The sequence below is a fragment of the Noviherbaspirillum autotrophicum genome, assembly GCF_000818395.1.
Lineage (GTDB): Bacteria > Pseudomonadota > Gammaproteobacteria > Burkholderiales > Burkholderiaceae_D > Noviherbaspirillum > Noviherbaspirillum autotrophicum.
On sequence record NZ_JWJG01000028.1, the window covers coordinates 2,799,593 to 2,856,465 of the forward strand.

The 56,873-nt window shown below is 57.9% G+C and carries 56 protein-coding genes and 1 other annotated feature (2 of these 57 running past the window's edge); of the genes, 23 read left to right on the plus strand and 33 right to left on the minus strand.

The annotated features are described in order from the left end of the window. Positions 1–251, plus strand: partial view of a SixA phosphatase family protein gene (locus TSA66_RS14135; protein ID WP_040038551.1) — the 3' portion only. Its footprint begins 217 nt before the window's first position; the window shows 251 of its 468 coding nt (coding positions 218–468); its start codon lies beyond the left edge, outside the window; its stop codon occupies positions 249–251. Between the two features lie 149 nt (positions 252–400). Here TSA66_RS14135 and TSA66_RS14140 read toward each other — a convergent pair whose 3' ends face one another. The 7 genes from TSA66_RS14140 to TSA66_RS14170 form a co-directional block, all read right to left on the minus strand. Then, complete coding sequence (locus tag TSA66_RS14140) at positions 401–880, minus strand: hypothetical protein (protein WP_040038550.1); 480 nt, start codon at positions 878–880, stop codon at positions 401–403. Next, complete coding sequence (locus TSA66_RS14145; protein ID WP_040038589.1) at positions 867–2,021, minus strand: MGDG synthase family glycosyltransferase; 1,155 nt, start codon at positions 2,019–2,021, stop codon at positions 867–869. The genes TSA66_RS14140 and TSA66_RS14145 overlap by 14 nt, the downstream gene beginning before the upstream one ends. Positions 2,022–2,104: 83 nt before the next feature. Continuing rightward, positions 2,105–3,142: a glycosyltransferase family 4 protein gene (locus tag TSA66_RS14150; protein ID WP_040038549.1), complete on the minus strand. Its 1,038-nt coding sequence runs from the start codon at positions 3,140–3,142 to the stop codon at positions 2,105–2,107. Beyond that, positions 3,124–3,978: a UDP-2,3-diacylglucosamine diphosphatase gene (locus TSA66_RS14155; RefSeq protein ID WP_040038548.1), complete on the minus strand. Its 855-nt coding sequence runs from the start codon at positions 3,976–3,978 to the stop codon at positions 3,124–3,126. Before TSA66_RS14155 ends, TSA66_RS14150 begins: the two co-directional genes overlap by 19 nt. A 323-nt stretch (positions 3,979–4,301) precedes the next feature. Further along, entirely contained in the window at positions 4,302–4,703 is a 402-nt protein-coding gene (locus tag TSA66_RS27755; protein WP_040038547.1) for a hypothetical protein, read from the minus strand. A 183-nt stretch (positions 4,704–4,886) separates the two neighbouring features. Beyond that, positions 4,887–5,078, minus strand: coding sequence for a hypothetical protein (locus TSA66_RS14165; RefSeq protein ID WP_040038546.1), 192 nt, complete (start codon positions 5,076–5,078; stop codon positions 4,887–4,889). 85 nt (positions 5,079–5,163) lie between these two features. Continuing rightward, positions 5,164–5,643: a HipA domain-containing protein gene (locus TSA66_RS14170; protein ID WP_332309920.1), complete on the minus strand. Its 480-nt coding sequence runs from the start codon at positions 5,641–5,643 to the stop codon at positions 5,164–5,166. Positions 5,644–5,813: 170 nt separating this feature from the next. On the opposite strand from TSA66_RS14170, the gene TSA66_RS14175 reads away from it, so the two are divergent. Then, positions 5,814–6,836 carry a DUF5996 family protein gene (locus tag TSA66_RS14175; protein ID WP_232429362.1) on the plus strand — a complete coding sequence of 341 codons (1,023 nt, stop codon included), beginning with the start codon at positions 5,814–5,816 and terminating at the stop codon, positions 6,834–6,836. Between the two features lie 284 nt (positions 6,837–7,120). Here TSA66_RS14175 and TSA66_RS14180 read toward each other — a convergent pair whose 3' ends face one another. The 4 genes from TSA66_RS14180 to TSA66_RS26975 all read right to left on the minus strand — a co-directional run bounded on the left by TSA66_RS14180 (position 7,121) and on the right by TSA66_RS26975 (position 10,739). Continuing rightward, the gene (locus tag TSA66_RS14180; RefSeq protein WP_040038544.1) at positions 7,121–8,578 is read right to left on the minus strand and encodes a Ppx/GppA phosphatase family protein; all 1,458 of its coding nucleotides are present in this window, start codon (positions 8,576–8,578) and stop codon (positions 7,121–7,123) included. Between the two features lie 407 nt (positions 8,579–8,985). Further along, a complete protein-coding gene (locus TSA66_RS14185) occupies positions 8,986–9,627 on the minus strand; it encodes a hypothetical protein (RefSeq protein ID WP_157691533.1) in 642 nt (213 codons plus the stop codon). Between the two features lie 22 nt (positions 9,628–9,649). Beyond that, positions 9,650–10,006 carry a hypothetical protein gene (locus TSA66_RS14190; RefSeq protein WP_052451962.1) on the minus strand — a complete coding sequence of 119 codons (357 nt, stop codon included), beginning with the start codon at positions 10,004–10,006 and terminating at the stop codon, positions 9,650–9,652. A 316-nt stretch (positions 10,007–10,322) separates the two neighbouring features. After that, positions 10,323–10,739, minus strand: a complete 417-nt coding sequence (locus TSA66_RS26975; RefSeq protein WP_157691697.1) for a hypothetical protein — start codon at positions 10,737–10,739, stop codon at positions 10,323–10,325. On the opposite strand from TSA66_RS26975, the gene TSA66_RS14205 reads away from it, so the two are divergent. Continuing rightward, a protein-coding gene (locus tag TSA66_RS14205; protein ID WP_094298971.1) for an IS3 family transposase occupies positions 10,702–11,930 on the plus strand; the annotation gives its coding sequence in 2 pieces (ribosomal slippage) (positions 10,702–10,987 and positions 10,987–11,930; 1,230 coding nt in all). The two genes, TSA66_RS26975 and TSA66_RS14205, sit on opposite strands and share 38 nt — an antisense overlap. After that, positions 10,983–11,099: a sequence feature (AL1L pseudoknot), on the plus strand. Its footprint overlaps the gene before it by 117 nt. A 273-nt stretch (positions 11,931–12,203) precedes the next feature. Continuing rightward, positions 12,204–13,469, plus strand: coding sequence for an IS110 family RNA-guided transposase (locus TSA66_RS14210; RefSeq protein WP_040038531.1), 1,266 nt, complete (start codon positions 12,204–12,206; stop codon positions 13,467–13,469). Between the two features lie 451 nt (positions 13,470–13,920). Here the strand turns inward: TSA66_RS14210 and TSA66_RS14215 are convergent, their stop codons facing one another. Then, a complete protein-coding gene (locus TSA66_RS14215) occupies positions 13,921–14,517 on the minus strand; it encodes a hypothetical protein (protein WP_040038530.1) in 597 nt (198 codons plus the stop codon). Positions 14,518–14,571: 54 nt separating this feature from the next. Continuing rightward, complete coding sequence (pal, locus tag TSA66_RS14220) at positions 14,572–15,087, minus strand: peptidoglycan-associated lipoprotein Pal (RefSeq protein WP_040038529.1); 516 nt, start codon at positions 15,085–15,087, stop codon at positions 14,572–14,574. A 161-nt stretch (positions 15,088–15,248) separates the two neighbouring features. Between pal and TSA66_RS14225 the strand changes: the two genes are divergently transcribed. The 4 genes from TSA66_RS14225 (at position 15,249) to TSA66_RS14240 (ending at position 17,625) form a co-directional block, all read left to right on the plus strand. Continuing rightward, a complete protein-coding gene (locus TSA66_RS14225; RefSeq protein WP_232429358.1) occupies positions 15,249–15,866 on the plus strand; it encodes a sigma-70 family RNA polymerase sigma factor in 618 nt (205 codons plus the stop codon). Further along, positions 15,863–16,714: a hypothetical protein gene (locus tag TSA66_RS14230; RefSeq protein ID WP_040038528.1), complete on the plus strand. Its 852-nt coding sequence runs from the start codon at positions 15,863–15,865 to the stop codon at positions 16,712–16,714. The genes TSA66_RS14225 and TSA66_RS14230 overlap by 4 nt, the downstream gene beginning before the upstream one ends. Positions 16,715–16,816: 102 nt before the next feature. After that, complete coding sequence (locus TSA66_RS14235; protein WP_157691531.1) at positions 16,817–17,038, plus strand: hypothetical protein; 222 nt, start codon at positions 16,817–16,819, stop codon at positions 17,036–17,038. Further along, a complete protein-coding gene (locus TSA66_RS14240) occupies positions 17,026–17,625 on the plus strand; it encodes a hypothetical protein (protein WP_040038526.1) in 600 nt (199 codons plus the stop codon). Before TSA66_RS14235 ends, TSA66_RS14240 begins: the two co-directional genes overlap by 13 nt. A gap of 83 nt (positions 17,626–17,708) precedes the next feature. On the opposite strand, the gene TSA66_RS26980 is transcribed toward TSA66_RS14240, so the two are convergent. Further along, positions 17,709–17,846 (minus strand): hypothetical protein, encoded by a 138-nt coding sequence (locus tag TSA66_RS26980; protein ID WP_157691530.1) that lies wholly within the window; start codon positions 17,844–17,846, stop codon positions 17,709–17,711. On the opposite strand from TSA66_RS26980, the gene TSA66_RS14245 reads away from it, so the two are divergent. The 4 genes from TSA66_RS14245 to TSA66_RS14260 all read left to right on the plus strand — a co-directional run bounded on the left by TSA66_RS14245 (position 17,845) and on the right by TSA66_RS14260 (position 21,551). Next, entirely contained in the window at positions 17,845–18,528 is a 684-nt protein-coding gene (locus TSA66_RS14245) for a hypothetical protein (protein ID WP_040038525.1), read from the plus strand. The genes TSA66_RS26980 and TSA66_RS14245 overlap by 2 nt on opposite strands. A 46-nt stretch (positions 18,529–18,574) precedes the next feature. Next, positions 18,575–19,330 carry a peptidylprolyl isomerase gene (locus TSA66_RS14250; protein WP_040038524.1) on the plus strand — a complete coding sequence of 252 codons (756 nt, stop codon included), beginning with the start codon at positions 18,575–18,577 and terminating at the stop codon, positions 19,328–19,330. Between the two features lie 165 nt (positions 19,331–19,495). After that, positions 19,496–20,569 (plus strand): DUF6531 domain-containing protein, encoded by a 1,074-nt coding sequence (locus TSA66_RS14255; RefSeq protein ID WP_040038523.1) that lies wholly within the window; start codon positions 19,496–19,498, stop codon positions 20,567–20,569. A gap of 196 nt (positions 20,570–20,765) precedes the next feature. Then, positions 20,766–21,551, plus strand: coding sequence for a hypothetical protein (locus tag TSA66_RS14260; RefSeq protein ID WP_040038522.1), 786 nt, complete (start codon positions 20,766–20,768; stop codon positions 21,549–21,551). 76 nt (positions 21,552–21,627) lie between these two features. Here TSA66_RS14260 and TSA66_RS14265 read toward each other — a convergent pair whose 3' ends face one another. From TSA66_RS14265 to TSA66_RS14295, 8 genes are all read right to left on the minus strand, one after another. Continuing rightward, entirely contained in the window at positions 21,628–22,338 is a 711-nt protein-coding gene (locus tag TSA66_RS14265; protein ID WP_157691529.1) for a hypothetical protein, read from the minus strand. An 86-nt stretch (positions 22,339–22,424) separates the two neighbouring features. Then, positions 22,425–23,072 carry a tetratricopeptide repeat protein gene (locus TSA66_RS14270; RefSeq protein ID WP_040038520.1) on the minus strand — a complete coding sequence of 216 codons (648 nt, stop codon included), beginning with the start codon at positions 23,070–23,072 and terminating at the stop codon, positions 22,425–22,427. Positions 23,073–23,104: 32 nt separating this feature from the next. Further along, a complete protein-coding gene (locus TSA66_RS14275) occupies positions 23,105–24,535 on the minus strand; it encodes a hypothetical protein (protein WP_040038519.1) in 1,431 nt (476 codons plus the stop codon). A gap of 74 nt (positions 24,536–24,609) precedes the next feature. Next, the gene (locus TSA66_RS14280; RefSeq protein WP_040038518.1) at positions 24,610–24,924 is read right to left on the minus strand and encodes a hypothetical protein; all 315 of its coding nucleotides are present in this window, start codon (positions 24,922–24,924) and stop codon (positions 24,610–24,612) included. Further along, the gene (locus tag TSA66_RS26985) at positions 24,921–25,214 is read right to left on the minus strand and encodes a hypothetical protein (protein WP_157691528.1); all 294 of its coding nucleotides are present in this window, start codon (positions 25,212–25,214) and stop codon (positions 24,921–24,923) included. Before TSA66_RS26985 ends, TSA66_RS14280 begins: the two co-directional genes overlap by 4 nt. Positions 25,215–25,235: 21 nt before the next feature. Then, positions 25,236–25,751, minus strand: coding sequence for a hypothetical protein (locus TSA66_RS14285; protein ID WP_040038517.1), 516 nt, complete (start codon positions 25,749–25,751; stop codon positions 25,236–25,238). Between the two features lie 19 nt (positions 25,752–25,770). Further along, a complete protein-coding gene (locus TSA66_RS14290) occupies positions 25,771–26,082 on the minus strand; it encodes a hypothetical protein (protein WP_040038516.1) in 312 nt (103 codons plus the stop codon). After that, on the minus strand, positions 26,079–28,925 hold the full coding sequence (locus TSA66_RS14295) for a VIT domain-containing protein (protein WP_040038515.1): 2,847 nt from the start codon (positions 28,923–28,925) through the stop codon (positions 26,079–26,081). The genes TSA66_RS14290 and TSA66_RS14295 overlap by 4 nt, the downstream gene beginning before the upstream one ends. 707 nt (positions 28,926–29,632) lie before the next feature. Here TSA66_RS14295 and TSA66_RS14300 point away from each other — a divergent pair. Together TSA66_RS14300 and TSA66_RS14305 are read left to right on the plus strand one after the other, a co-directional pair. Beyond that, the gene (locus tag TSA66_RS14300; protein ID WP_040040456.1) at positions 29,633–30,703 is read left to right on the plus strand and encodes an IS110 family RNA-guided transposase; all 1,071 of its coding nucleotides are present in this window, start codon (positions 29,633–29,635) and stop codon (positions 30,701–30,703) included. Positions 30,704–31,439: 736 nt separating this feature from the next. After that, complete coding sequence (locus TSA66_RS14305) at positions 31,440–32,459, plus strand: tyrosine-type recombinase/integrase (protein WP_040040457.1); 1,020 nt, start codon at positions 31,440–31,442, stop codon at positions 32,457–32,459. A gap of 17 nt (positions 32,460–32,476) precedes the next feature. On the opposite strand, the gene TSA66_RS14310 is transcribed toward TSA66_RS14305, so the two are convergent. From TSA66_RS14310 to TSA66_RS28230, 3 genes are all read right to left on the minus strand, one after another. Next, positions 32,477–33,835 (minus strand): replication initiation protein, encoded by a 1,359-nt coding sequence (locus TSA66_RS14310; protein WP_040040458.1) that lies wholly within the window; start codon positions 33,833–33,835, stop codon positions 32,477–32,479. A gap of 3,086 nt (positions 33,836–36,921) precedes the next feature. Beyond that, entirely contained in the window at positions 36,922–37,281 is a 360-nt protein-coding gene (locus tag TSA66_RS14315) for a hypothetical protein (protein WP_157691698.1), read from the minus strand. A gap of 61 nt (positions 37,282–37,342) precedes the next feature. Next, positions 37,343–37,612: a hypothetical protein gene (locus TSA66_RS28230; RefSeq protein WP_157691699.1), complete on the minus strand. Its 270-nt coding sequence runs from the start codon at positions 37,610–37,612 to the stop codon at positions 37,343–37,345. Between the two features lie 1,513 nt (positions 37,613–39,125). Between TSA66_RS28230 and TSA66_RS27350 the strand changes: the two genes are divergently transcribed. The 9 genes from TSA66_RS27350 (at position 39,126) to TSA66_RS14360 (ending at position 49,325) form a co-directional block, all read left to right on the plus strand. Continuing rightward, complete coding sequence (locus TSA66_RS27350; RefSeq protein ID WP_198358810.1) at positions 39,126–39,353, plus strand: hypothetical protein; 228 nt, start codon at positions 39,126–39,128, stop codon at positions 39,351–39,353. A gap of 1,301 nt (positions 39,354–40,654) precedes the next feature. Continuing rightward, positions 40,655–41,338: a ParA family protein gene (locus TSA66_RS14325; RefSeq protein WP_040040461.1), complete on the plus strand. Its 684-nt coding sequence runs from the start codon at positions 40,655–40,657 to the stop codon at positions 41,336–41,338. Then, positions 41,335–42,348 carry a ParB/RepB/Spo0J family partition protein gene (locus tag TSA66_RS14330; protein ID WP_052452332.1) on the plus strand — a complete coding sequence of 338 codons (1,014 nt, stop codon included), beginning with the start codon at positions 41,335–41,337 and terminating at the stop codon, positions 42,346–42,348. The genes TSA66_RS14325 and TSA66_RS14330 overlap by 4 nt, the downstream gene beginning before the upstream one ends. 489 nt (positions 42,349–42,837) lie before the next feature. Then, a complete protein-coding gene (locus TSA66_RS27355) occupies positions 42,838–43,443 on the plus strand; it encodes a hypothetical protein (RefSeq protein ID WP_198358812.1) in 606 nt (201 codons plus the stop codon). 418 nt (positions 43,444–43,861) lie between these two features. Further along, positions 43,862–45,079 (plus strand): nicotinate phosphoribosyltransferase, encoded by a 1,218-nt coding sequence (gene pncB / locus TSA66_RS14340; RefSeq protein WP_040040462.1) that lies wholly within the window; start codon positions 43,862–43,864, stop codon positions 45,077–45,079. Positions 45,080–45,481: 402 nt separating this feature from the next. Next, the gene (locus TSA66_RS14345; RefSeq protein WP_052452333.1) at positions 45,482–46,474 is read left to right on the plus strand and encodes an ABC transporter substrate-binding protein; all 993 of its coding nucleotides are present in this window, start codon (positions 45,482–45,484) and stop codon (positions 46,472–46,474) included. A 22-nt stretch (positions 46,475–46,496) separates the two neighbouring features. Further along, positions 46,497–47,306, plus strand: coding sequence for an ABC transporter permease (locus tag TSA66_RS14350; protein WP_408639484.1), 810 nt, complete (start codon positions 46,497–46,499; stop codon positions 47,304–47,306). Between the two features lie 10 nt (positions 47,307–47,316). Then, positions 47,317–48,108 (plus strand): ABC transporter ATP-binding protein, encoded by a 792-nt coding sequence (locus tag TSA66_RS14355; RefSeq protein WP_040040465.1) that lies wholly within the window; start codon positions 47,317–47,319, stop codon positions 48,106–48,108. A 35-nt stretch (positions 48,109–48,143) separates the two neighbouring features. After that, entirely contained in the window at positions 48,144–49,325 is a 1,182-nt protein-coding gene (locus tag TSA66_RS14360) for an acyl-CoA dehydrogenase (RefSeq protein WP_040040466.1), read from the plus strand. Between the two features lie 69 nt (positions 49,326–49,394). On the opposite strand, the gene TSA66_RS14365 is transcribed toward TSA66_RS14360, so the two are convergent. From TSA66_RS14365 to pyk, 8 genes are all read right to left on the minus strand, one after another. Beyond that, positions 49,395–50,066, minus strand: coding sequence for an OmpW/AlkL family protein (locus TSA66_RS14365; protein ID WP_052452334.1), 672 nt, complete (start codon positions 50,064–50,066; stop codon positions 49,395–49,397). A 15-nt stretch (positions 50,067–50,081) separates the two neighbouring features. Then, positions 50,082–51,593: an alpha/beta hydrolase family protein gene (locus TSA66_RS14370; protein WP_040040467.1), complete on the minus strand. Its 1,512-nt coding sequence runs from the start codon at positions 51,591–51,593 to the stop codon at positions 50,082–50,084. A gap of 224 nt (positions 51,594–51,817) precedes the next feature. After that, complete coding sequence (locus TSA66_RS14375; RefSeq protein ID WP_040042605.1) at positions 51,818–52,852, minus strand: L-threonylcarbamoyladenylate synthase; 1,035 nt, start codon at positions 52,850–52,852, stop codon at positions 51,818–51,820. Positions 52,853–52,870: 18 nt separating this feature from the next. Next, positions 52,871–54,064, minus strand: coding sequence for a 5-(carboxyamino)imidazole ribonucleotide synthase (locus TSA66_RS14380; RefSeq protein WP_040040468.1), 1,194 nt, complete (start codon positions 54,062–54,064; stop codon positions 52,871–52,873). Next, positions 54,061–54,564 carry a 5-(carboxyamino)imidazole ribonucleotide mutase gene (gene purE / locus TSA66_RS14385; protein ID WP_040040469.1) on the minus strand — a complete coding sequence of 168 codons (504 nt, stop codon included), beginning with the start codon at positions 54,562–54,564 and terminating at the stop codon, positions 54,061–54,063. The genes TSA66_RS14380 and purE overlap by 4 nt, the downstream gene beginning before the upstream one ends. Position 54,565: 1 nt before the next feature. After that, positions 54,566–55,462 (minus strand): phosphoribosylaminoimidazolesuccinocarboxamide synthase, encoded by an 897-nt coding sequence (locus TSA66_RS14390; RefSeq protein WP_040040470.1) that lies wholly within the window; start codon positions 55,460–55,462, stop codon positions 54,566–54,568. 81 nt (positions 55,463–55,543) lie between these two features. Further along, positions 55,544–56,608: a class II fructose-bisphosphate aldolase gene (gene fba / locus TSA66_RS14395; protein ID WP_040040471.1), complete on the minus strand. Its 1,065-nt coding sequence runs from the start codon at positions 56,606–56,608 to the stop codon at positions 55,544–55,546. 29 nt (positions 56,609–56,637) lie between these two features. After that, a protein-coding gene (gene pyk, locus TSA66_RS14400) for a pyruvate kinase (RefSeq protein ID WP_040040472.1) crosses the window boundary here: on the minus strand, positions 56,638–56,873 show its end. The gene runs 1,198 nt beyond the window's last position; only the last 236 of its 1,434 coding nucleotides appear in the window; the start codon falls outside the window, past its right edge; it ends in the stop codon at positions 56,638–56,640.

The window sequence follows — 56,873 nt, forward strand, 5'->3', positions numbered from 1 at the left end:
CTCACCTCGGGCCGGATTCCACGGCCGAAGAGGTATTAGAAGCCGCTCACTGGCCGACCAGCCGAGAGCCGGTATTAATAGTCGGACATCAGCCGTTTCTTGGCCAAATCGCCGCGTTGCTGATTACAGGTCAGCGCGATGAGTGGACCTTGCGTAAGGGGGCCATCTGCTGGATCGCGCAGCGGGTAAAAGATGAGACGGATGCCAATTTCATCAGGGCGGTCATGGGTCCCGACTTGGTCGGAAAGTGATGCCCACGATGCAGAAGAAATAGCCCCGGGACGTCATGAAGCTCTTTGCAACACCGAACACAGAAGCCATTGGCCATTGGTTGACGCCGTGATGCGGCAGGCCCATTTCCCTGCAGCGTTCGTTATGGCGAACAATGGCGAACGCCTTCCTATTTCAATTTCCTGCAGGAGAGGCACAGCATTACGAGCATGATACCGCTGTAAATCCAATAATCGATCGGTGCCCGCCAAAACCAATGCTTGTGCCACGCAATCGACTCCGGATGAAAGCGTGACAATCCATACGCAGGATTGAGCACGAACCAAAGGAAGTCTTCGACAATCCAAAACAGCATGATGCAGGCAAGGACACGGAGTTCTGCCTTTAACGACCAGCGTCCCATAAAAAACAGTGGGAAATGAAAGAACAGCGCGACGAAGGGGAATACCCAGGCGTGATAGCCGGTCATAGGACGGCCGCCCCAGAAGATATCAAGCAACCAGTGCTGCTCGATACGCCAGGTCGGCAGGTTGGCAGCCCAGCCGGCGGCACCTTCGATCTGAATTTCGATATTTGCAAAAAAATAGGCGAGAAGAATGACCCATGCCAGCGTGAGCACCAGGTGCAGGCGACGATTAGTGCGTTGCATGTGAATCGCGTGGCATTGATTTTCCGAGAACGACATCCAGTACATGATCGGCCGCCGCACTGCGGGCGATTGCCTTGGCCTTGTCGCGCATCTCCGCGAGTCTTTCGGGATGCTGCAGCAGATAACGGACGCGGTAGGCGAGCGATGCAGCGTCGTTCGCCTTGAAGGCGACGCCCTGCTCCAGCAAAAAATCGGCATTACACTCTTCCTGCCCCGGGATCGGGGCCGTCAGAATCATTGGCAGCCCCATGGCCAAGCATTCCGATGTAGTCAACCCGCCCGGCTTGGTAATCGCCAGGTCGGCGCAAGCCATCAAGCGCTCGACACGATCGGTAAATCCCTGTGCCAGTATGCGACCGGGATGCAGCACCGCCAGGCGCTGCAGAGCGGACAAGGCGACCGCGTTTTTTCCGGCCATGACAATGAGTTGAAGATCCGGATCGAGCGCTAGCAGGTCGGCCGCGGTCTCATCCAAACGCCCAAGCCCAGCGCCTCCTCCCATCAGCAAGAGCGTCGTTTTCTGTGGAACAAGTCCAAATTCTGCAGCACATTCGGTTCGGCTATGATGCTGCCCGAACGCCGGCATGACTGGAATACCAGTGACATGAATGGCGTCTGGCGCGATACCTTGTGCGCGCATATGAAAGGCCACTTCCTCGTTGCCCGCAAAATAGCCCGCCATATTCGGTTGCACCCACATTGCATGCAAGTCGAAATCAGTTACCTGTACCCATACCGGAGAGCCGAAATGTCGCTTCCCTCCGGGGTTCGCCAGCCACTCTGCGGGCATAAAATGCGTGCAAATGATCGCATCCGGCCGAAATAATGCGATTTTTTCCATCAGGCGGCGCGACGCCATCCGCTCGATTGCCCGTCGCACGGTTTGCCACGGGCTGTCCGACGGCACTTTATCGCTTATCCGGTACAGATATCCCCAGATAGCCGGATACCGCTGAACAAGAAAAATATAGAAATCCGTGTACAAGCGGCGAAAGAGCGATGGCACGACGCTCATCACATCGAGGTGCATCGCCGTTATATCAGCCCCATACATCGCGGCATGCGCACGGATTGATTCGGCTGCACGCACATGGCCTGCGCCGGCGGAAACGCTCAACAGCAAGATCCGCCTCCTGCGCAGCGAAGCAGGGGCAAGCACTCCCACGTTCGGTGCGGCATCTGACAAGCACTGCTTACGATATATCGTTTGCATGGTCTTCCATCTCAAGCCAACGACGACTGTGCCGCCTCACCCCCCTGGGCAGTACGGGCGAGATGCAGATTGGCCAGGAATTGCTGTGTGGCGGCGCTCCACGAATACTGCAGCGCATGTAGTCGCACAGCCTTGCGGCACAGTTGGCGTGCCGCAAGGCAGGCGCGTTCCAGGTCGTGGTCCAGCACGCCGGACCGCCCATGCGAGACGACGTCGAGAGGCCCGTCTACTGGATACGCAGCCACCGGTGTGCCGCATGCCATCGCTTCAGCCATGACAAGGCCGAACGTGTCTGTACGGCTAGGGAACACGAAGACGTCGGCGCAGTTGTAATACGGCACAAGCTCGTCGTTGTTACGCGCGCCAAGGAAGCGAACTCCGGGATAGCGGCGCTGCAGCTCTTCACGCATGGGCCCGTCACCAATCACCCATTTGGAACCAGGCAGGTCGAGCCGCAGGAAGTCCTCGACATTCTTTTCCACCGCGATCCTGCCGACATACAGGTAAAGCGGACGCGCAATGCCGGTTTGGTCCACCTGGGCTGGACGGAACAAGCCGGTGTCGACGCCACGCCCCCACAGGACGAGATGGCGAAAGCCCCGTTTTTCAAGGGAGCGCAGGATACCGGGAGTGGGCACCATCACTGCTTTAGATGGCCCGTGAAACCACTTGAGCCAGCGATAGGTGAGCGTCATGGGAATGAGCGAACGGGCCCGCACGTATTCCGGAAAGCGCGTATGGTAAGAGGAGGTGAAGGCCAGCCCGTGCTTCAGGCAATGGCGGCGCGCAGCCAGCCCGATTGGCCCCTCAGTCGCGATATGGATACAATCCGGTTCAAGATTCTCCAGGATTGACGCCACCTTGCGGTAGGGATTACATGCGAGGCGGATATCAGGATAGGTTGGGCAAGCGAACGTCTTCATACCCGCTGCGCTGACCACTTCGACCTCGTGTCCGGCGTTACGCAGGCACTGACGCGTAGCGACCAGCGTGCTAACGACCCCATTGATTTGCGGTGACCAGGCATCCGTTACGATGGCAATACGCATACTTCACCTAATTCCTCTTGTTTAGCGTGAATCGGCGGCATGACGATTTCGTGCCAAGTCACCAGGCGAAGTTCGCCGGAAAGATCCTCGACGAGCGCCGTTAGGCTCTCGACCCAGTCACCGTCATTGCAATAAGTAATGCCCTCGATATCCCGGATTTCCGGTTTGTGTATATGGCCGCAAATAACGCCATCGACATTTCTCTTCCGCGCTTCGCTTGCAAGCGCATGCTCGAACGAGCTGATGTAACTGACGGCGTTCTTGACTTTCAGCTTCAGGTACTGGGAGAGCGACCAGTACGGCAAGCCAGCACGTGCTCGCCATTTGTTAAATACCTGATTGATCTTCAGGATCAGGGTGTAGAGGGTATCGCCCACGTACGCAAGCCATTTTGCGCACGCGATGACGCCGTCAAAGCGGTCACCGTGTAGAACCAGCATCCGTTTCCCCTGCGCTGTCACATGCACCAGTTCGTCGCGAATCCGGATTCCGCCAAAATCAAGATCGATAAATTGGCGGATCGCTTCATCATGATTCCCGGGGATGAAGATGACTTCGGTGCCTTTTTTTGCTTTCTTCAGCACGCTTTGCACCACGTTATTGTGTATCTGGTCCCAGTACCAACGACGTTTCAATTGCCAGCCGTCGACAATATCTCCGACCAAGTAGAGCGTGTCGGATTCGGTATGTTGCAGGAACTCCAGCAAGCGCGCTGCCTGGCATCCTGTCGTCCCAAGGTGCACGTCGGATATCCAGATGGCTCTGAATCGCGTTACCGCCCGCTTCCCGCGCGATTTCAAGAAGTGCGGATCGAGGAAATCGTCTGCCGGTTTCATCGCGACCTCGCTTTACCGAATGCATGGCACGCCTTGCGCTCATCCGATGCAAGGCACCCGCCTGCAAGCCAAAGCGACTGCGGCAAGCCGGATCGATGTTCTTCGTGCTGACTTCCATGGGCGAGCGCACAGCCTCGAACAAGTCTCGAGACCAACTGCACGCTGTCAACTGCGGTGGGATGGGATCGCATCCAATGTCCTCATTGATTCGACAATGGAAGCGTAACTGTGGATTACTGCATGCGAATGACAGCTGCATGTCATCTGGATGACATGCAGCCAGGAGAAAACCGGAACGGGCGCCCCGGCAGCACCGCCGAGTGTTACTTGCTTTTCTTCGGCCGTCCTGCTTTTAACGCTGGCAGACCGGTCAGCACTTCCCTAAGCTTTTCGATTTGCAGTTGACGAATCAATGCGACGCCAACACGGAGGAGTTCGCTTTTTTTGACTTCAATGCCTGCCTTCAGGCACGCCTTTTTTACGTCGCTAAGAATGGCATATTCATCTTCCGGCATGGTGAAGCTATCCCGGACCAGCTTGATTTTCTTGACCTTCTCTTTTTGCGCCGCCTTGTCCGTGGCTACCGCCTTTGCAGCGGGCTTAACGGGTGTAGCAGCCTTCACGGCCTTGGCCGGCGTTGCCAGGTCGGCCGCAGCTTCGGTTTTTTTGCGCACTGGCTTCTTTTCGGTTGCAGCAACAGGTGTGGATGCAGATGTCTTTGCCATAATTTTCCTCTAGTTTTAAATTGTATAAATAATATATATCGTTTATCTCATTTTTTCAAATCGGGGAATTGAGCATGGCATAACAAACAACATCTGCAGCCCCCATAAAACCATACCAACCAATAGGATCGGACTGCATCTGCTGCGCCAACGCTCCATCACGACCGGCGTGAGCTCCTGGGGTCAATATTTGACGCGATGGATAATCTCTGCCGCAGCCATTTCCAGGGTCGCTTGTGACGTAGCACTTAGCGAAACAACTTCGTCACCCACCTCGTGCACGAACAATCGTCCGTTGCCGTTGGCCGAATACACCTCAGCGTTGCCGTATTCGTCAAGTTGTTCACGAAAGCGATCAAGGCCGCTGACGATCAATCAGTCGCCATCGTCCGTTTGTGTGGCGGGAATGAACCGATCACTCATGCTTGCAGATCTATTGCGGCGTGCCGCCGCACGCCGTTCAGGCGCAGCAATAGGCACTCTGTTGAGCATGCGCAGCTTCTGGCAGGCGGATGCTGGATGTTGTTGGGCGGGAGGTCCCCGGTTGGGCTCCGTCGGTCTGGGAGTGCTGAGCACCCGCTTCGGCTCGATTGCGCCCCCCCGGTATCGAGATCGCCATCCGTCCGACCTCTTCGGCAGCAGTAAAGCACGCGGCCAGCGTGTGGATGTCGCGCATGTTCATGCCAGCCTCGTCGCGAGTGAGAAAAAACCGGCCGCATTGGGACAACGCGTTCTCCCAATTGTTTGCCGGGCCATAAGCGCCCACGCCGATGGATTGCGCCGCCGCGCTGGCGTCCACGTGGGGGGCGATATCGAATGCCGGCGACAACACGAACCGGCTGGGGTAGCGCATCAGCCGCGCATGATGGCGCATGTGACCGTCGACGTTGCCGACCAGGATGTTAAACACCATGCGGCGAAACAGCTGATTGCAATCTATCGTTTTCGGCGATCACATCTTAGACAGTTGAGCGGTCATGTACGACGCAATATCGACATTGGCAGGGTCATGAAGGTGATGATGACACGTGCGTTCACCTCACGAATTGCTACGGATCGCCTTCATTTCACGCTCAGACGTGGAAACCGCGACGACGCTCAGCAGTCTTAATGATCGTCCGCATCGGACTCGCCCAGGCACCTTTGTACCCCAACGTTACCTGCTCGGAGGCCATTGTAATGCCCATACGTTCATTATCCAGTCCGACCGGCCCCGCAGGTTGGCCCGAGTTGCCATACGAAGCCTGGCGAGACACCTGCGAAACTTTGCATATGTGGACGCAGATCGTCGGCAAAATCCGTAAGGTCCAATCCCCCTGGGTCAATCACTCATGGAATGTCCCGCTGTATGTGACGGCCCATGGCTTAACCACCTCACCGATTCCCTACGGGAATCGCCTCTTCCAGATCGATTTCGACTTTGTAGACCATCAACTTGCGATTCAATGCAGCGATGCCCCTACCGAAGTGATACCCTTGGTGCCCCGTTCGGTAGCGGATTTTTACCACCAATTGTTTTCCCGATTGTCAGCACTTGGCCTGGACATCAAAATTCATGGCGCTCCCAATGAAGTTCTGAATCCGGTTCCATTCCAGGAAGACACCAAACACGCCTCCTATGATTCGGAGGCAGCCAATCGGTTCTGGCAGGTTCTGGCCCAAGCGGATCGGGTATTCAAGCAATTCCGTGGCCGCTTCATTGGCAAATGCAGTCCGGTACATTTCTTCTGGGGCAGCTTCGATCTGGCATTGACGCGCTTTTCCGGGCGGCGGGCGCCCGCGTTCTCCGGCAGCGTGCCGAACTGCCCGGACTGGGTGATGCGCGAAGCCTATTCGCATGAAGTCTGCAGTTGTGGCTTCTGGCCAGGCAGCGATGCGTTGCCTTTGCCGATCTTTTACACCTACGCTTACCCTGAGCCGGCCGGCTTCAATACCCATCGGGTCATGCCAGAAACGGCACGGTATGACCCCAATTTTCGCGAATTCATCTTGCCCTACGAAGAGGTTAGGCATGCATCCTCGCCGGATCAGATGTTGCTGGAATTTTTGGAGGATGCCTATGCCGCGGCAGCTACGCTGGGTAAGTGGGACCGTCAGGCGTTAGAAACGACTGAGCCCATCTACCATACTTGACGAAAAGCGTGCCATCACCGAGTAGTCGCTCACGTTCCCCGGCTGCCCCCGAACCCGCGTTGACACGGCACGCCCAGAGTGATCGATAGAAAGCGGGCAGTTATCAGGACTGCCTTGTATCCCCTGCGATCAGGATTTGTGGGTAATGACAAGCCCTGAACGCCGCGGCTTGCCACGCTTCTGGTCATCAGCGTCACTTCCTGTCGCCGGGTATAAATGTGCCGAACTCTTTCCACGTGCAGGGCTGCGTCGGCCTGGTGTCATGCCAGAATGGAAGTGACTGATTATCCGCCGGACTTCACCGTCATCTCCATGCCCACCTCGTTCCACCAACCTTTCTCTTTTTCAATCCAATACAAAACCGTCGGATGCTGGACAGCTAATTCTCGCTTGAACTCCAGTTCGATGCGGCTCTTCATTTTTAGACGTAGGCCGCTCACTTCAGTGTCGATCCGTGCATGCATGAAAGTGATCGCGAGCCGCAATGCCAGAACCGCTTTGGTGAAATCGGCATCACGCAGGGCCTCCGATACTTTGCGCAGGTTGCCCTTGTGCGCAAGAACCAATGTGCTGAGAAATCGCTGCTCGCGTGCCGTAAATCCAGGAAGGTCGGCATTCTCGAGCATATATGCTGCGTGTTTGTGGTACCCGGTATGTGAGACCGCAAGTCCGATTTCATGTAGCAAGCCGCCCCAGTAAAGATATTTCGCGAACGTATCGTCCTGCGGCTTGAGCTGGCTGTACAACGTGGTTGCGAGCGTCGCAACGCGCGAGGCGCGATCCTCATTGACATGAAAACGGTGCATGAACTCAAGCACCGACTGTTCGCGTCGGTCCCGTCTCGTGGCGCGCAGCTGCAAGTCCCACAGCACTCCCATGCGAAGGCCGGCATCCACGGCCGTAAGGGATTCAATACCAAGTTCCTGCATTATGCCGATCAGAATGGTCAACCCACCTATCATTGGAGTGACACGCTCCGGCTTGATGCCCAGCAGGTCGACCTGACTGACATGGCCAATTCGTAGTAGACGGACCTTCAGTGCCTCGAGATTGTCCAGCGACAGCGTGCGATCCCCGATCGCATTTTTTGACAAGGCGTCGGATATCGTCCGTATCGTTCCGGAGGAACCGTAAACGTGGCCCCATTGTTGGTGGCGGAATGGCTCTGCCCCATCTTCAAACACTGAACGTGCCGACAAAACCGCCGCATTAAGCCCAGCAGCGTCGATCTGCGCATCCCTGATGAACGCTTGCGCCTGCCCGACGGTTCCGATGCTAAATGATTCGACCTGAAGCACATCATGGCCACGACCAAGAATTAATTCCGTCGAACCTCCACCGATATCCACGACCAGTCGCGTCTCGCTCGAAGAATCAAGCGTGCTTGCAACGCCCATGTAGATCAGCCGTCCCTCCTCCTCGCCCGAGATGATCTCGATCGGATATCCAATTGCTCGTTCCGCCGCGGGCAGGAATGCGACGCCATTCTTCGCGATACGCAAGGTATTGGTCGCGACGACTCGCACCGCATCGAGCTTGTAGCCGTCAAGAATGGACTTGAAATTTGCGAGGCACTGCACTGCCTTCTGCATCGCCTCACCAGTCAGGTTTCCGTCATTGTCGAGACCTGCAGCAAGGCGAATCGGATCCCGTGCGCTCTTGACTATGCGGATTGCCTCTCCATCGTACAGCCCAACATGCAGGCGAAAACTGTTGGAACCTAAATCTACTGCAGCAAACATCCCAATTCCTCTTTCTAGCGATCAGCGATACCGCTGCGGAAATACCTGAATAACTCGAGCCCTGAATATGGCGACTCTACCATCAAATCTGATGTACCCCCGGGGGGCTATCGCGAACATTGATCGCTTGCCTGGCCGGAGGCCATGCCTCCCTTTGGATAGGGGCCGCGCTGCATGCAACGTTTGCCACAAGAACTCATTCATCAATAGCGACGGCGCACAATCATAAAACACGCGACAGGAACGACGCCGATAAAACGATGGCCATTATCCTACTAGCGCATCAGTATCCGGCGGAATTTGTTCAGCCCTGCCAAGCACGCGTGATCTTCCGTCGCCGCGGGTATGGACGCAGCCCCGCCCCTCCTGGGCATTCGGTCTGACATGCGCTGTTCTGTGCGGTGCAATCAGTGAGTGCGCCACGATGGAACTTTATGCCTCGGCGGGGGGCAATCTCCCGCCTGCGCATCCCGCGCTTGCGTTTTCGCGACCATGTAAATGAGCAGTAAACAATATCCAATTACGACAAGGACATTCATCCACAAACTCGTGCTGTTGAGGCACGAAAAGGCAACCACGGGAAAGCCGAGCCCTTGCAGTCCATACCCACCGAGATAGCAGGAAGTCATCAGGCTGCAGGCTGTGACGAGGGGCCACGTGCTTCGGTAAAGCAGCAAAAGCAAGGTAATGATAAAGAACAGAAAATATGCCAGGACGTGTCCGCCGCTAAAGTGGATCAACAGTGTCGAAAACCATGCGCTCGCCATAGCGCTATATATGCCTCCTATTGCCCGTCCTGGACGGTATCGCCAGAGCAGCGCGGCCACGAATGCAACAGGGCTCGTGAAGAGCAAGGCGTCAGTCCAATTACCGGCGATGAGCATCGGGGAAGCGCCTGTATCAGAACAGGCCGGTGGCAGCGTTTGGCCGTGTCCGTAAATATAAGCTACGCTGCTAATCAGTGGGCTTAATGCCGCAAGCAGGAAGAAAAATAACCTGTCCGCCCGGGTACGTGCTTGTCGCAATGAATGATCTTCGGTCATCACCATGATTATTCTTGCCCATGCACGGTCACCGTCGCCTCGCCGCAGTAGCAGTCACCATTTTTACCGCGAATTTTCTCCCTCCGTTCCAAGACTTGCCGCTTTTGGGCGAGCGCCACACATCTTCGAAGGTGTCTTGCGGCATGTCGGAATGACGCATGAGACTGTGTGGCGCACCTATCGATTCCAGCACAGCACACCTGCTGATTTTCAAGAAGTCACGATTAACGTAAGTACGCTTTCCTTTTAAATCTGGCTTCGTGACGATAATGTCACCGTCGTTCAATACATAGTCTGTAGTGACCACCGGCAGATGGGCGCGCATCTTGGTAAGGTTTGCGTTCAACTCAAGGAAGCATCGGTAGATGCACAATATGAAGGTCATTGTATTTTGGAAATATTTCTTCCATATGACCGCCCTATACCGAGAGGTGCCATAAAGAATTCAATCTCGCAACCGGATAAGCCTTCCGATCTTTGCGAAGCGCAGGCATCAAAGGGCTTGGGCCAGGCTTCCCGTGCTCAATCTCGACGAGGACGTTGCGCTCTTGCTCAGAGTGCTGCTTTCCATTGCATTAGGTGCATTGCTCGGATCACATTAGCGTGTCATCCGACCAGAACCGGACACGTTGTCGATGATGGCCTTGGCCGGGTCCACCTGCATAGCGGCTTTCCTGTTGATCGGAATGACGGCCGCGCAACTAATTCAGCGATTCCTGTTCCTTTCGCACGGTGGGGCAGGGATTTCCTGTGTTCTGTTCATGAGGCTTGTCACCCAACGGCGAATGCGCGATGTGGAACTCTTGCGATGCGTTGGTCTTGCTGCCAGGGTCGACATGACATCCCGCCTTGGAAGGGTGGTCTCCGCCTTGCTGATCATCGGCTTGGCCTAAGTGGCCGTTACGTTCCTGCATCGCAAGTCTTGGGAAGCGTATTGTCGCGCCGAATAGCCCAACAGTTGGGTGGGGCATGAGGCCGTAGCCCGCGCCTTGCCGCGAGATGGAACGCATTTGACGGTCGCCGCTCGCTATGAACCGCCCCGGAAATCGAGGAGGCTCCAATATTTGAGAAAATGGAGCCATGAAGAAGAAATCAACAAGATATTCGCCGGAGATCATGGAGCGCGCAGTGCGCCTGGTCTTCGAGAGCAGGGAGCAATACGAATCGCAGTGGGCGGCGATTGAATCGATTGCGGGCAAGATTGGCTGCACGGCAGAGACGTTGCGGCGCTGGGTTCGCCAGCAAGAGCGTGATACCGGCCAGCGTTCGGGGGCAACCACGACCGAGCAGGAACGGGTTAAAGCGCTGGAGCGGGAAGTCAAGGAATTGCGCCGTGCCAACGAGATTTTGCGCCTGGCCAGCGCATATTTCGCCCAGGCGGAGCTCGACCGCCGATCGAAATCATAAAGGCATTCATCGACGAGCACCGGGAGACCTTTGGGGTCGAGCCGCTCTGTGAAGTGATGCAGATCGCCCCGTCGGCCTATTGGCGCCATGCCGCCCGGTGTCGCAATCCGATGTTGAGAAGCGCACGCACCAAGCGTGACGAAGCCTTGATTCCCCACATTGAACGTGTGTGGCATGCCAACATGCGGGTTTACGGGGCGGACAAGGTCTGGAAGCAACTGCGCCGCGAAGGCAGCGACGTGGCGCGCTGTACGGTGGAGCGACTCATGCGCAAGTGCGGCCTGCGCGGCGTCATACGAGGCAAGGCAGTGCGTACTACGCAAGCCGACAAGGCAGCGCCATGTCCGCTGGACCGTGTCAACCGGCAGTTCAAGGCGACGCGTCCAAATCAGCTCTGGGTATCGGACTTCACCTATGTCTCGACCTGGCAGGGATTCGTGTACGTGGCCTTCGTGATCGATGTGTTCGCCCGGCGCATTGTCGGCTGGCGGGTCAGCAGTTCAATGCAGACGGACTTCGTACTGGACGCACTGGAACAGGCGCTGTACGCTCGGCAGCCGGAACGGGAAGGCGGCTTGATTCACCATAGCGACCGCGGCTCACAGTACGTGTCGATTCGCTACAGCGAGCGTCTTGCCGAAGCCGGCATCGAGCCGTCAGTCGGAAGCAAGGGCGACAGCTACGACAATGCGCTTGCAGAAACGATCAACGGGTTGTACAAGGCGGAACTGATTCACCGCCGTGCGCCATGGAAGACGCGGGAAGCCGTGGAGCTGGCAACGCTGGAATGGGTATCCTGGTTTAACCATCATCGGCTGCTGGAACCGATTGGCTATATCCCGCCGGCAGAAGCTGAGGCAAACTACTACCGGCAATTAACCGGTCAGGTCGAAATGGCCTGACTCACACCAACCGGCCTCCTCAAAAGCCGGGGCGGTTCAGCGCACAACTGGCAGGTAGCTGTCAGTGAAGTCAGGACATGCACTGGGGAATTACGAATAGTCGACCCAAACACATGATGTTTGCCGCTTTGGTTTCGAATTCCCCGGTGCGCCTGGGTTCGTCAACGAATACTCAGGGCGTGCCGCTTCGCCGGCTCTCTATATTGGCTTCGCAGAGCCCAGCTTGCATGTCTGTTTCCCCTACCCATCACAATCCCCTTCCAGGAGGTGATGATGAAGCATTCATCTTCCCCAAACAACCCGGCTTTCAGTGCCTATGTCGGCATTGACTGGGCTGATCGCAAACACGATTTCTGCCTGCAAGCTGCGGATTCAACGCGGCGTGAATCCGGCATCTTCGAACACTCGCCGCAGGCCATCGCTCATTGGGCCAACACCTTGCATCAGCGGTTTCGCGGCCGCATTGCGGTCTGTGTCGAGCTTGCGCGCGGCCCCCTGGTATCTGCCCTGCAGCGCCATGATTTCCTGGTGCTGTTTCCCGTGCATCCATCAACGTTGGCCACGTACCGTCAGGCGTTTGTTCCCAGTCGCGCCAAGGATGACCCGGGCGACGCCGAACTTGCGCTGGAGATTTTGCTGCGCCATCCCGAGCGATTGCATCCGATTGCACTGCAGAGTACCGACATGCGCGCGCTCGCAGCGCTAGTGGAGGCACGCCGGGGCCTGGCTGAGCAAACGCTGCGCATCACAAACCAGCTCGTCAGCACACTCAAGCAATATTATCCGCAAGTACTAGACTGGTTTGAAGACCGTAATACGCGTTTGTTCTGCGACTTCCTGACCCGCTGGCCGACTCTATTGCATGTCAAGCGGGCACGACGCGTAACACTGGAGGAATTCTTCCATCAGCATTCAGTACGCCGTGGCTATCTCATTGACAGGCGCATTGAGGGAATCAAGGTCGCCACGTCGTTGACGAACGATCCTGCTATCGTGGGCCCGGCGCGGCTGATGATGCACACCCTGGTGGCGCAGTTGCGCGTCCTGCTGGACTCCCTGCAGCAGTATGACAGCGAAATCGACGCGACCGCCCGGCGTCTGCCGGATTACGACTTGTTTGCCAATTTGCCGGGGGCAGGCCACATTCAGGCACCGAGGCTCATGGTGGCGTTCGGTGAAGATCGTGGTCGCTACAACAGTGCGGCACAACTGCAACAGTATGCGGGTATTGCCCCGGTGATCGAGCGAAGCGGCAACAAGTGCTGGGTGCATTGGCGCATTGCCTGTCCGACGTTTCTGCGGCAAAGCTTCGTGGAATGGGCCGGTTCGACCATTCCACGTTCCTATTGGGCAGGCGCGTACTACCAGCAGCAACGTCAGAAGGGAAAGCCACATGCGATGGCCGTTCGTGCGCTTGCGATCAAGTGGATCCGTATCCTGTATCGCTGCTGGAAGAACCGTACCCCGTATGACGAGACCCGATACCTGAAAGCACTCCAGCAGCACGGCTCGCGTCTGGTCAACTCTGCGCCACTTTAATCGCCGGTTTCCTTACTGAGTAGAGGTATGTTCCGCCACCGGGTCAAGGGCAGGCTGCTAATGCAGCCTGGCGCAGCGCACCCTTGATGCGGTGAAGGAACTCCACACTTCAGATTTGCCAACGGCTTGGCATGCCGAGCCGTTGGCTTGCTAACTTGCGTTCCTCTGATGGGAAAACCCGTGAAAAACCCTTGACGGACCGGCTCAGGGCACGAAGTGGAAGTGGCGCCTTCCGGAAAGTAGCCATTCAACATGCGGTTGACCGAAGCTTGCATATAGGTTTCGAATAACAAGCAGACAGCACTTGTTCCCACTATCCAAGGGCTGTTTCATCCCCTCAAGTACATCTTTATGTCGTGGCGCTTAGGTGGCGCAGCTCCCGCCGCCGGCGGAAAACACAGGGTTTCAGTGAGCAGACTGCGTTTGAAGCCACTTGCGCCAGCAAGGATGTTTACTCGTCGGTTTGGAATGTCTGATACTTCGCACAAAAACGCGAATACGTGCCTTCCTGGCACAACTGCTGCAAGTCCTGTCGACGCACCTGTGAAAACGCACAATGTTGCACTTGGTAGAGCACCCCAGCGCCATATGGCTCAGACAATCGAGCGAAATTGTCGATTTTCTTTTTTAGCTGGGCTGATGCCTCACTCAGTTCACCTTCGGCCTGAGCAAGGCGTTCCGTGCTGCCATTGCTCAGCATTGCCTGGATTGCGCGCTTGCGTGCGGCGAGCCTGGCTTCTTCCGCCCGTAGTGCCGCCTCCTCGGCATCGAGCTCCTCTTGCTGCGTCGTTAGCATGGCATCACGCTCGGCACAATCACGTAGCTGCAGGACCGTCGGCAGATGCTCACGATATGCCTGTTCGGGCGCTTGTTGCGCTTGTTTCCGGTCTCGTCTTATGGCGGTGCTTGGTCCGACTTGCTCGCCTGCGTCATCCAGCGCGATACAGGTGGCGACGAAACCTGATTTGTCTTGCTCTGCATTACCGGCAAGAGCCATGCTGGTAGCAACCAACAGCATCACCGTAACGACCTGTCCACCTTTTAACATTTCTGTCCTTAATCATGAGCCGAAGCGCACGAAATAGCGAAAGAGACTCTCGTTCTATTCACTGAAATACTTAATATCCACGCGCCGGTTTTCGGCCCAAGCAGCCTCATCGTTACCTTCCGCCTTGGGTTGCTCCGCGCCGTAGGAAATAACTTCCATTTGCTTCTCGCCGACGCCGTAAAGAGAGAACACCTTATGCACTGATTCTGCCCTCCTTTGCCCCAGTGCGACGTTATACTCCCGGCCGCCGCGTGCATCCGTGTTGCCGATAACATAGACTTTGATTTCCCTATGGTTGGCCAGATATTTCGCGTGCGCCTCGACCAGCGGCCTGAATTCATCCTTGATCACGTACTGGTCGAAATCGAAATAAACACTGCGCTTGGCGAGAATGCTGGCCGGATCATCATGCTCTTTTCGCTGAGATTCCGGATTCATGCAGCAAGTCGGGTGCGGTTCGGGGCGTGCCCTGCGGTTGTCGGCGGTGCCGTCGTCCTTGATGGTGGGTGAACTGCACGCTGACAGCAACAACATGGCTGAGATGACGGAAAAAGCTTGAATCTTGCGCATTGAAGTCTCCTTAGTATTCGCATTCGCTCCGTTCCGAAGCAATTGAAAGCGCGGACCGCACGCGGGGCGGTGCTGCCTTTACCGCGTCGCCGCCCATAAGATATGCAACGTCGCACCAAGGCAACCGGGGTTAAACATGTACGTTGCCGATAGGATACATCTTGGCTACACTAGGCGCCATGTCTGCCGACCTATCCGACGAAGCCCTGATGCTGCGCTATTGCGAAGGCGATCTGCCGGCTTTCAAGGAGCTCTATCGGCGTCACAGCCGTGGTCTGTACGGTTTCCTGGCATGGCGTTCGCCGCGCAGGGAATGGGTGGACGAAATCGCACAGGATAGCTGGGCCAGCTTGCACCATGCCCGCTCCCGTTACCAGCCGCGGGCAAGTTTTCGCACCTACCTGTACCAGATCGCCCGCAACCGCTTGATCGACCTGCTGCGCCAGCAGCAGGAGCTGTTGGCCGGCGACCTCGGCATGGATAGCGACGGCGGAAGCTCGTTCGAACACTTGGCCGATGCGGGGCAAGACCATGTATCGCCGGAATCAATGCTCGAATCGAAACAATTGGCTGCAGACCTGCACGCGGCAATCCGTGCCCTGCCGGCCGACCAGAGGGAAGCACTGATTCTGCAACAGTTCAACGGCATGAGCCTGGATGAGATCGCCGAGCTTTGCGCCGTCCCGGCGGAAACGGTCAAGAGCAGGCTGCGCTATGCGATGCGCAAATTGCGGCAGCATTTCACCCAAGGGCAGGCTGTCCAGGAGGAACGGGCATGACGGGCAAGGATCAGTTCGACGACGAGTTCGAGGCCTTCCTGCATGGTCGGGATGATCTGTCGCGTCACTTGCGAACGTTGGCGCAGCCGGAACCGCCGGCGGAGTTGGATGCCGTGATACTGGCCAGAGCGGAAGCCGACCTGGCGCATTCCGCCGCCAATGACCCTGTCATGCCCGATGAAGCTGGCCGTGCGCAGCCGGGATTCCTGAGGCGTTGGCGTGCCCCGCTTGCGATGGCGGCGAGCGTGGTGTGTGCATTCCTGTTGCTACTGCGCTGGCAAACGCATTCTGAAGCCCCTGCACCGCTGGTTGTCGCGCAAGTTTCACCGCCGCCGGCCGTCGAGGCGCCACCGACACGGCAACCGGCGGCAATGCCCCCGGCGCAATCGGCTGCGCGCGGCGCTCTTGGCGAAAAGCCGCCTGCGGCAAAGCCACAGCCGGCAGTCCAGCGCCAGGCCGGGACATCGGTGGCCGATCCGCAAGTTGCACCTAAACCCGATGCCGGCCGCGACACCGCGATGGCCCCCGTCCAGATCGCCCAAGCAGACACGCTGGAAACCATCCCACGGGCGGGCATCATGGCGGCCCCCGCACGCGCGCCAACTCCGGCCGCCGTGCCGGGACACTCGCCGGCCGCCGATACGACAGCTATCGCGGCCCCCCCCTCCCCTTCGTCCGACCCGGAAAAGGCGAAGGCATGGGTAGCGCTGATCGAGGAATTGCTGAAGGCCGATTTGCGGCAAGATGCCCTGACCGAATGGGACAAATTCCGCAAGGCTTATCCGCAGTATCCGGTCCCGGGGAAGCTTGAAGCGCACATCGAGGCACTGCAAAAACAACCACGCTGATCTTGCATTTTTAACCCCGTTGCTCCGGCCTGATCGTTCAATCAGGCACACCCTCATGCGAGGGTGCGGAAGGTTTTTGATCGATTGATGAAGAGGGGGATCATGTCACGCGCGTGGAAAGTTCTGACCGTGCTGAGTCTGGTGCTGAACGGTGTGTGCCTGCTGTATCTGTACGCTATCAGTCATCCCAATCCTTACAGCTCGCAGTATTACGAAACCGAGCAGGTCAAGCTGGAATTGCGCCAGCTGAGGAATGGGCTTTGCGAGCTGCGCGCTTCGAGGACGCCCCAGGCTGGGCAAGGAGAAAAAGCGTGTGCGTCGTGAGGCTGAACTGGATCAGCATCGCCGCCGTGCTGCTGGCCGGTTGCGGCGGCGCCCCCGATTTTGTCTACGAGCCGCCGGCTTCCTATCGTGTTCCGTTGTCTGCCGATATCCAGGGCGTCTGGGCGCGCGAAGGCAAGGACAATGGCGAGCGGGCCCGCGTCAGCGCCCTGGCGGACGGCATGCTGCGTATCGACTTTTTCAGCACCCGGCCGGATGCCAGGCATATTCCCGATACGCCGCTGATCGCGCGGGCGCTGCGTTTCGACAATACCGACTGGCTGCTGGTCGACAGAAACAGGCTGAGCGCCTTGCAACATAGCCAGTACACAGGAAGTGCGCCTTACCGCTTGATCAAGTATGCGCTGGAAGGAGATAACCGCCTGTGCGGCATCGAACCGAGCGCCAGCCTGTTCGCCGCAGCCATCGATGCCGGTAAGTTGGAAGGCAAGGTGGAGCGCTATGCCGGGCCCTTCATGCACGTTACGGTCACGTCGCCTGGCGAGGGGTGGGTGAAATGGTGGAGTGAATTGCCGGCCTCCGAAAAGATGTTTGCGCAGCCCGTGTTTTGTTTTCAGCGGGTCGATTGATATACCGAAGGCCAGTCGAAAAATACAAATATTCACACTATTCCTCATCAGAGAAAAACTTCCGTGAAACCGTCCCTGTACTCTTATCCTCGATCGACTACTTCAGCCGTGTCTTCAATGGCTGCGTTGTTGTTCGCCTCTCTGCTTTCGACGGCGGCATCACCAGCCTCGGCGTGCATAGGAAAACCGGTCTTCAACCCGAATGCCGAATCGCGCTTCATGGATTTCCCTGACAAGTCAGTCCGGTTTGCCAGCAGTCGTGCGGAATTCAATCAGGACGACATCTTGTACATCCTGGTGCCGGACAACGCCAAGGTCGATACCAACAATGGCGATGCAACGCTGAATCGCATCGTCGATATACATGTTCTGGAATCGCCGCAGTTCCGAGAACGCGCTCCGCAATCGCTCATCAGCGGAGCGATGGTGGCACTCCAGGATGGTAAACAAGGCTATGCATGGCGGGCGTTCCAGGCAAGGCACGGCAAGACCACGCTGACTGTCGATATCGACGGCAAGAAAATAGCGCTGAATGTCGAGGTCCAACCCTACATTGCGCCTGCTCCCGAACCGGTAAAGGTGCCGCTGGAAAAAGCGACGCGCGAAAGCCCCTTCGGGATGCGAGCCGGCCAGGAGTTTGAATTCACCCTGCCGGGCGAGCTTGCGGCCGGATGGTCGGTCGACGGCCTCAAGGGAAACGGCGTGACACTGAAAAGCCTGACGCAGCTACAGCCTGCCATCGGGAGTGCTGAGCCAGCGCAGCCCAGGGTCAGGCTGGTATTCGATGCTTCAGGCAGCAATTATTCCAGCGTGCCGCAACGCTTGTCGATCCGGCGCGGCGGGGCATTCGTCGGCGAGACTTTCGAACTCTACCTGGTCTTTTATCCGATTCCGACGTGCTGAATTATCACTCGAAAAATTGTAGAAACCCTTTAGAAAAGGAATGAACATGGAATCTCAATGGATCTCAGCCACGCGCAGGGCATACCTGGCATTGGCAATGACGCTGGCTGCAACCCATGCTTGGGCTGAGAACGTGGCCGAATACAATTTTCGAGCCATCATCGCTAAAGACAAGGCCGCGATCGACCAAATTCAAGACAAGCTCAATGCAGGCGCTGACTTTGGCAAGTTGGCGATGGAAAGCAGTATCGACCGCAATTCTGCCAAGGACGGCGGGCTGATGAAGTACGCACGAGTGAGCTCGCTGCAGAGCGCTGTTGCTGCTGAACTCGAAAGCCTGAAGCCTGGACAACGTAGCGCCAAGCCGCGAAACTCCCCGTTCGGCTGGTTTGTCATCAAGCTTGAATCAGTCACAATGGTCGAGGATGACACCGCCCAACGCATACAGGCCCACAAGGAAAGAGGCGAGAAAATCCGACTTGATCGTGAGCGGCAAGAGAAGGCCAGGGCGGAGTATGAAGAAGCCCAAGCCAGATTTGAAGAGGACAAAGCCAAGTTTGAGTCCTGCGCGCGCAGGGCCGCCGATCTCGAAGGCGAAAACGACGAGCTCAATCGCAGAATCAAGATGTATAACGTGGGTGCTGAATATAACGTATCCGAGCTGCGCTCGGACCAGGCACGTTTGAAACGCAAGGTATCCAGCTTTGAACACGATTGTTCTGAAGTCGCGTACAACGATGAAATTGCGAAGGTGTGCTCGCATCCCGCCTACCAAAGCCGCTGGTGCAGCGCGTTCAGATGACGTCGGCAGAAGAGAATCCGGTGAAGCGGTGGAGCGGGCGATCCGCATCCCCGATTTCATGCTGCCACTGCTCAGGCTCCAGAAGGCGACCTACAAATTGATATGGCAGAATTTTCTTTCCGAGCATCCGCTTAACTACTTTAACTACTACAGAAGAAGACTCTTATGATCCGGCGAAATTTACTTCTTGTTAGCCTCTTTTTCACTTCAATCAACGCTTCCTGGGCTGAGCCGCCCAAAGTGGTTGAAATTCCAGACGGCAGCTTTTACGTTGTCAAAGGCGTCAACGTACGTAACGGTAATTTCTCAATCACCTTTAAGACCTCGGCCGACAATAACGACCCTTCCGGCATCCCCTTCGACCGAATCTACAACTCCAAATCCGAACATCAAGGATCGTATGGATTGGGCTGGGGTACAGCGATGGACAATACCGTTTCTTTTCTCACCGACGGTGATTTGGTGATCCAGGAAAATGGTACGGGCGCTTTCACGCATTACCGTCTCAAAGACGATAGCCCAGGGCAGGCGTATGTAAGCACAGAAGCCGTCAATAAGCGCTATTTGACCGAGGCCGAAAACCAGGCGCGCGCCGCCAAGGAGCAATTGCGGCAAGCTCTTGTCAAGAAGGGCACGATTCCAGACCAGAGCCCCATCGAGCCGCTGTCCTTGGGGCCGATCCCGGACCGCTCGGTATTCGTAGTTGAAGGCGCTTTCAAGGGCGACATCTGCCGCGAGAACAGCCAGATCCGTCGTGAAGGCGATCGCATGATCCGCGTTTTTGGAAACCAATGCCCGACCGCCAGCGAAACTTACACGCTAAAAGGTGCGTTAGTCCATGTGGAAAGCCGCCAGACTCGTACCGGCGCATCGCTCAACGTCACCAGGGATCCAAAGACCACGCTGATTACCTCGGTCACCGATGAAAAGGGAAAAGTCACGCGCTTCCGATATGACGCTAAAAGGCGTCTTGTCTGGCAGGAGTTTCCTTCCGGGGAAACGGAAAAATTTGAGTACGACGATCATGACAACATGACTGCAATCATCTATCTCGATGACAGCAAGCAGACCATTGCCTATGATGCGCAGGATCGGGTGCTTTCTGTCACTCCGCGCAGAGGCCCAGCCGCAAGCTTTGATTATCTCCCGGACCCTTATGATCCGAGCATTTCAATTACACGTGTAACGATCTCGGAGGGTAATCAAAAGGAGGTCGTCGTTTTCAAGCTACTCAATTGAACGCCTTGAAATAAATGGCGTTCAAGAGGGCCGCGGTATGAAAATCTTTAATTGGATTCTTTAAGATGAAAGAGCGAGTTCCAATTTGAGAAAATGGTGGCGAGCGAGGCCGTACGCCCACACGAGTCATCAACAGTAAAAGCTCACTTGTGAAACGCTTCCAATACTTTTTTATCTGTGCTCGAAGGACTCAACCATGCCTGCCTTGGCTGCATGGTTGCTCGCATTACTGATCTTGACTGCAGCATCATCCGTTTCGGCCTGTATCGATAAGCCCAGGATCAACCTGCAGCCGCAATCAGACTTCGTGGATGCCTCCGACAAAACCATCCGCTTTGGTCGCGGCAAAGTGGATCAGAATCAGGATGACATGCTGTATATCCTGCTGCCGAAGAGCGCCAAAGTCGACACCGGCAACGTACCACTCAATCGCATCGTCGATATGCGCGTCCTGGATTCGCCACGATTCAGGGAGCTCGCACCGATACTTGCAATGGAAGCGATGGTGCCTCTTCAAAATAGCAGGAATGGCTATACCTGGTGGGCGTTTCGGGCCATGGGTGGTATTACGATCCTGACCACGGATATAGGGGCAAAGAGAACGGCGACAAATATCAATGTCAGATCCCACATTCCGCCTGCTCCTGAACCGATAAAGATCTCGCTGGAGAAAGCCACGCAGGAAAACCTGTTCGATATGACAGCAGGCCAGGCATTTGAGATCACCTTGCCCGGTGAGCTTGCTGACGGATGGAATGTTGATAACCTCAAGGAAACTGGGGTGACGCTGAAAAGCCTGACGCAGGCGTCATCTGTCGTCGGTGCGGGGGGATCATCCCAGCCCGGTGCCAGGCTGCTATTCGAAGCATCGGGCAACAGTGCTTCCAGTAGCCCGCGATACCTTTCGCTCAGGCACGGCGGAAAATTCAGCGGCGAGAACTTTAATATCTGTCTGGTCTTTTATTCGGTTCCGGCATGCTGACGGCTGATTCAAGATCCTGTGCAGATATTCGATATGGTAAATGCACGAGCCGCACGCAAGCCCCCTGCCTTGCCGATTAGCGCTTCTCTTGCCGTTCTTTCTTCAAAAACCAGTTTGAACGGGTGTCGGCATAACAGGTCACATCCCAGTTATTTCCCGATTCGGTGTGATCGCATCTGCAATTGGTGAAAGAAGCCCACGGCCCTTCTTCGTTCATGAAGCGGCTTTTAAGCTGCGGGCAAATTTTGTCTGCCATTTCTTCCATTGAAAAACTGGGAGCGTCGTCGTAGAAGTACCCGCCGTCGACCTTATGCACCTTCACCCGATTGCGCGCGGAATACCCTGGGTATGCCATGGGAAGTGTGTGCCAATTGGCATCGATCTGAGCTTGGCGCTCACTTGCTTTCCTTGACTCGGCTTCTTTCTGCTGTTTTATTTTTTCAATCTCAAGGCTGCGCTTTTCCACTGCATTCAAGGTCTCTAACGCTTCTCGATAGAATTTTCCTTTGGTGCCGGTTTCGTTCAAATACCTTTCAAGCATGCGCCTGCCTTTCTCGATATCGTCCATCTTGAACAGGGCATATCCATAATGGTAGTAAAACGTATCAGGAAGCTTGGTGCCGAGTTTCTCCGCTTTTGCAAGGCTTGCCGTGGCTTGCGCATAATCATTCGCATCCAGCGCCGTCTTGGCTTGCAACAGCAGACGGTCGGCTTCGATTTCAGGCGCGAGCGCCAAGGCCACCGCCGAAAATGAGAGCGCAACCAGCAACAAGCCGATGCGTTTCATGAGCGCTTCCTTCTTCACCCAGTTTTGACCTTTGTTCACTTGCGTCTGCCGCCATCGAAGACGGTAACGCCAAACTCGCTTTTACCTTATCGTTGCGGCTTGCTCGGAGCGGTGTAGCGTTTGTTGCACCACGTGTTGGGAGCTTCATTAAATTCCCAGACCCGCTTGGATGCAGACTCGGCAGCTTCCAATAGCGCTTTTGAGCCGCTCATGCCGTCCATGCAACCATACTTGCCATAATTCTGGCATTTTTGCCATGCTCTTTCCTTACGGTCTTCTAACTCTTTTCTGTAGTCATCGTACTCTTGGGTTTTGCAATTCCGCATATTGGCCTCATAGCGGTTTTGCTCCTGCGTATACTTCGCCATCGCGTCCGTATAGGCTTTTTCCGCTTTCGTCCATTCGAGGTCGGCCTGGTTGAAACCTTCCAGGGCTTCCCGATAAAACTTACCTCGCGTCCCCGTTTGGTTCAGATATTGTTCATAAGCGGCACGCGCCTTTTCCCACTTCTTGGCACCGCTATACGCTTTGCCAAAATGAAAATAAAAGGTATCAGGCATTTTTACGTTCAGCACCGCCGCTTTTTCAAAACTCTGGATCGCAATCTCGTAATCATTGGCATCCAGTGCCGTCTTGGCTTGCAACAAAAGCCGGTCCGCTTCGATTTGGGGCGGAAGTGCCCACGCGTTGGTGGACAAGATCAAGGCGAACAATATCGAGGTCAGGTGTTTCATGGTTTTGGCCTTCATTCAGCAAGAGTGTCAATCTAATCTAGGATGCTGTTGGTAATCGACGATCCGGTTTTCGAACGCTGATTCCATTCCTTCTGCATCAGCTTGCGCGCATCTTTTTCCGTCGGTCCTTTGGTGCGTACCTGTTCATTGGTACACTCGTTTAAATTATTGAAGTTTTTCGGGTTACATGTCTGGCGCACGTTTTTCTCGCATTGGCGGTAATGCTTCTGCTGTTCGTAGTAGGGCTCGCAGCGAGTCCTGATCGGATCCCACTTCGCATGCCATTCGCGTGCCTCCTTTTCTCGTTCCTCTTTCCTCCGACGTGCTATTCCCTCTCTGCACTTTTCATCACAATCACTAGTGACAAGGTACAGGTCGGGAACCTCATTGCCACCGCGCGCCGTATTACATTCACCCTCGCTTGTGCCTGCTGGCGGCTGCGGACGCGGGCATTGCGCGCGTACGTAACAGGCATCAATATCGCGCAAAATGTCCTGGCAGGCTGCCTCGGCCGTGCGGCGATAGCTGGCGGTTTCTTGCGCGAGTTTTTTCCGGATCGCGGTTCGCTCAGTGCTTTCGTCCAGCAAGTCGTGAATGCTCTCTGGCGGACGCCTGCCTGCGCCATCCAGCACGCTGGCGCCGAGCCCGGGTGCCGATGGTTCCTTTTCCTTGTTTTGCGCCTTGTTGCCCGCGGCTTCCTTATCCTGTTTTGCCGCGTCCTTTTTGTCCTTCTCTTCCTGCTTCTGGCAAAACACAAATTTGGCGGCGGCACCGGGCTTGCTGCACAGCTTGTCGACCGCATCTTCCAGCATCGTCAATTCCGATACGCCGGACTCCGGGCAAAGTATCAAGTCTTGCAGGCTGTATATCCCCTGTTTGAAGGCATTCTGTGCCGTCTTAGCGTCCACTTTCCATTGTCCAGCCTCTGCAGGTTTGCACAGGTCATAATGCCCAAAGACGTCATCCCAGCTGGGGCTGCCCGGCACATTGAAGGAATGTTGCCCTCCCGGCCGCACAGCGGTGCCGGTATTGAAGCGGTGCCTGAAACCCAGCATATCGATGGTATGCGCTCCCGTCACATTGACTGAAGCATGGCCGTCGATATATAGCTCGATGAGGCCTGCCGCCTTCCGCAATTCCGGCGGCAGACTGTCGGGGCTGAACCATAGCCTGTCCCCCCGCTTGCGCTGGTCCCGGAACTGGATACTGGTCAGCTTCCAAGACAATGTGTAGTTGCCGACCGGTTCGCCCATCAGAGCCCACAGCTTCCAGTTGATCTGATAATCCGCGCATACTTTCTGCACGATGGCGGAATGGGTGTCGAAGCAATGTGTACCGTTGTTCCCCACGGGGACAAGCGTCCCTTGACCACCCGGTTCCTTGTCGGCGCACCAAGCGACCGTAGGAGCCAGCAAGCATGCGAACACGAACGCCAACAGGCGTTTGGCTCGATTCAGTGTCATTACAGGTGCTCCCCTTCTTTGGTCCCCGCCAAATTCGTCACTTTGGCAAATTATTTTATTCTGGGCAAATATATTTACTTCATCCCGGGCAAGACATACGCCGGCCGTTGCGGAATCGGTACCGGTTCGAAGCGGACGGCTCCGCCATTCGAGCCGTAATAGGGATCGCCGCGCCCCATTTCCTGAAAAGCCGCCCAGCAGCGGTTCTTCTCCTGCCGATATTCATGGCGACAGACGCCACCCGTATGGCGGTCGTGGCGGCAGGGCGCATAGCCGTTGTCGGCGTCGGCCAGGCAGGCGCGATAGTTCGCCTGCGACCAGGATTCGGCGCCGGCTACACTTATCCAGCACGCAAACAAGCAGACAGCGAGAATCCGCAGCATTTTCATTGCGCGTCCCTTCCTTGCCTGCGCTGTTCTTTGGCTCGCCTTTCTGCCTCGATCCTGCCAGTGTCCGCCCGATGCTCTTTCCTGACATTGTCATAGCAGGTGTCATTCAGCGAGCGGGCGGTATCCCAGCAATTGCCGTTCTTGTACCCAGGGCTTTGGTCGAGGCATCTCAATAGTGCCGAAGAAGCCATCTGATGGCAGTGCAGCAATTCATCGGAGGTTGGTGAGGCAAGTGCTGCCGGCGCCGCGCATGCCAGGACTGCAAGCAAATATGAGCGGATCAAAACCATGTTGTCGCTCCGGTCAGATGACTATTTCTCTTGTACTGCCTTTTCATGCAGCACCGCATCGAGCGCTTCGGCATGAAGGTGTCGCATGTGAGCGCCGTGGTTACTGGATAACAGCTCGAATGTCAGTGCGTCGTTCCGGTTGATGACGATCAGGGTCGGAAAGCCGGTCAGGCGCGCCGAGTACTCGGACAGCACGATGCCGCTGCTGACCGGCTTGCCGTCGATGGCCAGCAGAAAGCAGTGATCCTGCAACCGCTGGGCGGATTCGATGCCGATGAAGCGCGCGGAATCCAGCGTCCAGCGTCCGTTGCTCCGATTCCAGGCAATGACGTCGCGCTCGGTCAGTGTCGGTGGCGTGGTCGGCAGCGGCATGGCCTGCAACCTGCCGGCAGAAGCCGGCGATGCCTCCAGGTCGCACTGGATGCCGCTGGTCGTACCGACCGGATCGGTGATCCACAGCGCCAGTCGTGCCGAGTCGGCAGCCGCTGCACTGGCCGCAAAGGCCAGGCCACCCAGAAATATAAGAATTTTTTTCATACTGGATTCTGTATGTCTGTCATGAGGAGGGTTCAATCAGGATGTGCAGCTCGCGCTTGTCCTGGATGCATTCACCGAACTTCACGTAGGTGCGGCTGGCGGCGTCCGTGCCGCGATAAGCGGCCTTGCCGCCGGTGTCGACGAAGCGCAGGTAATGTCCGTACAGGTCGACAATCACTGGCCCGTTGAGCAGTGCGACGCTCAACCGGTAATCGTCGCGTCCGGCATTGGCTGCATCCACCAGCACCCTACCCTCGTCATCGGTGACCCGCAACGTCACGGTGGGCGAGCGGCGCAGGACGCCGGCGAGCATGCGAGTCAACGTGATCATTTCGGCTTGACCTCGAATTCGCCAACGAAGACTGTGTTGCCGCGCTCCTTCAGCCGTAGCGTGATCATTTGGTCTTTCTCAGAAGGCGTTCCGAATCCGCTCGACAGCTTCACCTGAAGGGTCGTGGCGCCCGCAACAATCTGTTGGCGGGAACCGAAGAAATTCGCTTCGATCCGGTACTTGCCGGGCTTCGCCTCGCGCAGCGAAAACTCTTCCGGGCCGTAGCCGCCGGTGAAGTCGCGTGACATGCGCCCGCCCTGGTAGGTGAAGCGGTGCGCGTAATAGCACTTCTCGCCGTTGGGATCGGTCACCCATAGGTCCATGTCGCTGTTGTCGGCGTCCCAAGTCAGCACCGCGCGCAAATCGAGCGGCAGGTTCTTCAGGAAGCGGGCATCGATGCGGCTGGTGTCGAGCGCAGGCTGCGACGGAGCGGCGGCGATGATCGCGTTCATTTCCGCCAGCGCAATCAGCTCGATTTCGGCAAAACGCGCATCCCACGGACGCACCACCACTTCGTTCAGCTGGTCGATCGCCAGCTGGTAATGCTTGGCCGCTGCATGCGCAAGGCCGAGGTCGCGGAAGGATTGCGGCTCCTCTTCCGCCAGGTACTGCACCTTCTCGAATACCGGAATGGCGAGTTCGGGCGCGTCCGCCTGCAGCAGCCGGTAACCGAGGATGCGCAGCACATGGCGGTTTTCCAGGTCCATCTCGGCCAAGTTGGATAGCACGCGCAAGGCCAGGTCGCGCTGCCCCTTGTCGATCAGCATGTCGGCCGCGTCGAGATAGAAGGCGCTGCTATTGGCATATGAAGGCTTTTCATCCAGGTACACTTGATACAAAGTGTCGGCGCTGGCTGCAGTCATGCGGGCGATGTAGGGGGCGTCGGAGCGCCATTTTTTCAGGGAAATGCCGATGTCGGACGGCGCCGGCTCACGTGCCGTTGCTGTCGGCGATGCTGCCCGCTGCGCGCCGGCGGCATCACTTTGCCGGAGTAGTCCCATCACTGGCGCGGGAGCCGCCATTGCCACCGGCGCAGCTTGCCCCGGCATGGGCACGGCCTTGGTTTCAGCTTTTTGCGGCGGCTCACCCTTCGGATAGGCTTTTTCCCACCACGCCACTTTTTGCTCGAATTCTTGCAGCACGCGCTCCAAGTGCTTCTCGCGCTTGCTTGTCAGCTCGGCGCCGCGCAGCGCCTTCATCCGCTCATATGCCGTCAGATACTCGGACGGCGGCATGACGTCATAGCGCACGTAGTCTTCCAACCGGTCAAGCACGATCAGTGACGTTTCGCGAGTCGGCATGGCGAATTGGTTTCCCAGCCGGCGGATTGCCCCGCGGTTGACTTCAAAATCGGCTTCGAGCGCGTGCAACTTGGAGCTTGCCCATAAATAGGCAGCGAGCGCATGCGTCGGTGCCCCAGCTGACACAGCCAATGTCACATCTTTCGGCTGGCCTTGCTGGAGCACGGTCACTGTTAGCTTCGCGCTGCCGTTGATGAGCTTACCTGCTACGCGGAGCAATCCTTGCGGATCGGGGGAGTCGGCCAGCACCTCGGTTGCGCCTACAGCACTGATGTTACGGACATGAGCACCTTCCGTCAGCAGGGCTTGAGCGGCGGCGCCAGGCTTGTCCGGCAACACCTGAACCAGCCGGCCACCGCTGCGCTCGGCCAGCGCAGCCAGGCGGCCGGTGTCGGCGGCCAGCGAAGAATTGAGCGCGTATAGGCGCTGACCTGCGGCCAGTTCGGGGAATCGGCTCGCGCCATAGTTCAGCAAACCATCGCTCACCAGCAGATATTCCTCGACATCCGCTTGCGGCTGCCAACCAGCCAGCGCGCTGGCGCCGTCGTAGACGGTATTCTGCAATGCGTTGCGCAGCGCCTCCCAATTACCGTCGACGATATGGAAAACAGCAGTCGATTCGGCGCGGTCGCGCAATCTGGTCAGCCGCACTTCGGCATTGCCCACCGCCTTGAAATAGCGGTCGAGTTCCGCCAGTTCGGCATCACGCGCGCGTGCCGCGCCGGAGCCAGAGCTATCCCAGAGCAAACCGACGATCTTCGGCAGCGGCCGTGCTGCGCGTTTGGTCGAAACCGGAATTTCGGCGACGAAGTAAGTGTGGCCGTCGTGTTCCTGGATATAGGTCTGGGGCTGCACACTGGCTTGGGTAACGATGTTCAGCATGCCGCTCGGGGCGAAGCGACTTTTCGCCACGTGTGCCTGGTAGGTCGAGCCTTGTCTGCTGAAGCTTACGGCGCCGAGCGCACCGCTCACTTTCGGCACAGCTCCATTGCCATGAACTTTCAGCGTCAGATCGAACTCCTGCAATCGCTCGCCATACGCCAGCGGCAGGCGGTAGGACCAGTACATGCCATCGCGCGGCAGCGCTTCGGCATATTTCAGCTCCACCATGCGCGTGCCGAGCGCGGCAATCGGGTAAACCCGCAGCTTGAAATTGCTACCCTGAGTGTTTTCAAGGAGAGCCGGGTCGATATTGCGGCGCTCAATTGCTTCAAAAATCTGTCGGCCCTTGGCTTTTTCTACCGGCACGGCGGGACGCAACTTGCCATCGACATCGAGCGCAAAACCGGTAATTTGCTGCCCGGCCAGCAGCGGGAACTGCAAATGGCCTTCGAGCGGCCTCGGATTGGGGTTAAAGAACACCATTTGCACTGTGGTTTGTGCCATGCCGCCGCTGAGTTCGCCACTGATGCGCAAGCTTTGCAACTGGATTGGTTTTTCAGCATCGGCGCTTGCCATCAAACGAGTGGAGTCCGGGATGGATTGCGCAGATGTTATGGCACTAGCAAGCAGCAAAAATAAGGTAAATAGGCGAGAAACCATGCAATTCTCCAGAAATCCGGCACAGCCGACTTGCTAGATGAAACGAAAGCGACGAATAAATGGGGTTAAAAATGCTATGCAGTGCGAGGACTGTGCTCCATCATATCCACAATTGCACAATGGAAATAGATACTCATTGCAGTTTGGGCATCAAACGCGCTTTCGATGGGTTTGCCCACTCGGTTGGGCTCCATTTCTTAACGTCGCGAAGGCATGCCCGCTGTCCACTGCCATTGACGTATTTACAAGAACGAGAAGAAAGGCCAGCAATGTATGGGGCTAGCCGCAGCGCAGTGAAAACGACAACGATCAAAAAGCATGCGCTGGGAATCACTTTTGCAGTACGCGCGGCGCTGTCAACAAAACTGCTGTCCAGAATTCCCTATTAGTTATTGAACATCCGTTCTTGGGATAGTGACGCCACTTTGGAAGATCGTTTTTGGCCGATTCTGTTGAAAAACTCTCGAGAAATATTTATTTGCTATCGAAGCGAGTGCATTAGGTCAAGGGAGTAGCGCATTTTCCTGCTTTTCTATATGACTAATTCGTTTGACGAATCGTTATGGCAGCAATCTGCCTTGTCGGATATTTCTGGAAGGCTTTTTCAAATGTAAGGGACTTCCCCGTCCCGAAGCGACGTTGAAGTCGCAAGGCATCAAGTGCCAAGATTGAGGTGTCACCGTTCAATCTAACCAGGAGGGGAAGTCATGCACCAGCTTACTACCATCGGGATTGATCTCGTAAAGGATGTGATCGCGGTATGCATCATGGATCAACGTGGCGCCGTCACTGAACAACGGGTATTGCGCAGGGAAGCTTTTGAACGCTGGGCAGCACAACTGGCGCCCGCTCTGGTTGCGATGGAAGCCTGCGGTTCGGCGCACCATTGGGGCCGCTGGTTTGCCGCACGCGGCCACACGACCCGGCTAATTGCGCCGGAATTCGTGGTGCCGTTTCGCAAAGGGGGCAAGAACGATACCGCCGATGCAGAAGCGGTCGCTATTGCTGCCCGCCAACCAACGATGCGTTTTGTCCCGATCAAGACAGCTGACCAGCAAGCAATGCTGGCCTGGCACTGCGCACGGGAAGGCTGGAAGGAAGAACGTGTTGCGCTGCTCAACCGCGTGCGCGGGCTGCTGGCCGAGTATGGTGTCGTCATCCCCCGGTCGCCAGAGCGGTTGCTGACCGCCTTGCCGGCGCTGACTGAAGACGCTCGCCTGCCTGATCGGATTCACGCGTTATTGCTGGAAGTGCGGGAACAACTGAGTGCATTGCATGCCAGATTGGCCAAATGCGATGCGCATATTGCTGCCCATGCAAACCACAGTACTGCTGCACAGCGTGCGATGCAGCTCACTGGAGTGGGGCCCGTTACCGCCAGTGCGCTGGCTGCCACGGTGCCCGACGCCCGGGTGTTCAGGAACGGCCGACGATTTGGTGCCTGGCTGGGGCTGACACCGCGCCAACATAGTTCAGGCGGCAAGACGCGTCTTGGCCGCATCAGCCTGCACGGTAACGTCTATTTGCGCAACCTGTTGATCCAGGGAGCGCGCAGCACGTTACAGAGTGCCTTGCGGGCCGATCCAGCCAAGGCAAACCGCCTGCAGCGCTGGATCAGTGCACTTTACGGCCGCAAAGGCTATTTCAAGACGGTGATTGCCATTGCCAACAAACATGCACGGATGCTGTGGGCGATGCTGGCCAGGGACGAGAACTATGATGCATCGGCCTGGCAACGGCATCCCATGACTTCCATTGCGTCACCAAAGAATCCATGAATCTCTGATGTACAGCCCGGTACGATAGCAAGACGAGGTTGGACCGAACGAGAGAAGAGCCCGCCGATTCTGTTGGCTGGCATTGATTGCAGCAGTTGATCCCTGCTGCAACGCCGAGCCGGATTTCAAATGGGGCACTCTCGTGCGGCTAATATCGTGGCCCGCGCCAGCTCCTGGACGCAACAAGGCCGTTTGCAAAGACGCAGTCTGTACCTTTGCTTGCCGTTGTATCCGCTGCCATCTATCGAACATATGACTACAGTAACTGGGCCTCCGCGATGGTTGCGGTGCCTGCTGCCGCAGGCACCGCCTTCATTTCTCTTTGACTCTCAGGGGAAGTCCTTGCAAACAGAATCGACCGATAGTTGCTGTTCAGAATTTTCCGTCGAACGTCTCGAAACAGCCGGAACGCTACTTCTCCATCACCCGTCAATGTTCAAGCTTAACTTTAATGGGTGGTAAGCCCAACGATGGCGATGTGCGGCATCCTGAGGCGTGAATAAGTTCAATCAATTACGTATAGGAAACACAAAACCCATATCGAAACTAACTGCATATAAATATGCGTATCACACTAGCAGCCCGCCTCTACCGTAGTAGAAGATCCAACGATATTTCACCGCGTTACCCAACTACTCGCCAATGGAATGGATGCCGAATCTGATTGCAGTTAGTTGCGTTTTGCGATACTGTTGTTGGGCCCCGTTGCGCCGTCCACCTCTTTACGCACGTAACCATGACCTATCCTCTCTTCGCGGCGAGCGACACCGTCCCCCTTGAGCAATCCCTCCATGCCACCTTCGAAGCCTGGATCGCTGCGCGTGAACACTCGCGCTCCAGAGTGCGCACCAAGAAGGCATTGCGGGAAGAATCTGCCGAGGTGTACCGCGAAATGTGGCATGCGTTCGCCCGCTTCTGCACGACGCGTGCGCTCGACCTGCCGCATGTCGCCGTCAGCGATATCGAGGCATTCCTCGCTACGCGCGCCACTGCCCGCCAGGCCAACCTGGCGCCGCGCTACGTGCGGCGCTTCCTGACACTGATCCAGTGGGTTACGGCATTCCAGGCGATCGACAAAGGACTGCCGCCCAACCAGGCGGCGCAGACCATGCTGGAGCGCCCCGAGTACCGGTATGCCAATGCAGCAAACAAGGATCCGGTACCGGAATACCTGACCGACACGCAAGCAAAGCGTCTCATCGCCTACTTGACCATCCAGTCACCCCAACGTGACGCCTTCACCCCGCTACCCTGGAAAGAGGTACGCGACCGCGCTGCCGTCGCGCTGATGCTCGGTGCCGGCTTAACGCCAGGCGACGTGCGCCACCTGCTGCTGTCTGGCGTTCATACCGTTGGCGGCCATGATGAGGAAGTGCCCTGGAAGCTGGCGCTACCGGGCAACGGCAACTTCCCGGCGCGCGAGACGCCGCTGGCCTCCTGGGCGGCAGGCGTGTTGGCCGACTGGCTGGCCGTGCGCGCCGCGCAGCAAATTGGCGGCAATTTTGTATTCCCGTCCACCCGCGATGGCCGCCAATGGTCGGACACCCGCTGCTTCCTGCGTACCCGCGACGTACTGGCCGCCGCCGGCATTGCCAGCGACGCTGGCGGCATGTTCCGGTTGCGCCACACGTTTGCGCTACGCCAGCTCAAGAATGGCAAGACGGAAAAAGAAGTGGCCGGCTGGCTTGGCCTGCTCGACTTGAATGCGATGGTCAGGTACCGGCGCATCCTGACTTCGCCAGTCGACATCATCTGACACCCTCGCCCGACGCGTCAGTTGGCGGCGCCGCCCGCGGCACGATCCTGACGCTGCGCAGCAAAGGCGAGCAGGTCCGAATCGGTCGGATCGGACCACTGTTGTGCGGCGAACCAGTATGAAAACGCATTGCGCGCTGTCGGCGCCGTCAACCCGCGGGCAACGTTGATGCCCTTGGCGGCGTCGCTGTCCTTGAAGCGCTCCAGCCAAGCGGCCTGCTCATCCTCGCCGAGTTCCTGGTACAGACCGAGGGCATCCTGGGCGCGCGCGGCCAGGTACTGGTCGCGCACGCGGCCGATCGATGCTTTCACGTCCGGCTTCGGACGTGCCTCCACCTGCAGCACGGTCTTGCGCGCGACTTCCACCGGCGCCGCATAGTTGTCGCGCAAGGCGGTCTTGAAGAAGGCGACCGGCGACTCGATCTTTGGCGCCTTCGGGTTCGCGATTCGTTTTTCGGTCAGATCCAGCGTGGCAGCGAGTTTCGCTTCCTCGGTCGACGCCAGCAGGTTGCAGGCGTCGTCCTGCGACATGCCCAGCGCCATCATGCGGTTGACCATGCCGCCGTCGATGACCGGCGGCAGAGAAATCGAGGTTTCGTTCGGCGTGACCTTGAACTGCAGCGCCGTCACGCGCCGCCCGGTCTTGTGTTCGATCAGTTCCACCGAAATGTCGGTGACCATGTTGATCTCGGCAATCGCAGTCTTGATCGTGTCGCGCTTGAAGTACTTGTATTCCGGCAGCGAGCCAGTCACCGGGTTGCCGGTCAGCGCCCCATACCACCACTCCCATTCTTGTCGATTGGTCAGGCGCGACGGGTTGGTGGCATAGCGACGGCAGATTTCGTACAGCGCCAGGCTCGCGCCACTGCGCAGCAGCGCCTGATAGTAGACGGACAGCTTGGTGTAGGACCCCGGGCTCATCACCATGCTTTCCACTTCCGGCGGAAACGCGAAGCCGAACCACAGCGTGCCGCCCTGGCGCTTGAGGCCGCTGGTATTGACCAGCTTGACCGACGACACCAGCCGTTCGCTGGTCCACTGAATCGCGTCCTCGGAATGGATGCGGATATTCTGCAACTCGAGCGCGCATTCCTTCAGCAGATCGACATCCTTGCTGTCGTAGGCGGCGTCGCGCGCGACTTCGGCCAATGGAATCCAGTAGTAATTTTTGGCGGCATCGGTATCGATCGGCGCATTGCCCCCTTTGCCCGGCAGGCGTTGCGCGTGATACACCATCACATTGAAGATTTTGCGGGATAGCAGCGACAACCGGCCTTCCGATACACGCAACCCGATCGCTTCATTCGTCTTGCGGAATTCCTTCAAGTCCGCTTTGGACGGCGCATCGGTTGTTCTCTTGCCTTTTCTTGTCGCCATGCGTGCTGGAAGTCAGGTGATTGTTATGGCAAATACTTGCTCACCTTTGATGATGCCCGAATGGTGAACGAAGTGCAATCACTTCAGCAGCCGGTGTTGTACGCGATGCGCCCGTCGTTCACTATTTGGGGGGCGTGCCGCCGATCGTGGCGTCCAAGATCCCTGTTCGATCTCACCTTAATCCCCGTATCCACTCACACAAATCCCTGTGCGTGCTCACCTAGCGACTGCCCATTCCCCGTATCCACTCACCTTGTCCCCCGTTCGGTCTCACCCATTTCCCTGTGGAGACTCACCGAACCGGCCGGCAAGGCGCATGGGGCCTGGCTTTGCGCGCGGTTAAGGTTTACAAGGTTTTAAAGTGTTTTTTATTTTAATTCTCTCAACCCCTTAGCGCGCATTCTGTGCACATACCCGAACACGATAACGCCCTGCGCTAAAGCACCCCTCGACAATCCAGGCCATGCGCAGGCGTCGCAACACCGCCCGGTTGGCCAGCGAGGATAGCAGATTGGCCAACCAATGTGGTGCCGACACGTGGAGGCTTCGCAGGAATCGCACGCGCACAGACGGCTGCTTTGACAAAGGTGAGGCTCTACAGGGACCTTGACCGGCTCCTCGCTCGGGCGACAGCCGTGATGACGGCCTATGCGGCTCCTGGCGGGCTTTTCTGGGACAAGGAAGAGTTTTGAGGAGACGCCGGGGGTTTTGACGACGCTATGGCCCGGTTTTCACAGGTAAAGGTGAGCCTCTACAGGGAGTTGGGCGTGCTGAGTGCGCCATGGTGAGCTTTTACAGGGATCGAGCCAACCTCACGCATGAAGGTGAGCCTTTACAGGGACGTCGCGCCCATCCCTTAAGGTGAGCTTCTACAGGGATGTGGATTCGCGCGGCCGCCCAGAGACACTCACGACATCGTTGGCGACGGCGGATGCGCTCACGGGTATGCCGACAAGGTGAGCTTTTACAGGGACCTGGCAAGAGGATTGGCGCACGTCCAGTCTGGGCACTGGATGGCGCGTCGTTGGTGGTTTGGGCGTGCACTTGTCCGGTATAGGTGAGCTTCTACAGGGAGTATCGTGTACGTCGATGGGTGAGCCTGAACAGGGGACTGCCTGTGCGCCCTTGGGGTGTGCGCCCGCGACATCGTCGTCTGCCCAGAGGTGAGCTTTGACAGGGAAGCCAGGATCGCGTGATTAACGTGAGGTTCTACAGGGATCTCGCAGTGGGAAAAGTCGTTATTGAGATGTGGAATGGTCGTCAGGTGAGCTGCTACAGGGATCAGGTTGTGCAAGGTGAGCCTTTACAGGGAAGGCTCCGGGTGGTTCGGCATCGACGTCGCCCCGTGGCTGCGCCCCTTTCCGCTGAAGGTGAGCTTCTACAGGGATGGCCAGGCCGCAGCGCGGCCCATCAAAGCGCCGTGAGTGCGCAAGGTGAGGGTCTACGGGGATCTTGCTGCCCACGGCGGTCGAGCACATAGTGCATGCCGCCGCGGCCAAAGGTGAGGCTGTACGGGGTTCGGACCAGCGTGGCAGGGGCATTGGTGAGCTTTTACAGGGACTTTGCGGGGGAAAGGTGAGCCTCTACGGGGATCTGCTCGGAACCGTTATCCACTTCGTCAGGCACGGGATTGGCGAGCAGGTGAGTGCACACTGCCGTGGAATGTGCCATAGAGGGTCGTTGTGCGAGATTATTGCATATTGGCAAGTATGTGCTCACCTCCGCGTCTGGTTGAGATCCCTGTTCCGTCTCACCTTTGTCTGACGGGCGCAAGCTGTGTGTTCCCCGGATAAGCTCACCTTGCACCACTTGGCGGACTATTCCCTGTAAAAGCTCACCGATCATGGGTAAGCGATGCACGGGAAGCGCTGAGATTGCTCTTTGCACGATCCCTGTAAAAGCTCACCATTGCTTCCGAGATGCGCTCCCCTGCGCCATGACCGCACCGGATATGCGCTTTCTCCCGTCCCTGTGCCGCGCAGCAGGCAAGGAAAATGGGGCAGCATGAGGAATATTTACGGCGGCATGACGAAGCGTCGCGGCCCCCGGTAAACCCCGTAAAGTCTCACCATTCCGAAAACCATGGACAGATATTCCCTAAAACGGAACATCAGCCAAGGCGCCATCTGAACAGGCGGATGACGGTTGGCGCCACGGAATTGCACCGTGGGCGTGCAGTTAGCACCCTGTGCCGGTCGTGTTGTCGTCGGCAAAAGTGGCACTACCGGCCCTTTGCACTGCGTGTGCGCTGCATGCGCCGCTTTAAGCCTTGTCCGAACTGGCGACTAAAACGACTCCAGATGCTTCGACCGATTCCCTGGGGTAGGTCGAAGGTGAGATGGCCGCCGTTGCGACGGGGGGATTGCCCAGCGTACTACCGGGCGTTCGGACAGGCCCCTTCCCCGGCGGGCGATTACGAACGCCGCGGTGGTGTTTCGTGATTCTCCGCCGCTGCACATGGTCGATTGCACCAATGACAGAGCTATCGGCCGGATGAACCTCGATGACTTTCACGTCAGGCCGAAGGCATGCTGCCTTCATGCGCGAGCAGGCCCTGTTGCAGGTAGAGTCGGAAAGCATGCGGGCCTTTGCCGGAGCGCTCGCCTCCAGTGCCGCCGTCTTCCTTGCGAAATCCCGTTTCTCGCCGACGACAGGCTTGTCTCTGGCGCGTGCCTTGGTGGCTACCCTCACCGCCACAGCGCCAATCACGATTTTGGCCTACTCGGTACTCTTGCCCTACCCCGGCAGATCGATGCGCTGCATGGGCAACGGATTGTCGCGCCGGTGGAGTTCAGCGACGGCGAGATGATCGACGTTCAAATCGACGTCAATCGGGCCCGCCTTCGTCGTCATGCATAAATCGGGAACTCAGTGCCGTGCCGACGCGCTGCATCGTTGCCCGTCCCGACTTCGTCATGCACGATACACGGCGACTGGTACGTGAAGCTGAGTTGATTTGTACCTGGCCGCAGGCAAAGCGTATACCGCCAACCATCAGATATTGAGTGGCTTTAGCCAGTGCAGCCGCCAGGTGCAACGGTAGGGTCAAACTGCCGCCACCCGCCATGCAGGCCTGACAACGCTGATTACCAGCCGTCTCGTTGCCGCTGCCAAGCACAACGCATTGCCGCGAGCGGACCGCAATGCGCATGCGATGTATAGCTATTCGTCTGAAGGTCAACCTGCGCACTAAACAACTTGCGGCCGCCAACGCATAGACGAGCCGTGCCTGTTTCGTCATCGCGCCGCATTGCGCGCAGACGCGCTTGCCGCGCTGTCCATCGAGGCTTCTTCTGATGTAATTTGTTGGAGCCGGATGGGTACAGTTGACGTCGCCCAATGACCTTCTCGGCGCGCCCGTACAACTGCGCATAGGCATCAAGCACGGCGCTGTCCTCCACAGTGGCAATACGGATCTGGTAGGTGAAGACAGGGCATTCAGCCATGAAGTGCCTCAATGGCTTTTTGTGCACGCCGACGGGCTGAACGCCTGGCATAACGGCGTGCCTACATCGAACCAATCACCTCATGGAAGTCGCGAACAACATTGTTTTCCATCTCCCGGCCATCCGCAATCCCATGGCGTCTTTGCTGCGAGCCAAGGGTAGCTTCAGGATATTCAAAGGCCGACCGCGCGAGTCGCTCTCGGTGTTCGACAATGAGCACGCCAATGCCAGCACGTCGCAGTCGGCATTTCAATCCTTGCCGCCGGCGGTGTAGCCCGAAACCCACTTCAGCTGAAACGACAAAATTTTGTGCAACGGCATAGGCACGCAAGCGCGCTAGTTGGCGATCCAGATCACGTTTCGATCAGTCGACGAAGCGCGAATTTAAGGACGGCACCCACAGCCTGGGGTGGTTCTGCATGCACGATCACCGTACCCGTTGCCAATGATTCGGCAGGAACCAGCAACGCGCGCGCCTTCCACACGCGCCCTGCCGTCTTGTCTGCCCCCCTCTGTTGGTCGGCCTATATGCACGGCTTCATACTTACGACCTTGTCTTCATGTCCGGTTTGTCCATCAGACCGGCAAGAGGTGTCAGCCCTGCTCCGCCCGGGCAGTCACGCGGAGCAGTATCGGAAAACGTGTCACCGAGCATAGGACGAAACAGCCACGTGCCCTTCTCCTCCCCGTATAAAACGTATTGTCGCCAAGCACCGGGGGGAACGGAGACGCGATGTTCGGGTGCGCGCAGCATGGAGAGTCTCAGTAGCCGGGGGCTTTTGACAGACGAAGCCTTGAGCCCGCCCTAGTGCAATCACAACGTACATCTGCACTTTGCGTTGAATGTCGATATCTCTCACTGCCTGGCGCCATAGGGCGTCCGGCCTGAGTCCATCCAAGGAAAGCCGATATCAGGCAGCCTTTCATTTGGGAAGCGCGACTGTCTGGAAAAGTCGACGTGGCAACGGATGGCCATGCGCCGATAGAAGCTCAACCTTGACGTGATCGTTCGCCAGCCCGCTGTTCTGTCTTGAACCGTGTGCATGTTCATGTCACCTCTTCGGGAGAAGAGACGGTGGCGATCCCTTCAAAGCCGTCATCGCGTCTGCTGCTCCCCTGCCCTACTGGGCCGATCGGCGGCGAGGGAGTGGCGGGTGCTGTGGTGCGCCTGTATGTGCGACATGTCATCACGCTTATGGGATGGGCCAGCTGGGACGAGTAGCGGAAAATGGCGCGCCTGGCTCGGTTTGATGTATTGCTGGATACACCGAATGGCGAGGCGAGTGAAGGAACAGGGCCACGCCATCCAGGAAAGCCACGGTAAATTGTGTCATCCTGCGTTCCCTCCTCTTTTCAGGACGGCGCAGCATATGCCGGCATGGGACAGGCCGGGGCGGCTGGCGCCAGATGCGCGAACCACCGCGTGATCGTGTCATACAGCCACACCCATGCAGCGGTTTTTACTTCTCGGGTTGTACCAGCATTCTTTCAAATACAGCCTGGCGCGTGCGCAGGAGGGCAATGGCGTCTCACTTGCGCTTCCTTGCCACTAATTGAATTACTGGCGCTAAATGAGAGAATTGGTGAAATAAGGTCTCTTGCTCCGGTAAGTAGGCATGCGGCGCGATACAACGGACATGTCGTGCGAGATTCGTTTTACGGCGTGAATGAGAAACTGCGCTGCCTGTCCTCGAGAATCTGAAGATGCCCATCAAAAGAGTAGCCGATGTGGCCAACGAATATTCCCCGGGGAATACCCATCAGCTGTCGGAGAAATAGGGAGGGATGGGAAGAGGAATGGCAAGCCAGTGGCGCCAGCTCAGCACCACATTGAAGGCATCATCGTGAAAATCCATGTGCAACCAATGCGCAGGATCGGTGGCTTTCCCCGGCAGGCCCACATCGCATCCAAAAAAACATTCCCCGGGGAATATGCATTTGCAGCGAGCCGCCCAGAGGTGAGTGCAAAACGCATCACGCCGATTGCGGCACAAAGACGTTGCCATGACACGACGAAGGTTAGCCGCCGATTTTTCAATGATGACTTGCAAGAGAAGGCAAGGGCTAGCTGAAGAGTCGGATATTCCCCGGGGAATATCCGGTGTGAGATCGCAGGAACCGATTCCACATCCTACTGAATGGTGGTAGTCAAGACGGCAAATTGCCGGTGTTGAACTTCGAAATTGCCGCCCTCACGCACCGCCGAGATGTGGATGACTGGAAAAATCGACGGCACGATGAGTGCACCAAATGCACCAAAGAGACACCGCGGCACCTGCTGTCTTGCATGCGATGGTCGTGGTGGCGGATCGATGTGAGCCGGATTTTTTTTGTCGGGAGCAAATGAAGGATGGCTATTCTCCGGGGAATAGCCAAGCCAACGTCTTTGTTATATCCAGCTCATCCATCCTCACGAGGCAAGACATGCAAAGAAGGAATTGCTGTAGCGCCCATGATTTGGTGGCGTGAATATTCCCCGGGGAATATTCATCAAGTGTTGGGGTCAGAACTGTCATGTCCGTGCATCGATCCAGTCCGGCAACTGGCCGCAAAACGGAGAAGCAGGCAACCGTGCGAAATGGCGCTCCGTCGTCTGCGGGGCCTGCCCTGGTTTGGCATTGCCGATCGAAGGAGGCGCTGCGCGTGATAGGACATCGGGATTCGACTTCATTGGGGCCTGCCTCCATTCGGGAGGCACTCGATTATTCCCCGGGGAATAATCCTGGATAGGAACATGAGGCATGCCGGACCGGCATTGCCGTGTTGTCGCATGCTTTCAGTCATAAGGCAAGGATGCGCACCGGCACCAGCCACTCTTCTTATTTCAGTACCTGCTTCATTACGTGCGGCACTATCCTCTGTTGCCCATTAACCTAGCGCACTCGCCGCGCCGGACAAAAGGATGCTAACGCTTTGGTCGCCGCCTGACCGCCGTTCGGGTCATCCTCATCCGATCGCTTGGGTTCCCTCCATCACGGGATTCAGCTTTTTCTTTTCTGGTTCAACGCCAGCATGCCTCGTTTTGGTCGTCCGGCGATTCTGTGACGTATTCCCCGGGGAATATCTGCGCCCGCCGAGAAGATGGCCGTGAGCTGTTGGCGAGCATCTATTCCATTTGCTCTGCGTTACCCGCAGTTGCGCGGTGTGGTATTTCACCTCAATCAGGTATTCCCCGGGGAATACCTACGTTGTTTTTTGAGATTGTCGGGATATGCAGTGCAAGATGGTCGGCGAAAGCGAACGAACAATGAAAAGCGTCGCGCGTGAGCAGCTTCCTTCGCGCGAAGAATGGAATTTGGGAAAATTTTGTTTTTAACTTGCAATATAAAATAAATTTGTGTATAAGAAACGTTTAAGCATAAAGGGGGTGCGTGTGGCAGCCAAAATCATCGTTGTGACCAACCAGAAGGGCGGCGCAGGAAAAACCAATACAGCCGTCCACTTGGCCGGTACGGCCATCCGGCGCAAGTACAAGACCTTGCTCATTGATGCTGACCGCCAGGGAACAGCGACGAAATGGGTATCACAGGCAGAAGAGGGCGCCCCATACAAGATCCGCGTAATGGGGCTCGCCCATGCGGAAGCGAAGATCGCCAACGAGGTCAAGCAATATGTTGAGGACTATGACCTCATCATCGTCGACTGCCCGCCCGCGGTGGAGTCGCAGATTCCGCAGGTGATGCTAATGATTGCAGACCTTGCGCTGGTGCCCATCGTGCCGGCGCCCGGTGACTTGTGGGCATCTACGGACTTGCTTGAACTTGCCGAGCGCGCGCAAGTCATTAATCCGGATCTGCAGATCCGCATTGTCGGATCCAACGTGCGTCCGAACCTGGCGATGACCAAATGGGCGATCGAGACGCTGGAGAATATGCGTCCGAGCGCCCCGAAATTGAAAACCAACCTGAATCAACGTGGCGCCTACGTGGAGTCGATGCTGACCGGTGATTCGGTGCACTACTTCAAGAGCGCCGCCAAACCGGCCATCCAGGAGATCGAGAGCCTCTTCGACGAAATCGCCGCAGTGCTCAATATTCCGAAAGTGAAGAAACAATGAAAAAGACGGCTCTCTTTAGCAAGCTCAATACGTCCGTGGTGCAGCAAAGCGCCCAGGCCAAGGATAAGTTTGAAAACGCCGACCTGGTCGTGGCGCTCGCCCAAGTCAAAGGTGGCATGTTGCCTCCCACGCCCGCCGTCGCGCCAGCCGCACCGGCAGCGGCACTCGTGCCCGCAACCTCGGCGCCTGCCTCGGTCGAGCAGGAATATACGGTGCTGATCCTGCCAATCGACAAGGTCAAGGATCATCCGCGCAATGCGCGCCACATCTATGATCCGGCCCGCATCGACGAGATGGCGACCAGCATTGCGCGGGACGGACAGAAAATGCCGGCCGTCGTGATGCCCGACCCGTCCGAGCCAGGGACTTATCTGCTGATCGAAGGCCGCTACCGCAAGCGCGCACTGGTCAGCCTGGGACGCGACACCATCATCGCTTCCGTGATCGAGCCCTTGAGTGAACTGGAGGCCTACCGGTTATCGCTGATGCTCAATGAAGAGCGCAATGAGCAAACAGCACTCGATAACGCCATTGCCTGGCGCGCCCTGCTGGACGACAAGGTCTTCCACAGCCAGGAGCATATTGCCGATTTCCTCAACATCAAGCAGGGCACGGTCGCCAAGACACTGGCATTGCTGGATTTGCCGGCGAATGTGCTGGCCATCGTCAAGGCCAGCCCCGGCAACTTCGGGGTGCGGATCGGCTATGAATTGCGGCAACTTGCGAAGGTCTTGCCGGCGCTGAAAATGGAAGCGATTGCGGAACAGATCCGTGCCGGCGAGTTGACCGTGAAAGACTTGGAAAAGCTGCGCGCGCGCGGTGAAAAGGATCCGGTCACGCGCGAGCGTTCGCGCGCATATGTGCTGCAATGGGGCGAGCGTGACTTGGGCTCGGTACGCGAGTTCGACGACGGTCGCCTGAAACTGGACTTGTCCAACACGACAACGGAATTGCGTACCAAGATCATCGACGCAGTTAAAAAGGTCCTCGCCGAGACCCCGCAGGCATAACGCTGCGCTTCTCTTCCCACCGGGACAACCGGGACGCCAGGGCGATGTGCCCTGGCTTCATTTTGGGAGACAGCCATCCTTCCTCCCCGGCGCTGGTTTGCCGCGCCCGCGGTGCTGGCCGTGAATTTGTGACGTCGAGCGATACCGAATTTACTGTAAGCAATTGAAAAGCAACGGTATTTTCAGTGGAAATCACCGGGTGCTTAGTGGAAAAATATAAACTGGAATTTATGTTCTTCGGATGCCTTCTTGCTCGAGAAAGCTTGCCGCGCCCCGGTGTGCATACCCGCTATCGAAGGTTGGTTTCCCGATGCAAGGTGCACCGGTGCACCTTTGCCGGCAGCGGCATTAAGGCCGGTGTGACGCGGATGATGACTGTGTGTGCCGTGCACGCTTGAAGTGGCGCATAGTTCATTGAAAATGCAGGAGATTGTCCAAAAAGAAATCTGCTAGACTGTCGCAAAAATATAAACTCCACTTTATTTTTTAATGCCTGTCGCCGCCCCTGAGATCGCCCGCCTGACGCCGGAACAATTCAAGGCCCTTGCCAAGTACAAAGGCTGGAAATACACGATGCTGGCCGCGCGCTGGGAGTTGACCGCGGTCTGGATTTCCAACATGGCGCGCGATCCGAACCGGCCGGCCCGCTTCGATGACATGCTGATGGGCTTGCCGAACCTGAACAAGCTCAAGCGCGACCTGGCCGGGCGCCAGAAGCAACTCGATGCGGCGCTGGCGCGCATCAAGCCCCCCACCGTGACGTCGCCGCACGCGCCCAGGCGGGAGCCGGGATTACGTTATCACGGCTACCTGACACTGGGAATGATTGTCACGGCCAGCGTCGATGTCGGCAGCATCGCGGAAGAGGGCATGCGCGGTATCGTGTTCGACGTGCAGCATCGCCCCCACGAAGAAGTGTATGGCGTGATCTTTGAAAACGGCTTGTGGGACTGGTTTTCGCCCCACTATGTCGACCTGTACCTCGCGTCCACCGGTCTCATCAGCCCCGGGCTGGAAGATTACCGCTACCGCGACGAAGTGTGCCTGCAGGACGATTACACAGCGGACCTGTTTATCTTTTGGCCACCTGTGTGAGGCCGCTCGCAACATCTGCGCGAGTAGGCCGCGCACCGCAAGCGACGGCTGCAGGCGTGCTCGTTCAGACCATCAAGCTGGTGCCACTACGGTGCAGACATTATCGCGTTCCCGGACGTGGCGGGCATGGATGCGTTCCTCGGGGATGTCGAGCTGTGCTTCGCAATGCCCTTCGATAGCCGCGAATGGCAACCGTGAAAGAGCAACCGTGAATGTCGTATACCATGGACATCAATTGACAGCAGGAGGCGCGGCCGCATCGACCCGTCGATTGCCCACGGGCGGGCGCGCACGCCAGGGCCTTTTACGAGCTCACCCAACTATGCCTATGTGCGGCAAGGCTCCCCCAGGACTTGAGGCGGGCCACGGAATGTCGTGCCGACCGAACAGTTCGCAACCCTTCATTGAGAGGCTCGCCATGTCCGACAACAGCCCCATCATCCATAGCTTGCTGGAGACCGACCTCTACAAGTTCACGATGTGGCAGGCACTCTTCAACAGTGCCTACAACGACAACGAGGCCGAGTACCGCTTTGTGTGCCGCCGACCGCCTCCCATGCCGCTCTCAGCACTCAAGGCCGCCGTGGAGCGCGAGCTCGACCACTTGTGCGGGCTCGCCTTTCAGGACGAGGAACTCGACTACCTGCGGTCGCTGCGGTACATGAAGAGCAGCTTCGTCGACTTCCTCTCCATTTTCCGGTTGCAGCGTCGTTTCATCCGCATTGAGGTAAATGGTGATGCGCTGGAGATTGTGGCGCGCGGGCCGCAAGTGCATGTGATGTTCTTTGAGATCTTCGTGCTGGCCATTGTCAGCGAGCTGCATGCCAGGGAGTGGCCGCAACAAGCGGCGCTTGCGGAGGGCCGCCGCCGCCTTGCCGACAAGATTGCCCAGCTGCGGGAGTTTGAGTCCGAGGCGGCGGCCGAGCGCGACGGCTATCCCTTCGCGTTCTTCGACTTCGGGCTGCGTCGCCGATTCAGCCGTGCCTGGCACGAGGAGGTGGTCACCATGCTCAAGGTTGAAGTGCCCCAATTTTTCAAGGGCACGAGCAACACCTATCTCGCCATGAAGCACGGGCTCACGCCGATGGGCACAGTCGCGCACGAATTCATGCAAACTTTTCAGGCGGTGCACGACGTGCCCTTGCGGAATTCGCAAAAGGCAGCGCTTGAGGCTTGGGTGCAGACGTATCGGGGCGATCTCGGTGTGGCGCTCACCGACGTGGTCGGCATGGATGCCTTCCTGCGCGACTTCGATCTGTATTTTGCGAAGCTGTTCGACGGTCTGCGCCACGACTCGGGCGACCCCGTTGAGTGGGGCGAGAAGGCGCTCGCGCACTACGCGAAGCTGCACATCGATGCGCACACGAAGCGGCTGGTGTTCTCGGACCGCCTCAACATCGAGAAGTCCATCGCGCTGTGGCGCCACTTCGCACGGCGCGCGCAGACCGGTTTCGGCATTGGCACCAACCTTACCCACGACTTCGGGCCGCAGTTCCCTGCGCTCGAAATCGTGATGAAGCTTGTGCGCTGCAACGGACGACCGGTGGCCAAGCTTTCTGACTCGCCCGGGAAGACCATCTGTGACGATGCAACGTTCCTCGCCTATCTGCGGAGCGTCTTCAACCTGCCGGCCTAAGAGGGGCGTCGAAAGAACGGTATCCTGCGCGCGTTCGTGAGATCCAGCTCTACCTCGCACTCCACAAGGAAGATCACCGCTCCGCTGGTCGACAAGCCAGGCGGACTGCCCCGGGTGGCGTAGGCACTTCTGGCCTCTTTGGCGTGGACGTGTCTACCACACCGGGGCAGTCCACCGCGGCGGTGTGCGATATCTCGGACACGATTTGCGCCACCTGTGCGAAAGCCCGGAATCGCGGGCTGCCATGCCTAAAGGCGTTGAAATAAAAACGTTAAAAATCAAAGAGATACAAGTCCCCTGTTTTGGAGCTGCATGGCATGAACCGTGCAATAGAAGATGCGGACTCTGGCACGCGACCAGCGGCCAAAGGCTTCATCACAATGCCAATACAGGAGACATGCAATGACACTCAAGGGCCTCAGGGCAATCCTCAGCTTTCCCATACTCGCACTCGCTTCCGCGGCGATCGCGCCGGCCGCCGCGCAGGCAGCCGATCTCGTCCGGCTCGGCAACCTGAAGTTCGCGCATTACGGCGCGGTCGCCTACATGAAGGAGATCGCACCGAAGTGCAACCTCAAGATCGAAGAACGCGTGTTCGCCAAGGGACTCGACATCGTGCCGGCGATCATTGCTGGTGAAATCGATGTCTCGGCGAGCGCGCTCGAAGCGGCGATTTCGGGACGCGCCAGCGGTGTTCCGGTTTATCTCGTCGGCGGCTTCGCCAAGGGCGGCGTGCGTATTGTCGGGCGCCCCGACCTCAATCTCCATTCTATTGCGGACCTCAAGGGTAAGAAGGTTGGCGTCACGCGCGGCGGCCCGCAGGAGATCCTGCTCTTTACCGAGCTGGCGAAATCCAAGCTCAGCTGGTCCGACAAGCCTGGCAAGGATGTTCAGATCGTCTACATGGGTTATCCCGACCTGAATCAGGCATTGATGGCCAAGGAAATCGACGCGATGAGCCAGTCGGAACCCTACGCGACGCAGTCGGTGCACAAGAAGTACGGTGCCGAAATCATGAAGCCGTACGACACGCCGCTCGGTGAGCCGGTGCGCGCGCTGGTGATGACCGAGAAGATGTACAAAGAACGACGCGACGTGGCCGCACGCTTCATGCAGTGCTTCGTGATGGCGACGCGCCAGTTCATCGCCGATGGCAAACTGGCGGAAAAATACGTGCGTGAATCGATGTTCAAGAATCAGGTGACCTCGGACGACTACCAGGATGCGATGAACAACGCGAGTTTTACCGAGAGCATCACTACCGACCATGTGCAGATGACCACCGATTACATGGTGAAGTACAACATCGGCCGGATGGCGGCGCCGCCCGTCGCAAAGGACTGGGTCAAGCTGGATCTGCTGGAAGCAGCGCAGAAGTCGGTACGCAGCAACTGAAGGGACCGCCATGAACGCGAACATGATCAAACGCATTCTTCACGGCGCCATCGTACCGCTTGCTGCCCTGGTCCTGTGGCAGGGGGTATCGACGCTCGGCTGGGTTAACCCGCAGATCGTGCCTTCGCCGCTGGCGGTGCTGCGCAAGCTGCTGGAGTACCTGGCGCCACTGGAACCCTATTCGCCCGAGCAGGGGAGTTATCTGCTCTGGCTGGTTTCCGGCGAGCTGTTGCGCGATGCCTACGCCAGCCTATCGCGCGTGATCGGCGGCTTTCTCATCGGCGCGGGGCTGGCTCTGCCGCTTGGCCTGCTGATGGGAACAAACAAGTCGGTCTACAAGCTGTTCGATCCGCTCGTGCAGATCCTGCGGCCGATTCCCCCGATTGCCTATATCCCGCTGGCGATCCTCTGGTTCGGCCTCGGCAATCCCCCGGCATTTTTTCTGATCAGCATCGGCTCCTTCTTCCCCATCCTGATGAACACGATTGCCGGCGTACGGCACGTGGACGGCATCTACCTGCGCGCCGCACGCAACCTTGGTGCGGGACAGATGACGATGTTTCGCCGCGTGATCCTGCCGGCGGCGACGCCCTATATCCTCGCCGGAGCGCGCATCGGCATGGGAACGGCATTCATCGTGGTGATCGTAGCGGAAATGATCGCCGTCAACAGTGGGCTGGGCTTCCGCATCTTGGAAGCGCGCGAGTACTTCTGGTCCGACAAGATCATCGCAGGCATGTTCACCATTGGTCTGTTCGGGCTTGCCATCGATCTCGGCATGAACGCGCTGAACAATCATCTGCTCAAGTGGCATCGCGGACTCGAACATTGAAGAGGACAGCATGAAAACCATTCATATCAACGCCGTCAACAAGGTGTTCTCGAGCCACGGCAGCGAAGTCATCGCGCTCAAGGATATCAACCTCACCATCAACAGCGGCGAGTTCATCTGCCTGCTTGGCCCCTCGGGCTGCGGCAAATCGACGCTGCTCAACGCCATTGCCGGTTTCTCGCACCCCAGCTCGGGCGAGATCCTGGTCGATAACCGCCGCATCACCGAGCCGGGGCCGGATCGTGGCATGGTGTTTCAGGAATATGCGCTCTTCCCCTGGATGACGATCGAGCAAAACATTGCATTCGGCCTCGAAATCGCAGGCCGCTCGACTGCGGCAATCAGGGAGCGTGTCGACATGCTGCTGGATATGCTGGGCCTGTGCGAATTTCGCGACCGTTATCCCAAGGATCTGTCCGGCGGCATGCGCCAGCGCGTGGCGATCGCTCGCGTGCTGGCGCTGGATTCGCCGATCATGCTGATGGATGAACCGTTCGGCGCGCTCGACGCCCTCACCCGCCGCAACTTGCAGGACGAGCTGCTGAAAATCTGGGAAGCCTTCGGCACCACGATCATCTTCGTCACGCACAGCATCGAAGAGTCGATCTATCTCGCGGACCGGACGATCGTGATGACTTATCGTCCCGGCACCGTCAAGCAGGACGTGCGCGTCACACTGCCACGCCCGCGCGATCCGAGCGACCCGGAATTCAACCGGCTCAAGCGCATGCTGGGCGAGCTCGTCATGGAAGAGCAACAGCGTCATCACAATGCAGAACTGCTCGCAACGACCGCCGACTGATGCGGCGCCGACAATCCATCTAACAAGGAAAAAACATGGGACAAACTAAAGCCGCATTTCACTGGGACGACCCGCTGCTGCTGGACCAGCAGCTGACCAACGACGAACGCATGGTGCGCGACGCGGCCAACGCCTATTGCCAGGACAAGCTGGCCCCGCGCGTGCTGGAAGCCTTCCGTCACGAGAGCACCGATCCCGCCATCTTCCGCGAGATGGGCGAGCTCGGTCTCCTCGGCCCCACCATTCCGGAACAGTACGGCGGCCCCGGCCTGAACTACGTCAGCTACGGCTTGATCGCGCGCGAAGTCGAGCGCGTCGACTCCGGCTACCGCTCGATGATGAGCGTGCAGTCGTCGCTGGTGATGGTGCCGATCTACGAATTCGGCAGCGAGGAGCAGAAGCAGAAATATCTGCCGGGCCTGGCCAGTGGCAAGCTAATCGGCTGTTTTGGACTGACCGAGCCGAACCACGGTTCGGATCCGGGTTCGATGATTACGCGCGCCCGCAAGGTCGAGGGCGGTTACAAGATCACCGGTGCGAAAATGTGGATCACCAACAGCCCGATCGCCGACGTGTTCGTGGTGTGGGCCAAGGATGACGAAGGCGCGATCCGCGGCTTCGTGCTGGAAAAGGGCTGGAAAGGCTTGTCCGCTCCGGCCATCCACGGCAAGGTCGGCTTGCGCGCCTCGATCACTGGTGAGATCGTGATGGATGAGGTGTTTTGTCCTGAAGAAAATGCCTTCTCCGACGTGCGCGGCTTGAAGGGACCGTTCACCTGCCTGAACTCGGCGCGCTATGGCATTGCCTGGGGGGCGCTGGGGGCGGCCGAAGATTGCTGGCATCGTGCCCGCCAGTACGTGCTGGACCGCAAGCAATTCGGCAAGCCGCTGGCGGCCAATCAGCTGATCCAGAAGAAGCTGGCCGACATGCAGACCGAGATCACGCTGGGTCTGCAGGGCTGCCTGCGCTTGGGCCGCATGAAAGACGAAGGCACGGCGGCGGTGGAAATCACGTCGATCATGAAGCGCAACTCGTGCGGCAAGGCGCTGGACGTGGCGCGCATGGCACGCGACATGCTGGGCGGGAACGGCATCTCGGACGAATTCGGCGTGATTCGCCACATGGTCAATCTCGAAGTGGTGAACACCTATGAAGGCACGCACGACGTTCATGCGCTGATTCTCGGCCGGGCGCAGACGGGAATCGCGGCGTTCTGACGCCCATTTCAGTACCAAACAAAAAAGCCGGCAAATCGCTTTGCCGGCTTTTTTTATTTTCACGCCTCCTTAAAAACTATAGGCTAAGCCGAGCGTATAAACGACAGGTCGGAAATCGATAGTCGTTTTGCGCTCTATGCTCCCGGTGGTGGCAGTCATATCGCTTTTTACCTTTGCCGTCGCAACCGAACCGACCAGCGACCATTGATCCGTCAGCTTATAGCTCGCACCGACTTGCGCTGCCAGGCCGAAGGAATCGGACAACTCGATTTTCGTCGGACCGCCGCTGGCAAGATTGCCGGAGCTGGTCGATTGGCCATCGAAGAAATGCGTGTAATTGAAACCGACACCGACGAAGGGCCTGAACTTGTTCTCCGGAGCCCCGAAGTTATAGTTCAAAAAGACAGTCGGCGCTGCCTGCTTAACCTTCGCGATGACACCAAACGGCGCGAGCGTGCCGGTACCTTTGACATCATGGCGTGGCGGCAAACCGAGCACCACATCGATGTCGAGATGCTCATTGAGCTTACGCGTGTAACCGAGGAGCAGGGTTGTCGCATTCTCGACAGTCAGACCTGCTGGCTGCGGTGTCAGGAAGGCAGGCCCGTTGGTGGTCAAATTGGGCGCCTCGGAATGAATCGTGAGATCGATGAGCCCTGCACGCACCGTATTCTGTTGGCTATATGCGGAAACAGAGGCGAGACCGAGCATGGCGCAAGCGGTGAACTGAGTGAATTTCATGGTTCGATCTCCCGGTTAGTTGGCCAGCATGGATTGGAAGAAGCCGCGAGCAGCCGCGTTGCAGAACGGCGGAACAAGGATGGCGTGATAGGCGGACGTCACTGCCGCCATGCCGGCAGCGCCGCCGCCTGCGTCAGCCGCAGTTTTCGCCTTAAGTTGAGCGAAACCACCTTTGACGGTAGCGTACGGATCGCCCGCGCCTATTGCGGAGTCAACGTCGAGCACCTGTAGCACGGGAGCCGTCATGCCCTTGGCACCGAAATAGCCAGCTGTAGCTTGCGCATTCGCCCAGAACACAGTCGGATCACCATTGCCACCGCACAGGAGTACAGGCACGTTCGGCACATAGTTGCGCAGGTCGTTCTTGACACCGGCCTTGCGGAACGCGTTTACTGGCGCGCAATTCAGCGGATCGGCCGGATTGACGTCGCATGGGTGCGCAGACAGATCAGCGAGATAGGCATTGCGGAAGCTGGTCTTCATCAGGTTGCCGGCACCGAAGGTGCCGGGGATGATCGGCGCTTGCGGCATCGAATCGACGGCAAACAAGGCCAGTTGTGGCAGCTTGCCGGAGCTGAAAATCGTGTCCGGCGTCAGGCTTGGCAGCAGCGACTCGATGCCAGTGGCATACTTATCCTCGTACATTTCATTGGGACTCGCATACAGGCCGCCATAGGACTTCTGCCAGCTGGTGCTGATCATCGGGAAGAAGATCGTGGCCCCTAGATTAGGCTTGCCGCTCCCAACAATCACGTCTCCCAGCAAGGACATGGCATACGGTCCGGACTGGCCGGCTAGGGCAGTCACCTTGAATTCAGACGCATAGGAGGTCTGCATCGCGCGCTGAGTTGCCATCGCCACATGTCCGCCTTGCGAATAGCCGGTAACGAACAACTTGCCGGAATCCTGCGCATTGATGCCGGCGAATGCCTTGCGGGCCGCGCGCAGCGCATCGATCATGTCGTTGGCTGACTGCTCGGCGTTCAGATAGGGGTGATAGCTCAGCTTCGAGACGTCATAACCGGCGTAATTCGGTGCCACCACGATGAAGCCTTGGGCCGCATACATGGCGGCTACCAGCGCCGCTTCATGGTTGTCCCGCAGGTTGGCCATGTTATAGGACTTGTCGTAACTCGTTCCATGTGCGTAGAGCACAACCGGACGCGTGCCGGCACAGGCGGAATCGGTACCCGACGGCACCATGATCGCGCCGGTGGCATCGGTAGTTTCCCCCGCGCCGCCGACTGTGCCGTATTTCATGTAATAGGTGGTGATTGAACACTTCGGCGTCCCGGTAATCTGCGTGATGCCTGGGGTCGCTGCTTCCAGCATTTGCGCAAACACCGTTGGCTCCAGCTTCGTAACCGCCGTTCCGTCTGCCTGTGGAATCGGCACAAGATTGGGCGGATTGGCAACCAATGAACCGCGCGCAAGAGTGGTATCGACGGCCGGGCCGCTGCTGCCACCACCGCAGGCAGCCAAAACGGCTGCCGCAAGCGTCGCCGCTGCGAATTTGAATTGACGCATGTTGTCTCCTCATGTGCGTTTTATGAAACAAAAAAGAACGGTCGTGCCATTCCTTGAGGAAATAGTATCCCCGGAAGCCGGTAACTTGCATAGTCAGAAAAGGGGGAAATTCGCCCTCAGATTTAGAGACATGACTCTAAATCTGAGGCTGGTAAGACTGCAATTCGTAATGTGGAATGCTGCGGAAGACAGCAGCCAGAGAGGGCCGCTACGGAGAAATGTTCTCAGCCAGCGCCAAGAAGACGTGCCAGCACACCTCGCGAGTCGTGCGCAGCGCGGCGCAGGCGATCGTTCACGCCTTGCCATTCGCTGCCGCCCGGAGGCGCCTCGATCAGAATGATGTCGGCGTTCGCTCCATCCATGGCGCGCAAGGCGGCGTACAAGTCATGGGCATAGCCGGCCGGTGCGATGGGAAGCTCGCATTGTGCAAGGCATCGCCCCTCCGGCAACGCGGTGCGGCGAAGTAATGCGATGCGCCGTCCGCTTCCATGCAATTGCGCCACGATCTCGTGCAACTGCGCCGCATCCACCAGTGCCACCGGCGTGCTGGGCGCATAGTGCGCATCGAGCGTGCCCGACGCGCGTGGCGCAGCCGTATCCGGCAGGCGGGGCTCGATTCCGATGACTTGGGCAATGCGCGCCGCGCTGATGTGGCCAGGGCGCAGTAGCACCGGTCCATGCGTCGCCATGCGCGACAAATCGAGAATGGTCGATTCGATGCCCACCTCGCTCTGCCCGCCGTCCAGCACGCAGGTTACGGCACTGTCCGCACCGGCGCCGAACTCGTCGCGCACATGCTGGGCCGTGGTCGGGCTCACATGCCCGAACTTGTTGGCTGATGGCGCCGCGACGCCGCCCCTGCCCTGCTTGAATTCGCGCAGCAGCGCTTGCGCAACAGGATGAGAAGGGCAGCGCAGCCCGATCGAATCCTGACCTCCGGATACCGCATCGGGAATATGGGCGGCACGCTTCAGAATCAGCGTCAGCGGGCCGGGCCAGAACGCATCGATGAGTTGCAATGCCTGCTGTGGAATCCCGGTAGCCCAATAGCCGAGATCGGCATGCGGCGCCAGATGGACGATGACCGGATGCTTCGGCGGACGTCCTTTGGCGGCGTAGATTTTAGCTACCGCAGCCGGGTTTTCAGCGTCGGCGCCAAGGCCATACACGGTCTCGGTGGGAAACGCCACCAACTCGCCCTGCTCCAGCTTCCTGGCCGCGGCCCGGATCGCATCCAAGTCCAGCACAACATCATGCATGCCGTGGTCCATCATAAATTACGCGGCGATGCCCAGGATGGCGCAGGCAGCTTGCAGGCTGGCCTGCGCCTGTTCCAGCGTAGGCGCCACGAAAGTGACATGCCCCATCTTGCGGCCGCGGCGCGGATCGTCCTTGCCGTACAAATGCAGGTTCGCACCGGGCAATGCCAGCACCTTGTCCCACGCCGGCTCGCGCGGCTCGTCGCTGTCGCCGTCAAACCAGACATCTCCGAGGATATTGAGCATGACTGCCGGCGAGTGCTGGCGCACTTCGCCCAGCGGCAAGCGCGCCATGGCACGCGCCTGTTGCGCAAACTGGCTCGTTACGCAGGCATCGATCGTGTAGTGACCGCTGTTGTGCGGGCGCGGCGCCATTTCATTGACAACCAGAGAGCCGTCCTGCAGCACGAAGAATTCGATGCACAGCACCCCGACGTAGCCGAGCTGCTCGATGATCGCCAGCGCGGCTGCTTGCGCCTTGCCTGCGCATTCGGCGGTCACGTTCGGGCCAGGCACCGTCGTCGTAAACAGGATGCCGTCGCGATGCACGTTTTCGGCAATCGGATAGACCACCGAATTGCCATCCGCACCGCGCGCGGCAAGCACCGACACCTCGTAGGCCAGCGGCAGCATCTTTTCTAAGATGCAGAGCACGCCGTTCATTTTGCCGAACGCAGCACGGACCTCTTCGCGCGTCGTGACGCGCGCCTGCCCCTTGCCGTCATAGCCGAGGCGGACGGTTTTCAGAATGCTCGGAAGCAGCGCATCGGGTATTGCGTCGATGTCGGCGTCGCTCGCCACGATATGATGCGGGGCCGGGAGTACGCCGGATTTCGCTGCGCACTCGATAAAAAAGCGCTTTTCCGCAATCCGGTCCTGTGCAATTGAAACGCATGCGGATGACGGTGCAACGAAGGTGCGATCCGCCAGAAACGCAAGGCTTTGCGCCGGGACGTTCTCGAATTCGGTCGTAACCGCCACACATTGTGCGGCGAGCTCCGCGAGCGCTTTCTCGTCCGAATAATCAGCGCAAATCAGGTGGTCGGACGCATGTCCGGCCGGGCAATCGCGTGCCGGCTCCAGCACCGCCACCTTGAAACCCATCATTTGCGCAGCATGCACGAACATGCGGCCCAATTGTCCACCGCCCATTACGCCAAGCCAGCTGGGCGGCGTCGCGGAAGGAATAAACGGGTGAAACTTGTCGCTCATGCCGGCAATGTCATTGCAAGTGCCGCCTGCGTCTGCCTGGAGCGGAACTCCTGCAGACGCGCAGCCAGTTGATCATCAGTCGTCGCGAGAATCGCGATTGCGGTCAGTGCAGCATTGGCGGCGCCGGCCTCGCCGATCGCAAAAGTCGATACTGGAATCCCTTTGGGCATCTGCACGATCGACAACAGCGAATCTTCGCCGCGCAGATATTTCGATGGAACGGGAACGCCGAGCACCGGAACGATGGTCTTCGCCGCCAGCATTCCCGGCAAATGCGCCGCCCCGCCGGCACCAGCGATGATCGCACGCAGACCGCGCGAGCGCGCCGACTCCGCATAGGCGAACATCTGGTCCGGCATGCGATGTGCGGAAATCACCTGCGCTTCATGCGCAATGCCGAAATCCTTCAGCATCGCCACCGCATGCTGCATCACCTCCCAGTCCGAGGAGGAACCCATGACGACGCCTACCAGGGGCGTACCTGCTTGTGCGTCGCTCATATCAATCCTTCAGGGTTTCACCGGTCAGGCGCTGCAGCGCCTCGCGGTACTTGGCGCCGGTCTTCTCGATAACATCCGCCGGCAACGCCGGTGCGGGAGCAGTCTTGTTCCAGTCTTTCAGGGTTTCCAGATAGTCGCGCACGAACTGCTTGTCGAACGACGGCGGCGACATGCCCGGCGCGTAAGAGTCAGCAGGCCAGAAGCGGGACGAGTCGGCAGTAAGCACTTCATCCATCAGGTGCAGCGTGCCGTTTTCATCCAGGCCGAATTCGAACTTGGTGTCCGCGATGATGATGCCGCGCGTGGCCGCATAGTCGGCGGCGGTCTGGTACAGCTTGATGCTGATGTCGCGCATCTTGGCGGCGAGTTCCTTGCCGATGCGGTTTTCCATTTCGGCGAAGCTGATGTTCTCGTCATGCTCGCCGAGGTCGGCCTTGGCTGCCGGCGTGAAAATCGGGGTCGCGAGCTTGTCGGCCTGACGCAGGCCTGCAGGCAAGGCAATGCCGCAAACCGCGCCGGTCGTCTGATAGTCTTTCCAGCCGGAGCCGATGATATAGCCGCGCACGACCGCCTCCACCAGGATCGGCTTCAGCCGCTTGGCGACCACGGCGCGGCCCTTGACCTGATCCACTTCATCCGCGCTCACCACGCTCTCCGGCGCGACGCCGGTCAGGTGGTTTGGCACGATGTCTTTCAGCTTTTCAAACCAGAAATCGGACATCTGGTTCAGCACCATGCCCTTGCCCGGAATCGGTTCATTCATCACGACGTCGAAGGCTGACAGGCGGTCGGTGGTGACGATCAGGATCTTGTCGTCGCCGACCGCGTAGTTGTCGCGCACTTTACCGCGGCCGAGCAGCGGAAGCGATTTGATGGTGGATTGGTAAAGACTTTTCATAGGGGTCCCAGAAAGCTAAACCGGCGGGTGTGTGTTGAACACGCCGCCGGTTAGTTTAATGCTTATTTCTAACGCGTAATTTTACTGCACGATCTGCGCGAGTTCGCCTTTTTTGTATTTTTCGGCCATCTTTTCCAACGAAATCGGCTTGATCTTGGCTGCCTGGCCTTCGCAACCGAAGGCGATGAAGCGCGACTTGCAAATTTGCTTGGCCGCTTCGCGGGCAGGCTTGAGGTATTCGCGCGGGTCGAACTTGGACGGGTTCTCGGCGAAGAAGCGACGGATCGCGCCGGTCATTGCCAAACGAATATCGGTGTCGATATTGATCTTGCGCACGCCGTGCTTGATGCCTTCCTGGATTTCCTCGACCGGCACGCCATAGGTTTCCTTCATGTCGCCGCCGAACTGGCGAATCTCGGCCAGCAGTTCTTGCGGAACGGACGACGAACCGTGCATCACCAGGTGGGTGTTCGGGATACGCGCATGGATTTCCTTGATGCGCTCGATCGCGAGGATGTCGCCGGTTGGCTTGCGCGAGAATTTGTAGGCGCCGTGCGAGGTGCCGATGGCGATTGCCAGCGCGTCGCACTGGGTCAGCTTGACGAAGTCAGCCGCCTGGTTCACGTCGGTCAGCAGTTGTTCGCGTGTCATCGTGCCTTCCGCGCCGTGGCCGTCTTCCTTGTCGCCCTTCATGGTTTCGAGCGAACCGAGTACGCCCAGCTCCGCTTCCACGGTGACGCCGATCGAGTGCGAGAACTTCACGACTTCACGCGACACGTCGACGTTGTACTCATAGCTGGCGACCGACTTGCCGTCTTCCATCAGCGAGCCATCCATCATCACCGAGGTGAAACCGGACTTGATCGCAGCCATGCAGACGGCCGGCGACTGGCCGTGGTCCTGGTGCATCACGACCGGAATGTGCGGATAGGCTTCCACAGCTGCTTCGATCAGGTGGCGCAGGAAGGCTTCGCCGGCGTATTTGCGGGCGCCTGCCGACGCTTGCATGATGACCGGGGCACCGACTTCGTCGGCGGCCTGCATGATTGCAGTGACCTGTTCCAGGTTGTTGACGTTGAACGCAGGCAGACCGTAGCCGTTTTCAGCGGCGTGGTCGAGCAATTGACGCATGGATACGAGAGGCATGGTGTTCTCCAAATAATAAAAATGTGAAATTAGTGCTCGCCGACCTTCATGATCTTCAGGGCATTGGTGCCACCGATCTGACCCATGGGCTCGCCCCAGGTGATCACAATCATGTCACCTTTATGTACCGCACCTTTAGCCAGAAGCAAATCCTGCGCGGCTTTCAGCGTAGCTTCGCGGTCGGTGGAACGCTCCATCTCAACTGTGCAGACGTTGCGGTAAAGTGCCGCTTTGCGTTGCGTAGCGAGAATCGGCGTGATCGCAT

What these genes read in the sequence shown, in the direction of transcription:
- TSA66_RS14285 (WP_040038517.1), bottom strand. Translation starts at nt 25,751, where the DNA reads ATGAAAAAAATTCTTATATTTCTGGGTGGCCTGGCCTTTGCGGCCAGT.
- TSA66_RS14275 (WP_040038519.1), bottom strand. Translation starts at nt 24,535, where the DNA reads ATGACACTGAATCGAGCCAAACGCCTGTTGGCGTTCGTGTTCGCATGC.
- purE (WP_040040469.1), bottom strand. Translation starts at nt 54,564, where the DNA reads ATGAGCGACGCACAAGCAGGTACGCCCCTGGTAGGCGTCGTCATGGGT.
- fba (WP_040040471.1), bottom strand. Translation starts at nt 56,608, where the DNA reads ATGCCTCTCGTATCCATGCGTCAATTGCTCGACCACGCCGCTGAAAAC.
- pal (WP_040038529.1), bottom strand. Translation starts at nt 15,087, where the DNA reads ATGCGCAAGATTCAAGCTTTTTCCGTCATCTCAGCCATGTTGTTGCTG.
- TSA66_RS14315 (WP_157691698.1), bottom strand. Translation starts at nt 37,281, where the DNA reads ATGGCTGAATGCCCTGTCTTCACCTACCAGATCCGTATTGCCACTGTG.
- TSA66_RS14280 (WP_040038518.1), bottom strand. Translation starts at nt 24,924, where the DNA reads ATGAAAATGCTGCGGATTCTCGCTGTCTGCTTGTTTGCGTGCTGGATA.
- TSA66_RS14140 (WP_040038550.1), bottom strand. Translation starts at nt 880, where the DNA reads ATGCAACGCACTAATCGTCGCCTGCACCTGGTGCTCACGCTGGCATGG.
- TSA66_RS14230 (WP_040038528.1), top strand. Translation starts at nt 15,863, where the DNA reads ATGACGGGCAAGGATCAGTTCGACGACGAGTTCGAGGCCTTCCTGCAT.
- TSA66_RS26985 (WP_157691528.1), bottom strand. Translation starts at nt 25,214, where the DNA reads ATGGTTTTGATCCGCTCATATTTGCTTGCAGTCCTGGCATGCGCGGCG.
- TSA66_RS26975 (WP_157691697.1), bottom strand. Translation starts at nt 10,739, where the DNA reads ATGATCTCCGGCGAATATCTTGTTGATTTCTTCTTCATGGCTCCATTT.
- TSA66_RS14270 (WP_040038520.1), bottom strand. Translation starts at nt 23,072, where the DNA reads ATGAAACACCTGACCTCGATATTGTTCGCCTTGATCTTGTCCACCAAC.
- TSA66_RS27355 (WP_198358812.1), top strand. Translation starts at nt 42,838, where the DNA reads ATGCCTGTCGCCGCCCCTGAGATCGCCCGCCTGACGCCGGAACAATTC.
- TSA66_RS14260 (WP_040038522.1), top strand. Translation starts at nt 20,766, where the DNA reads ATGCCTGCCTTGGCTGCATGGTTGCTCGCATTACTGATCTTGACTGCA.
- TSA66_RS14305 (WP_040040457.1), top strand. Translation starts at nt 31,440, where the DNA reads ATGACCTATCCTCTCTTCGCGGCGAGCGACACCGTCCCCCTTGAGCAA.
- TSA66_RS14150 (WP_040038549.1), bottom strand. Translation starts at nt 3,142, where the DNA reads ATGCGTATTGCCATCGTAACGGATGCCTGGTCACCGCAAATCAATGGG.
- TSA66_RS26980 (WP_157691530.1), bottom strand. Translation starts at nt 17,846, where the DNA reads ATGAAGCGCGATTCGGCATTCGGGTTGAAGACCGGTTTTCCTATGCAC.
- TSA66_RS14390 (WP_040040470.1), bottom strand. Translation starts at nt 55,462, where the DNA reads ATGAAAAGTCTTTACCAATCCACCATCAAATCGCTTCCGCTGCTCGGC.
- TSA66_RS14210 (WP_040038531.1), top strand. Translation starts at nt 12,204, where the DNA reads ATGAAGCATTCATCTTCCCCAAACAACCCGGCTTTCAGTGCCTATGTC.
- TSA66_RS14300 (WP_040040456.1), top strand. Translation starts at nt 29,633, where the DNA reads ATGCACCAGCTTACTACCATCGGGATTGATCTCGTAAAGGATGTGATC.
- TSA66_RS14350 (WP_408639484.1), top strand. Translation starts at nt 46,497, where the DNA reads ATGATCAAACGCATTCTTCACGGCGCCATCGTACCGCTTGCTGCCCTG.
- TSA66_RS14370 (WP_040040467.1), bottom strand. Translation starts at nt 51,593, where the DNA reads ATGCGTCAATTCAAATTCGCAGCGGCGACGCTTGCGGCAGCCGTTTTG.
- TSA66_RS14310 (WP_040040458.1), bottom strand. Translation starts at nt 33,835, where the DNA reads ATGGCGACAAGAAAAGGCAAGAGAACAACCGATGCGCCGTCCAAAGCG.
- TSA66_RS14245 (WP_040038525.1), top strand. Translation starts at nt 17,845, where the DNA reads ATGGATTTCCCTGACAAGTCAGTCCGGTTTGCCAGCAGTCGTGCGGAA.
- TSA66_RS14185 (WP_157691533.1), bottom strand. Translation starts at nt 9,627, where the DNA reads ATGGTGATGACCGAAGATCATTCATTGCGACAAGCACGTACCCGGGCG.
- TSA66_RS14175 (WP_232429362.1), top strand. Translation starts at nt 5,814, where the DNA reads ATGATCGTCCGCATCGGACTCGCCCAGGCACCTTTGTACCCCAACGTT.
- TSA66_RS14255 (WP_040038523.1), top strand. Translation starts at nt 19,496, where the DNA reads ATGATCCGGCGAAATTTACTTCTTGTTAGCCTCTTTTTCACTTCAATC.
- TSA66_RS14235 (WP_157691531.1), top strand. Translation starts at nt 16,817, where the DNA reads ATGTCACGCGCGTGGAAAGTTCTGACCGTGCTGAGTCTGGTGCTGAAC.
- TSA66_RS14345 (WP_052452333.1), top strand. Translation starts at nt 45,482, where the DNA reads ATGACACTCAAGGGCCTCAGGGCAATCCTCAGCTTTCCCATACTCGCA.
- TSA66_RS14180 (WP_040038544.1), bottom strand. Translation starts at nt 8,578, where the DNA reads ATGTTTGCTGCAGTAGATTTAGGTTCCAACAGTTTTCGCCTGCATGTT.
- TSA66_RS14330 (WP_052452332.1), top strand. Translation starts at nt 41,335, where the DNA reads ATGAAAAAGACGGCTCTCTTTAGCAAGCTCAATACGTCCGTGGTGCAG.
- TSA66_RS14355 (WP_040040465.1), top strand. Translation starts at nt 47,317, where the DNA reads ATGAAAACCATTCATATCAACGCCGTCAACAAGGTGTTCTCGAGCCAC.
- TSA66_RS14295 (WP_040038515.1), bottom strand. Translation starts at nt 28,925, where the DNA reads ATGGTTTCTCGCCTATTTACCTTATTTTTGCTGCTTGCTAGTGCCATA.
- TSA66_RS27755 (WP_040038547.1), bottom strand. Translation starts at nt 4,703, where the DNA reads ATGGCAAAGACATCTGCATCCACACCTGTTGCTGCAACCGAAAAGAAG.
- pncB (WP_040040462.1), top strand. Translation starts at nt 43,862, where the DNA reads ATGTCCGACAACAGCCCCATCATCCATAGCTTGCTGGAGACCGACCTC.
- TSA66_RS14365 (WP_052452334.1), bottom strand. Translation starts at nt 50,066, where the DNA reads ATGAAATTCACTCAGTTCACCGCTTGCGCCATGCTCGGTCTCGCCTCT.
- TSA66_RS14375 (WP_040042605.1), bottom strand. Translation starts at nt 52,852, where the DNA reads ATGCATGATGTTGTGCTGGACTTGGATGCGATCCGGGCCGCGGCCAGG.
- TSA66_RS14290 (WP_040038516.1), bottom strand. Translation starts at nt 26,082, where the DNA reads ATGATCACGTTGACTCGCATGCTCGCCGGCGTCCTGCGCCGCTCGCCC.
- TSA66_RS14190 (WP_052451962.1), bottom strand. Translation starts at nt 10,006, where the DNA reads ATGACCTTCATATTGTGCATCTACCGATGCTTCCTTGAGTTGAACGCA.
- TSA66_RS14250 (WP_040038524.1), top strand. Translation starts at nt 18,575, where the DNA reads ATGGAATCTCAATGGATCTCAGCCACGCGCAGGGCATACCTGGCATTG.
- TSA66_RS14380 (WP_040040468.1), bottom strand. Translation starts at nt 54,064, where the DNA reads ATGAGCGACAAGTTTCACCCGTTTATTCCTTCCGCGACGCCGCCCAGC.
- TSA66_RS14215 (WP_040038530.1), bottom strand. Translation starts at nt 14,517, where the DNA reads ATGTTAAAAGGTGGACAGGTCGTTACGGTGATGCTGTTGGTTGCTACC.
- TSA66_RS14360 (WP_040040466.1), top strand. Translation starts at nt 48,144, where the DNA reads ATGGGACAAACTAAAGCCGCATTTCACTGGGACGACCCGCTGCTGCTG.
- TSA66_RS14155 (WP_040038548.1), bottom strand. Translation starts at nt 3,978, where the DNA reads ATGAAACCGGCAGACGATTTCCTCGATCCGCACTTCTTGAAATCGCGC.
- TSA66_RS14265 (WP_157691529.1), bottom strand. Translation starts at nt 22,338, where the DNA reads ATGAAACGCATCGGCTTGTTGCTGGTTGCGCTCTCATTTTCGGCGGTG.